The organism is Streptomyces sp. NPDC029044 (assembly GCF_040637495.1).
Lineage (GTDB): Bacteria > Actinomycetota > Actinomycetes > Streptomycetales > Streptomycetaceae > Streptomyces.
Genome location: NZ_JBEZWN010000001.1, coordinates 1 through 56,783 on the forward strand (window position 1 = coordinate 1; position 56,783 = coordinate 56,783).

The 56,783-nt window shown below is 71.6% G+C and carries 48 protein-coding genes, 1 tRNA gene and 1 riboswitch (1 of these 50 running past the window's edge); of the genes, 13 read left to right on the forward strand and 36 right to left on the reverse strand.

Annotated elements, in window-relative coordinates; all coding sequences use genetic code 11:
* Positions 1 to 103: 103 nt before the first annotated feature.
* From AB0E85_RS00005 to AB0E85_RS00020, 4 genes are all read right to left on the reverse strand, one after another.
* Positions 104 to 1,093: a hypothetical protein gene (locus tag AB0E85_RS00005; protein ID WP_361920811.1), complete on the reverse strand. Its 990-nt coding sequence runs from the start codon at positions 1,091 to 1,093 to the stop codon at positions 104 to 106.
* 59 nt (positions 1,094 to 1,152) lie between these two features.
* Complete coding sequence (locus AB0E85_RS00010) at positions 1,153 to 1,854, reverse strand: LPXTG cell wall anchor domain-containing protein (protein WP_361920813.1); 702 nt, start codon at positions 1,852 to 1,854, stop codon at positions 1,153 to 1,155.
* 252 nt (positions 1,855 to 2,106) lie between these two features.
* A complete protein-coding gene (locus tag AB0E85_RS00015) occupies positions 2,107 to 2,661 on the reverse strand; it encodes an ATP-binding protein (protein WP_361920815.1) in 555 nt (184 codons plus the stop codon).
* A gap of 243 nt (positions 2,662 to 2,904) precedes the next feature.
* Positions 2,905 to 3,282: an STAS domain-containing protein gene (locus AB0E85_RS00020; protein WP_361920817.1), complete on the reverse strand. Its 378-nt coding sequence runs from the start codon at positions 3,280 to 3,282 to the stop codon at positions 2,905 to 2,907.
* 239 nt (positions 3,283 to 3,521) lie between these two features.
* Between AB0E85_RS00020 and AB0E85_RS00025 the strand changes: the two genes are divergently transcribed.
* Complete coding sequence (locus AB0E85_RS00025) at positions 3,522 to 4,448, forward strand: RNA polymerase sigma factor SigF (RefSeq protein ID WP_033312019.1); 927 nt, start codon at positions 3,522 to 3,524, stop codon at positions 4,446 to 4,448.
* Between the two features lie 95 nt (positions 4,449 to 4,543).
* On the opposite strand, the gene AB0E85_RS00030 is transcribed toward AB0E85_RS00025, so the two are convergent.
* From AB0E85_RS00030 to hutU, 5 genes are all read right to left on the reverse strand, one after another.
* Positions 4,544 to 4,864 (reverse strand): hypothetical protein, encoded by a 321-nt coding sequence (locus AB0E85_RS00030; RefSeq protein ID WP_361920820.1) that lies wholly within the window; start codon positions 4,862 to 4,864, stop codon positions 4,544 to 4,546.
* 67 nt (positions 4,865 to 4,931) lie between these two features.
* On the reverse strand, positions 4,932 to 6,209 hold the full coding sequence (gene hutI, locus AB0E85_RS00035) for an imidazolonepropionase (protein ID WP_361920821.1): 1,278 nt from the start codon (positions 6,207 to 6,209) through the stop codon (positions 4,932 to 4,934).
* A complete protein-coding gene (locus AB0E85_RS00040) occupies positions 6,206 to 7,558 on the reverse strand; it encodes a formimidoylglutamate deiminase (protein ID WP_361920823.1) in 1,353 nt (450 codons plus the stop codon). The genes hutI and AB0E85_RS00040 overlap by 4 nt, the downstream gene beginning before the upstream one ends.
* On the reverse strand, positions 7,549 to 8,766 hold the full coding sequence (locus AB0E85_RS00045) for an allantoate amidohydrolase (RefSeq protein WP_361920825.1): 1,218 nt from the start codon (positions 8,764 to 8,766) through the stop codon (positions 7,549 to 7,551). The genes AB0E85_RS00040 and AB0E85_RS00045 overlap by 10 nt, the downstream gene beginning before the upstream one ends.
* On the reverse strand, positions 8,763 to 10,427 hold the full coding sequence (gene hutU, locus AB0E85_RS00050; RefSeq protein ID WP_361920827.1) for a urocanate hydratase: 1,665 nt from the start codon (positions 10,425 to 10,427) through the stop codon (positions 8,763 to 8,765). Before hutU ends, AB0E85_RS00045 begins: the two co-directional genes overlap by 4 nt.
* A gap of 127 nt (positions 10,428 to 10,554) precedes the next feature.
* Between hutU and AB0E85_RS00055 the strand changes: the two genes are divergently transcribed.
* On the forward strand, positions 10,555 to 11,928 hold the full coding sequence (locus AB0E85_RS00055) for a diaminopimelate decarboxylase (RefSeq protein ID WP_361920829.1): 1,374 nt from the start codon (positions 10,555 to 10,557) through the stop codon (positions 11,926 to 11,928).
* Positions 11,929 to 12,300: 372 nt separating this feature from the next.
* On the opposite strand, the gene AB0E85_RS00060 is transcribed toward AB0E85_RS00055, so the two are convergent.
* Positions 12,301 to 12,885, reverse strand: coding sequence for a hypothetical protein (locus AB0E85_RS00060; protein ID WP_361920831.1), 585 nt, complete (start codon positions 12,883 to 12,885; stop codon positions 12,301 to 12,303).
* 88 nt (positions 12,886 to 12,973) lie between these two features.
* The gene (locus AB0E85_RS00065; protein ID WP_361920833.1) at positions 12,974 to 13,816 is read right to left on the reverse strand and encodes a MurR/RpiR family transcriptional regulator; all 843 of its coding nucleotides are present in this window, start codon (positions 13,814 to 13,816) and stop codon (positions 12,974 to 12,976) included.
* A 321-nt stretch (positions 13,817 to 14,137) separates the two neighbouring features.
* Here AB0E85_RS00065 and AB0E85_RS00070 point away from each other — a divergent pair, with 321 nt between their 5' ends.
* Positions 14,138 to 14,563, forward strand: coding sequence for a hypothetical protein (locus AB0E85_RS00070; protein WP_361921431.1), 426 nt, complete (start codon positions 14,138 to 14,140; stop codon positions 14,561 to 14,563).
* A gap of 20 nt (positions 14,564 to 14,583) precedes the next feature.
* On the opposite strand, the gene AB0E85_RS00075 is transcribed toward AB0E85_RS00070, so the two are convergent.
* Positions 14,584 to 15,345, reverse strand: coding sequence for an SDR family oxidoreductase (locus AB0E85_RS00075; RefSeq protein ID WP_361920835.1), 762 nt, complete (start codon positions 15,343 to 15,345; stop codon positions 14,584 to 14,586).
* A gap of 146 nt (positions 15,346 to 15,491) precedes the next feature.
* Here AB0E85_RS00075 and AB0E85_RS00080 point away from each other — a divergent pair, with 146 nt between their 5' ends.
* A complete protein-coding gene (locus AB0E85_RS00080; protein ID WP_361920837.1) occupies positions 15,492 to 16,358 on the forward strand; it encodes a helix-turn-helix transcriptional regulator in 867 nt (288 codons plus the stop codon).
* Here AB0E85_RS00080 and AB0E85_RS00085 read toward each other — a convergent pair.
* On the reverse strand, positions 16,326 to 16,748 hold the full coding sequence (locus AB0E85_RS00085; protein ID WP_361920838.1) for a hypothetical protein: 423 nt from the start codon (positions 16,746 to 16,748) through the stop codon (positions 16,326 to 16,328). The two genes, AB0E85_RS00080 and AB0E85_RS00085, sit on opposite strands and share 33 nt — an antisense overlap.
* A gap of 382 nt (positions 16,749 to 17,130) precedes the next feature.
* Complete coding sequence (locus AB0E85_RS00090) at positions 17,131 to 18,519, reverse strand: cystathionine beta-synthase (RefSeq protein WP_361920840.1); 1,389 nt, start codon at positions 18,517 to 18,519, stop codon at positions 17,131 to 17,133.
* A gap of 159 nt (positions 18,520 to 18,678) precedes the next feature.
* Between AB0E85_RS00090 and AB0E85_RS00095 the strand changes: the two genes are divergently transcribed.
* From AB0E85_RS00095 to AB0E85_RS00105, 3 genes are all read left to right on the forward strand, one after another.
* Complete coding sequence (locus tag AB0E85_RS00095; RefSeq protein WP_361920842.1) at positions 18,679 to 19,704, forward strand: SGNH/GDSL hydrolase family protein; 1,026 nt, start codon at positions 18,679 to 18,681, stop codon at positions 19,702 to 19,704.
* 125 nt (positions 19,705 to 19,829) lie between these two features.
* Positions 19,830 to 21,050: an acetyl-CoA C-acetyltransferase gene (locus AB0E85_RS00100; RefSeq protein WP_161364366.1), complete on the forward strand. Its 1,221-nt coding sequence runs from the start codon at positions 19,830 to 19,832 to the stop codon at positions 21,048 to 21,050.
* A gap of 273 nt (positions 21,051 to 21,323) precedes the next feature.
* Entirely contained in the window at positions 21,324 to 22,106 is a 783-nt protein-coding gene (locus tag AB0E85_RS00105) for a hypothetical protein (RefSeq protein WP_361920843.1), read from the forward strand.
* Between the two features lie 20 nt (positions 22,107 to 22,126).
* Here AB0E85_RS00105 and AB0E85_RS00110 read toward each other — a convergent pair whose 3' ends face one another.
* Positions 22,127 to 22,432, reverse strand: coding sequence for a hypothetical protein (locus AB0E85_RS00110; RefSeq protein ID WP_184847135.1), 306 nt, complete (start codon positions 22,430 to 22,432; stop codon positions 22,127 to 22,129).
* 101 nt (positions 22,433 to 22,533) lie between these two features.
* Here AB0E85_RS00110 and AB0E85_RS00115 point away from each other — a divergent pair, with 101 nt between their 5' ends.
* Positions 22,534 to 22,764, forward strand: a complete 231-nt coding sequence (locus AB0E85_RS00115) for a DUF4287 domain-containing protein (protein ID WP_033312036.1) — start codon at positions 22,534 to 22,536, stop codon at positions 22,762 to 22,764.
* A gap of 84 nt (positions 22,765 to 22,848) precedes the next feature.
* On the opposite strand, the gene AB0E85_RS00120 is transcribed toward AB0E85_RS00115, so the two are convergent.
* The 3 genes from AB0E85_RS00120 to AB0E85_RS00130 all read right to left on the reverse strand — a co-directional run bounded on the left by AB0E85_RS00120 (position 22,849) and on the right by AB0E85_RS00130 (position 25,313).
* A complete protein-coding gene (locus tag AB0E85_RS00120; RefSeq protein WP_033312037.1) occupies positions 22,849 to 23,757 on the reverse strand; it encodes a Bax inhibitor-1/YccA family protein in 909 nt (302 codons plus the stop codon).
* Between the two features lie 158 nt (positions 23,758 to 23,915).
* A complete protein-coding gene (locus tag AB0E85_RS00125; protein ID WP_361920846.1) occupies positions 23,916 to 25,091 on the reverse strand; it encodes a 4-hydroxybenzoate 3-monooxygenase in 1,176 nt (391 codons plus the stop codon).
* Positions 25,092 to 25,226: 135 nt separating this feature from the next.
* Positions 25,227 to 25,313: transfer RNA gene (locus tag AB0E85_RS00130), tRNA-Leu, on the reverse strand.
* A 416-nt stretch (positions 25,314 to 25,729) separates the two neighbouring features.
* Between AB0E85_RS00130 and AB0E85_RS00135 the strand changes: the two genes are divergently transcribed.
* Both AB0E85_RS00135 and AB0E85_RS00140 read left to right on the forward strand, forming a co-directional pair.
* Positions 25,730 to 26,500, forward strand: coding sequence for an ABC transporter ATP-binding protein (locus AB0E85_RS00135; RefSeq protein WP_361920848.1), 771 nt, complete (start codon positions 25,730 to 25,732; stop codon positions 26,498 to 26,500).
* Positions 26,501 to 26,538: 38 nt separating this feature from the next.
* A complete protein-coding gene (locus AB0E85_RS00140) occupies positions 26,539 to 29,073 on the forward strand; it encodes an FtsX-like permease family protein (protein ID WP_361920850.1) in 2,535 nt (844 codons plus the stop codon).
* A 93-nt stretch (positions 29,074 to 29,166) separates the two neighbouring features.
* Here AB0E85_RS00140 and AB0E85_RS00145 read toward each other — a convergent pair whose 3' ends face one another.
* The 15 genes from AB0E85_RS00145 to AB0E85_RS00215 form a co-directional block, all read right to left on the reverse strand.
* Positions 29,167 to 30,474 (reverse strand): class I SAM-dependent methyltransferase, encoded by a 1,308-nt coding sequence (locus tag AB0E85_RS00145; protein ID WP_361920852.1) that lies wholly within the window; start codon positions 30,472 to 30,474, stop codon positions 29,167 to 29,169.
* Positions 30,475 to 30,689: 215 nt separating this feature from the next.
* Positions 30,690 to 32,078 (reverse strand): NAD(P)/FAD-dependent oxidoreductase, encoded by a 1,389-nt coding sequence (locus AB0E85_RS00150; protein ID WP_078625500.1) that lies wholly within the window; start codon positions 32,076 to 32,078, stop codon positions 30,690 to 30,692.
* Positions 32,079 to 32,498: 420 nt separating this feature from the next.
* Entirely contained in the window at positions 32,499 to 33,440 is a 942-nt protein-coding gene (locus AB0E85_RS00155; protein ID WP_361920854.1) for a Ppx/GppA phosphatase family protein, read from the reverse strand.
* Positions 33,437 to 33,967, reverse strand: a complete 531-nt coding sequence (locus AB0E85_RS00160; protein ID WP_361920856.1) for a DUF501 domain-containing protein — start codon at positions 33,965 to 33,967, stop codon at positions 33,437 to 33,439. The genes AB0E85_RS00155 and AB0E85_RS00160 overlap by 4 nt, the downstream gene beginning before the upstream one ends.
* A gap of 47 nt (positions 33,968 to 34,014) precedes the next feature.
* On the reverse strand, positions 34,015 to 34,491 hold the full coding sequence (locus tag AB0E85_RS00165) for a septum formation initiator family protein (RefSeq protein WP_361920858.1): 477 nt from the start codon (positions 34,489 to 34,491) through the stop codon (positions 34,015 to 34,017).
* 105 nt (positions 34,492 to 34,596) lie between these two features.
* The gene (gene eno / locus AB0E85_RS00170; RefSeq protein ID WP_361920860.1) at positions 34,597 to 35,877 is read right to left on the reverse strand and encodes a phosphopyruvate hydratase; all 1,281 of its coding nucleotides are present in this window, start codon (positions 35,875 to 35,877) and stop codon (positions 34,597 to 34,599) included.
* Between the two features lie 274 nt (positions 35,878 to 36,151).
* Entirely contained in the window at positions 36,152 to 36,844 is a 693-nt protein-coding gene (locus tag AB0E85_RS00175) for a transglycosylase family protein (protein WP_361920862.1), read from the reverse strand.
* A 4-nt stretch (positions 36,845 to 36,848) separates the two neighbouring features.
* Positions 36,849 to 37,015, reverse strand: a riboswitch (cyclic di-AMP (ydaO/yuaA leader).
* 228 nt (positions 37,016 to 37,243) lie between these two features.
* Positions 37,244 to 38,197, reverse strand: a complete 954-nt coding sequence (locus tag AB0E85_RS00180; protein ID WP_361920864.1) for a transglycosylase family protein — start codon at positions 38,195 to 38,197, stop codon at positions 37,244 to 37,246.
* A gap of 121 nt (positions 38,198 to 38,318) precedes the next feature.
* Positions 38,319 to 39,617: a cytochrome P450 gene (locus AB0E85_RS00185; protein ID WP_361920866.1), complete on the reverse strand. Its 1,299-nt coding sequence runs from the start codon at positions 39,615 to 39,617 to the stop codon at positions 38,319 to 38,321.
* Between the two features lie 52 nt (positions 39,618 to 39,669).
* Positions 39,670 to 40,686 (reverse strand): nucleoside triphosphate pyrophosphohydrolase, encoded by a 1,017-nt coding sequence (locus AB0E85_RS00190; protein WP_361920868.1) that lies wholly within the window; start codon positions 40,684 to 40,686, stop codon positions 39,670 to 39,672.
* Between the two features lie 115 nt (positions 40,687 to 40,801).
* The gene (locus tag AB0E85_RS00195; protein WP_361920869.1) at positions 40,802 to 41,449 is read right to left on the reverse strand and encodes a SurA N-terminal domain-containing protein; all 648 of its coding nucleotides are present in this window, start codon (positions 41,447 to 41,449) and stop codon (positions 40,802 to 40,804) included.
* A 143-nt stretch (positions 41,450 to 41,592) separates the two neighbouring features.
* Entirely contained in the window at positions 41,593 to 43,089 is a 1,497-nt protein-coding gene (locus AB0E85_RS00200; RefSeq protein ID WP_361921432.1) for a protein kinase, read from the reverse strand.
* A gap of 38 nt (positions 43,090 to 43,127) precedes the next feature.
* Complete coding sequence (locus AB0E85_RS00205; protein ID WP_361920871.1) at positions 43,128 to 43,760, reverse strand: hypothetical protein; 633 nt, start codon at positions 43,758 to 43,760, stop codon at positions 43,128 to 43,130.
* Between the two features lie 279 nt (positions 43,761 to 44,039).
* Positions 44,040 to 44,786, reverse strand: coding sequence for an N-acetyltransferase (locus AB0E85_RS00210; RefSeq protein WP_361920872.1), 747 nt, complete (start codon positions 44,784 to 44,786; stop codon positions 44,040 to 44,042).
* A gap of 146 nt (positions 44,787 to 44,932) precedes the next feature.
* Positions 44,933 to 45,709 carry an HNH endonuclease family protein gene (locus tag AB0E85_RS00215; protein ID WP_361920874.1) on the reverse strand — a complete coding sequence of 259 codons (777 nt, stop codon included), beginning with the start codon at positions 45,707 to 45,709 and terminating at the stop codon, positions 44,933 to 44,935.
* Between the two features lie 162 nt (positions 45,710 to 45,871).
* On the opposite strand from AB0E85_RS00215, the gene AB0E85_RS00220 reads away from it, so the two are divergent.
* Positions 45,872 to 46,057, forward strand: a complete 186-nt coding sequence (locus AB0E85_RS00220; protein WP_033312056.1) for an antitoxin — start codon at positions 45,872 to 45,874, stop codon at positions 46,055 to 46,057.
* 388 nt (positions 46,058 to 46,445) lie between these two features.
* Here AB0E85_RS00220 and mfd read toward each other — a convergent pair whose 3' ends face one another.
* Complete coding sequence (gene mfd, locus AB0E85_RS00225; RefSeq protein WP_361920876.1) at positions 46,446 to 49,979, reverse strand: transcription-repair coupling factor; 3,534 nt, start codon at positions 49,977 to 49,979, stop codon at positions 46,446 to 46,448.
* A gap of 323 nt (positions 49,980 to 50,302) precedes the next feature.
* Here mfd and AB0E85_RS00230 point away from each other — a divergent pair, with 323 nt between their 5' ends.
* A complete protein-coding gene (locus AB0E85_RS00230; protein ID WP_361920878.1) occupies positions 50,303 to 51,745 on the forward strand; it encodes a DUF2079 domain-containing protein in 1,443 nt (480 codons plus the stop codon).
* Between the two features lie 176 nt (positions 51,746 to 51,921).
* Here AB0E85_RS00230 and AB0E85_RS00235 read toward each other — a convergent pair whose 3' ends face one another.
* Positions 51,922 to 54,501, reverse strand: a complete 2,580-nt coding sequence (locus tag AB0E85_RS00235) for an FtsX-like permease family protein (RefSeq protein ID WP_361920880.1) — start codon at positions 54,499 to 54,501, stop codon at positions 51,922 to 51,924.
* The gene (locus AB0E85_RS00240; RefSeq protein WP_361920882.1) at positions 54,498 to 55,286 is read right to left on the reverse strand and encodes an ABC transporter ATP-binding protein; all 789 of its coding nucleotides are present in this window, start codon (positions 55,284 to 55,286) and stop codon (positions 54,498 to 54,500) included. Before AB0E85_RS00240 ends, AB0E85_RS00235 begins: the two co-directional genes overlap by 4 nt.
* 470 nt (positions 55,287 to 55,756) lie before the next feature.
* Between AB0E85_RS00240 and AB0E85_RS00245 the strand changes: the two genes are divergently transcribed.
* On the forward strand, positions 55,757 to 56,783 hold the 5' portion of the coding sequence (locus AB0E85_RS00245; RefSeq protein ID WP_361920883.1) for an MFS transporter. It continues 467 nt past the right edge of the window; 1,027 of the gene's 1,494 nt are visible here — the first part of the coding sequence; it begins with the start codon at positions 55,757 to 55,759; its stop codon lies beyond the right edge, outside the window.

Sequence of the window (56,783 nt, forward strand, 5' to 3'; positions counted from 1 at the left end):
ACCAAAGCCTTGATGGGCGACGTCCGCTGACACGGGCCACGGGTTTGATCCGACGGGCCCCCGCCCCCGGGGGTGCGGCGGCCCTTCGTCATGGCGCGCACGGTCACGGCCCACGCGCCTCGGACCGGTCGGCTTCCGGGGCGAACCAGGGCGGGGCCGAGGCCTTGCGGACGGCGGGCAGCCGCATACGGCGGGCCGGCCGGGCCGCGTGGCCGGGGCGGCGCGGGTGCACGCGGTCGACCACGGCCAGGGCGGCACGGAACAGCGCCGCGGGGACGACCAGCAGGACGAGGGCCCAGAACAGCGCCACGCCCCACGGGCGGCCCACGCCCCAGGGGTGTTCGGCGAGCACCTTGCCGCCGTACTTCAGTGTCACGGTGTAGTCGCCGTGCGCCCCGGCCGCGAGCTCCACGGGCAGCTCGACACGGGCCTTGCCGCCGGGCCGGATCGTGCCCCGCCACCGCTGGTCCTGCCACTCGGGGGCGAACACGCCGTGCGAGGTGCCGACCCGGAAGACCGGGTCGCGCACGGGGGACGTGCCGACGTTGCCGACGGTGACCACGAGCGTCCGGGCGGGCGGGGAGCCGAACCAGGTGAGCAGACCGCCGGAGCCCCGCAGCCTCGTGTCCGCGAGCAGGGACAGCCGGCCGCCGGCCGCGTCCGCGGGCAGCGGTTCGACGGCGTGCCCGGCGACCTGGAGAGCGGCGTCGGCCTCGGCCCCCGCCCCCGTCACGGTCGCCGCGTGCACCACGCAGGGGCACGGCACCGGCGGCTCGACGACGGGCAGTTCACGGCGGAAGCGCCCCTCCGTGTCGGTGGTGACGGCCCGGCCGTCGGCGTTGGCACAGGAGTTGGTGCCGCCGGTCACCCCCCGCTTCGGCTCGGCCTGCCCGCACACGAGCAGCGTCAGCAGGGCACGGGGCCGCCAGCCGCTGCCGCTGACGGTGACCGAACCGCCCGTCCCGGCCTGGGACGCGGACAGCTCGACCACGGGCCGCTCGGCCGCCTCCGAGGGCCCGGCACCGGCCAGGACCAGCAGCAGCGCGAGCAGAACCGGCAGTGACCCGTGCGTAGGACGGACGGCGGGCGGCATCGGCGGCTCCAGCGGTCGTTGCGCTCAGCGGTGCACCTGCCGGCGAGGGCGTGCGGCGGTCAACGGCCCGCCCTCGCCTCCCGGTGACGCCGGGTCAGCCACAGGGCACCCGCCGCTCCGGTGAGCAGGACCGTGCCGCCGAGGGTGCCGAGGGCGACGGCCGAGTCCTCGGGCCCGGTCTGCGGAAGTCCGGCACCGCTGTCCGGGCCGGAGCCGCCGCCCTGGGCGGAGCCGGTGGTGCCGCCGCCGCTCGCGGCCGTGACGTCGAGGGTGAGGGACGGACCCGGGTCGTTCGTCGGAGTGCACGTGGTCGTCGTGCCGAGCGCCTTGATGGTGAGCACACCGGCCGTGAAGGTGACCTCACCGCTCTTCTTCGGCGTGTACGTGCCGCTCAGGTCGCTGATCTTGATGGGCGTGTTGGCCGGGATCGCGGCGTCGTTGGCGGGGCCGGTCACCGACAGGGTGCCGCTGTCGGCGCCACCCAGGGCGATGGTGGCGCTCGGCGTCATCGCGCCCTTGCCCAGTTCGACCGGGCTGGAGGAGACGCCCTTCTGCCAGGACATGGTGATCCGGTAGCCGCCGCCGCTCCTGACGCCCTTGATGTCGATGGGCGAAACGGCACTCTTGTCACCGATCGGCGTCTTGCACTGGTAGTTGACGTCGACGACCTCGGCCCGGGCGACGGGGGCGGCCATCCACACCGCCGAGCCGGCCAGGGCCGCGGCGGACGCGAGCACGGCGGTTCGTTTCCGGTACGACACGGTGCCGCTCCCCTTCCTGTTCCTGACGGCGCATCAGATAGGGCCGTCAAGGTACGCCCGGGGCCTTGAGGAAGGAAGACACAGAGCACGGCGGATCCGCGGCGGAAGGTCACCCGTTCGGACGCACCGCGGGTGCCCGCACCGGACCGGAAATCCGACAGGCGCACACAGGAGCGGACAGATATGCACGCAATCGCGCCGATATGTCCGGATGAAGTAAGGAGTGCCAGGAAGTGAGAAATCTGCCCGATATCAGGCAGGTGCACCCAGTTCCGCCCACACTGTCTTGCCGGACACTCCCGGCGTACGGACGACCCCCCAGTCCAGGCACAGACGCTGGACGATGAACATGCCATGACCGCCGGGGCGACCCGCACGGTGCGGGGTGCGGGGGGCCGGCTGGCCGGTGCCCCGGTCCGTGACCTCGACGCGGATCACCTTGTTGTCGCAGGTGATGCGCAGGTTGTCCGGCCCCTCGGCATGCAGGCAGGCATTGGTGACCAGCTCGGAGACGACCAGCAGCACGTCCTCGGCGGCGGCCCGCTGATCGGCGGAGGCGGCGGGCAGCCAGCCCCACGCGTACAGCGCCTGGCGGGTGAAGTCGCGGGCCAGCGGAACGACGCCGCTCTCGTCCTCGAAGCTCAGCCGGCGCACCTGCGGACCCCCTGGCGGCGCCACGGCCCCGGACGACGCACCCGCGCCCTCGCCGGACGCACCGGCCGCCGCTACGCCACCCTCGGACGCCCCGGAAGCGCCGTCGGGCTCCGGCCCGCGGTCGCCCGGCGAGTAAGGCCGGGTGGTGCTCATCAGCGCTTCACCTCACCGATTCACCAGTTCACGATTCAAAAGATTCACTACACGGTCGGTCACGCCGGGCGCGGCAGGGCGGTTCTGCGGCACCCCCGCCACCCTGGCGACCGACAGGTTCAGGATGTCTCCTGCCCTGGCGGGCGAGCGGAACACCCATGTATTCCGCACGAATGACGTGACGGGACCGACACACCGGTCACAGGGGGATGTCCGAGGTGCCGCGCACCGACACACCGCCGGTCAGCCCGACTCTTCGGCCAGGGCCGCCTCAAGCGAGTCATGGACGCTGAAGACCGCATCCGCACCCGTGATCTCGAATACGCGTGCCACCACCGGCTGCATGCCGGCGAGTGAGACGCCGCCACCGGCGGCCTCCGCCTTCAGCCGCGCCCCGAGAAGCACGTTGAGCCCTGTGGAGTCACAGAACTCCAGGCGCGCGCAATCGATGACCAGGCGCTTGAATCCCTTGGCGAGGCAGTCCTCGAGTGGCTCACGCAACAGATCGGCGGTGTGGTGATCCAACTCACCCGCCGGGGTCACGACGGCACTAGAGCCCTCTTCCCGCACCTCCACCAGAAGCCGGCCAGACTGTGCGCTGCCGACCGTCCCGCGGTCCATGCCGTCTCTCTCTCCCGACGTCGAGGTGGTTGCTGACGCCCTCGAACACTACGCCTTCCCAGCACGCTTCGACACCCGAACAACTACACACAAACGGACATATGCCCACAGAACGCACTTGCGGTGGGCTCGGGAAAGCGGGTAGGCCTAGTAAGTACACGTACCCGACCACGGCCGGCTTTGGAGGCGCCGCACACCGCAGTGCACCTAACGGCTCCGGCAGCCATATGCCGAGAACGATGGAGGACATCATGTCACCCCGGCTCGACGCATCGCGTACCCAGAAAGCGACGTCGACACCCCCTCCGGAACATCTGGATCCCATCGAGCAGGACGAGATGCTCGTCACACAGGACGGCCTTCTCGCCGGACTTCCGGACATCCCCCCGTACGAGGAAGTCGACGCGGTCGACGCCCGGGCGTTGTCCAAGACCCTCTTCGAGCGTCTGGAGACGCTGGAGGAAGGGACCCACGAGTACTCGTACGTCCGCAACACGCTCGTCGAACTGAACCTCGCGCTGGTCAAGTTCGCCGCCTCCCGGTTCCGCTCCCGCAGCGAGCCGATGGAGGACATCATCCAGGTCGGCACCATCGGCCTGATCAAGGCGATCGACCGCTTCGAGCTGTCCCGCGGTGTGGAGTTCCCCACGTTCGCGATGCCGACGATCGTCGGCGAGATCAAGCGCTTCTTCCGCGACACCTCGTGGTCCGTGCGCGTTCCGCGGCGGCTCCAGGAGCTGCGGCTCGACCTGGCCAAGGCCGGTGACGAACTGGCCCAGAAGCTCGACCGCGCCCCCACGGTGGCCGAGCTGGCCGAACGCCTCGGACTCTCCAACGACGAGGTCGTCGAGGGCATGGCCGCGTCGAACGCCTACACCGCCTCCTCGCTGGACGCCCAGCCTGAGGAGGACGACTCCGAGGGCGCGCTCGCGGACCGCATCGGCTACGAGGACCACGGACTCGAAGGCATCGAGTACGTCGAGTCGTTGAAGCCGCTGATAGCCGAACTGCCGCCGCGCGACCGCAAGATCCTGTCCCTGCGGTTCGTCGCCGGCATGACCCAGTCGGAGATCGGCGAAGAGCTCGGCATCTCGCAGATGCACGTCTCGCGTCTGCTGTCGCGGACGCTGGTGCGGCTGCGCAAGGGGCTGACCGTCGAGGAGTGATCCCCGACCCGGGTGAACGTGTCCTTCGGGGGCGGGCCGCACGGCCCGCCCCCAGGCGCGTGTCCCCGGTGGTGCCGCGGAGGTTCCGCCGCGTCTCAGGAGTTGAGGAACAGCACGGCCGTCGGGAGCAGCGGGGCGGTCAGGCTCAGCAGCCAGTAGGTGTGCGGGGCGAGCGCCGTCCTGCGCCGTAGCGGCAGGTTGGCGAGCCACCAGAGCAGACCGTACAGCGTGACGACAGGGATCACGATCACGAGCCAGAGGGCCATGCCGTCGTTCTCGGTGGGTTCCCGCGTGGTCCAGCCGGCCGCGGCGAGCGGCCCGTTCGCCACGAAGTACCACAGCAGCCAGAACGGCACCACGCCCGGTATCCCGAGCAGCAGGTTCACCACGAGTGGTGCCGACCAGTGCTTCGCCATCCGTCCCCGCCCTCCGGTGATGCCGGCCGTCCCGCGACGGCGGCACCGTATTATCCCGGGCCGGTGATCACACCATCCGCCGTCCTCGCCGCCACACCCCGCTCACCAGCGGAACGCCGGGGCGGTAGGCCAGGTGGACGTGGCTCGGGGCGTCGAGGAGCGTCAGGTCCGCCCGGGCACCCGGCGTGAGACGGCCCACGTCGTCGCGCCGCAGGGCCGCCGCGCCGCCCGCCGTGGCCGACCACACGGCCTCGTCGGGGGTCATCCCCATGTCCCGTACCGCCAGGGCGACGCAGAACGGCACGGACGAGGTGAAGGACGAGCCGGGGTTGCAGTCCGTGGACAGCGCGACCGTGACCCCGGCGTCCAGCAGCCGCCGCGCGTCCGGCCATTCGGCCCGCGTGGAGAACTCGGCGCCCGGCAGCAGGGTGGCGACGGTGCGGCTGCCGGCCAGGGCGTCCACGTCCGCGTCCGTGAGGTGGGTGCAGTGGTCGGCGCTGGCGGCGTCGAGCTCGACCGCGAGCTGCACGCCGGGGCCGTAGGAGAGCTGGTTGGCGTGGATGCGGGGGTGCAGGCCCCGGGCCTTGCCGGCGGTGAGGATCGCGCGGGCCTGGTCGCCGTCGAAGGCGCCCTGCTCGCAGAACACGTCGATCCAGCGGGCGTGCGGGGCGCAGGCGTCGAGCATCTCGCCGGTGACCAGGGCGACATAGCCGGCCGGGTCCTCGGCGTGGTCCGGCGGGACGATGTGCGCGCCGAGGTAGGTGACCTCGTCGGTGTGGGCGGCGGCGATGCGCAGGGCGCGGGCCTCGTCCTCGACGGTCAGGCCGTAGCCGGACTTGGTCTCGAGGGTGGTGGTGCCCTGGCGGAGGGCTTCGGCGAGGTAACGCGTGACGTTGGCCTCGAGTTCCTCGTCGCTCGCCGCGCGGGTGGCCGCGACGGTGGTGCGGATGCCGCCCGCGCTGTAGGGACGCCCGGACATGCGGGCGTTGAACTCCTGCGTCCGGTCGCCCGCGAACACGAGGTGGGAGTGGGAGTCCACGAAGCCGGGCAGGGCCGCCCGCCCGCCCGCGTCGACGCGATTGTCAGTGGCGGGTGCTTTCCTGTGATCACCGGTCCACACGACGCGGTCGCCTTCGATGACGACGGCCGCGTCCTGGACCAGTCCGAGGGGGGAACCGTCACCGAGGGAGGGGTCGTTGGTGACCAGGCTTGCGATGTTCGTGATGAGCGTGCTTGCGGTGCTCGCGGAGTGGGCGGGGCTGACGGTCGTCGCGTTGCTCATGGCGTCCTTGGTGGCCTGGTCGGCGGTGGGGGCGGGTTCGCTGCCCGGCTTCTGCGGCTTCATCCGCGCAGGGCTGCGACGGCGTCCGCGAGGGCTTTCGGCACATCCGGTACGAGGGAGTGCACCCCGTCCCGTACGACGTGCCGTCCTGCCACGACCGTATGCGACACGTCCGCTGCCGACGCGGCGAATACGGCCGCCTCGGCCCCGAGCCGCGGAAGCGGCCCTGCAGTCCTGACCGAGTCGAGCGCGATGGTGGTGAAGTCGGCGAGCGCGCCGGGCTCCAGGGCGCCCGCGCCGTCCCAGCCGAGGGCCGCGTGGCCGTCGGCCGAGGCCGCCCGCAGCAGGGCCGCCGCCGTCCAGTGACCTCGGGTGCGGGTGCGCAGCCGCTCGTCGAGCTCCATGGCCCGTGCCTCTTCGAGCAGGTCGATCACGGCGTGGCTGTCGGAGCCGAGGCAGAGCGGTGAGCCTTCGTTCTGGAGGGCGACGGCAGGTCCGATGCCGTCCGCGAGGTCCCGCTCGGTGGTCGGGCACATGCAGGTGCCGGTGCCGCTGCCGCCGATGAGGGAGATGTCCTCGGCGGTGAGGTGCGTGTTGTGGACTCCGGTGGTGCGCGGTCCGAGGACGCCGTGCAGCGCGAGGAGCTGGGTCGGGGTGCAGCCGTGGACCTCCCGGCAGGCCTCGTTCTCGGCGGTCTGTTCGGACAGGTGCACATGGAGCGGGGCTCCCCGCTCCTCGGCCCATCGTGCGACGGTCTCCAGCTGGTCGGCGGGCACGGCCCGTACGGAGTGGATCGCCGCGCCGATCCGTGCGTGATCCCGTTCCTTGAGAAGTGAAGAGCGTACGGCCCAGGCCTCGGCGTCCCCGTCGGAGAAGCGGAGCTGCTGGGTGGTGGGCGGTTGCCCGAAGCCGGAGGAGAGGTAGGCGGTGTCGAGGAGGGTGATGCGGATACCGGCTTCGGCGGCGGCCGTGATGAGGGCCTCGCCCATGGCGTTGGGATCGGCGTAGGGGGTGCCGCCGGGGGCGTGGTGGACGTAGTGGAACTCGCCGACGGCCGTGATGCCGGCCAGGGCCATCTCGGCGTACACGGCGCGGGCGAGGGCGTGGTAGCGGTCCGGGGTGAGCCGGGCGGCCGTGGCGTACATGACCTCGCGCCAGGTCCAGAAGGTTCCGGAGCCGACCTGGACGGTGCCGCGCAGGGCGCGGTGGAAGGCGTGGCTGTGGGCGTTGGCCAGGCCGGGAAGGGTGAGTCCGCGCAGCACCTCGGCACCGGGGGGCGGCGCGGCCGTGTCCGGGCGGACGGCGGTGATGCGGCCGTCCGCGACGTCGAGGGCCACGCCCGGCTCGACATGGGTACCGAGCCAGGCGTGCTCCAGCCAGTACGTCCGCGGGGCTGCTGTCGTCACCTGCACGCCAGTCCTTCCAGTACGTCGGCGAGTGCGAGTACCCCGGCCACGCAGTCGTCCTCGCTCGCGGACTCGGCCGGCGAGTGGGAGACGCCGGTGGGGTTGCGCACGAACAGCATGGCGGTCGGGATGCTCCCGGACAGGATCCCGGCGTCGTGTCCGGCTCCGGTGCCGAGGACGGGGACGGTGAGGCCGGTGTCCGTGCCGAGGATGCGGGCGAGTTCGTCCCGCAGGGCGTGGTCGAACTCGACGACGGGGGTGAAGGACTCGCGGACGACGTCGAGGTCGATGCCGTGGGCGTCCGCGTAGCCGCGGGCCGCCTTCTCGATGCCGCCGACCACGGTGTCGAGGCGCGTCTGGTCCTCGGCACGGGAGTCGAGCCAGCCGCGCACCAGGGAGGGGACGGCGTTGACGCCGTTGGGCTCCACGGCGATCTTGCCGAAGGTGGCGACGGCTCCCGCGAGTTCGGCCTCGCGCCGCGCGGCGAGGACGGTCTCGGCGTAGGACAGCATGGGGTCGCGACGGTCGGCGAGGCGGGTGGTGCCGGCGTGGTTGGCCTCGCCGCGGAAGTCGAACCGCCACCGGCCGTGCGGCCAGATGGCGCTGGCGATGCCGACCCGGTCGCCGGACAGGTCCAGGGCCCGGCCCTGCTCGACGTGCAGTTCGACGAACGCGCCGATGCGGGCGAGCCGTTCGGGGTCCGGCCCGATGGCGTCCGGGTCGTATCCGGCCGCCTCCATGGCCCGGGGCAGTGTCACGCCGTCGCCGTCGGTGAGGCGGTGCGCCTGCTCGCGGGTGAGCTGCCCGGCGGTGAGCCGGGACCCGACGCAGGCGAGCCCGAACCGGGCGCCCTCCTCGTCGCCGAAGTTCACGATGGCGAGGGGGCGGGTGAAGCGGGCGTTCCTGTCGCGCAGCTCGTCCAGCGCGGCGAAGGCGGACACGACTCCGAGGGGCCCGTCGAAGGCGCCGCCGTCCGGCACGGAGTCCAGGTGCGATCCGGTGACGACGGCGTCGCCCTCGGCGGGGTCGCCCAGCCAGGCCCACTGGTTGCCGTTCCGGTCGAGCTCGTGGGAGAGGCCCCGTGCACGGGCCTGGTCCTCGAACCAGGCGCGGCAGTCGGCGTCGGCGTCCGTCCAGGCGAAGCGGCGGTAGCCGCCGGAAGCGGAGCTGCGGCCGACCGGCAGCAGCTCCGCCCACATGCTGTGGAAACTCACGCGCCGTCACCCTCGCGCATCGGGACGCGCACGCCCCGCTCCCCCGCCACCGACTCGGCGATGTCGTATCCGGCGTCGACGTGCCGGATGACGCCCATGCCGGGGTCGTTGGTGAGCACCCGGCGGATCTTCTCGCCCGCGAGCGGGGTGCCGTCGGCCACCGTCACCTGGCCGGCGTGGATGGAGCGGCCCATGCCGACGCCGCCGCCGTGGTGGATCGAAACCCAGGACGCTCCGGAGGCGACGTTCACCATGGCGTTGAGCAGCGGCCAGTCGGCGATCGCGTCGGAGCCGTCGAGCATGGCCTCGGTCTCCCGGTAGGGGGACGCGACGGAGCCGCAGTCGAGGTGGTCGCGGCCGATGACGACCGGCGCGGCCAGTTCCCCGCTCGCGACCATGTCGTTGAACCGCTCGCCGGCCTTGTCCCGCTCGCCGTAGCCGAGCCAGCAGATCCGGGCGGGCAGGCCCTGGAAGTGGACGCGTTCGCCGGCCATCTTGATCCAGCGGGCCAGGGACTCGTTCTCCGGGAAGAGATCGAGGATCGCCTTGTCGGTCTTGGCGATGTCGGAGGCCTCGCCGGACAGGGCGGCCCAGCGGAAGGGGCCCTTGCCTTCGCAGAACAGGGGGCGGATGTAGGCGGGGACGAAGCCGGGGAAGGCGAAGGCACGGTCGTATCCGGCGAGCTGGGCCTCGCCCCGGATGGAGTTGCCGTAGTCGAAGACCTCGGCGCCGGCGTCCATGAAGCCGACCATGGCCTCGACGTGCCGGGCCATGGACTCGCGGGCCCGGGTGGTGAAGCCGGCCGGGTCCTTGGCGGCGGCGTCGGCCATGTCCTCGAAGGCGGTGCCGAGCGGCAGGTAGGCCAGCGGGTCGTGGGCCGAGGTCTGGTCGGTCACGATGTCGATGGGGGCGCCCATGGCGAGGAGCTGCGGCACCAGCTCGGCCGCGTTGCCGAGGACGCCGATGGAGAGGGGACGGCGGGCGTCGCGCGCCTCGGTCGCCAGCCGGAGCGCGTGGTCCAGGGAGTCGGCCTTCACGTCCAGGTAGCGGTGCTCGATGCGCCGGTCGATGGCCCGGGGGTCGCAGTCGATGCAGATCGCGACGCCGTCGTTCATGGTCACGGCGAGCGGCTGGGCGCCGCCCATGCCGCCGAGGCCGGCGGTGAGGGTGATGGTGCCGGCCAGCGAGCCGCCGAACTTCTTCGCGGCGACGGCGGCGAAGGTCTCGTAGGTGCCCTGGAGGATGCCCTGGGTACCGATGTAGATCCAGGAGCCGGCGGTCATCTGCCCGTACATGGTCAGGCCGAGCTGTTCGAGGCGGCGGAACTCCTCCCAGTTGGCCCAGTCGCCGACCAGGTTGGAGTTGGCGATGAGGACGCGCGGGGCCCATTCATGGGTCTGCATGACGCCGACGGGGCGGCCGGACTGGACCAGCATGGTCTCGTCCTGCTTCAGCCCCTTCAGCGTGCGCACCATGGCGTCGAAGGAGCGCCAGTCGCGGGCGGCCTTGCCGGTGCCGCCGTAGACGACGAGCTTGTCGGGGTGCTCGGCGACCTCCGGGTCGAGGTTGTTGTGCAGCATCCGCAGGGCCGCTTCCTGCTGCCATCCCAGGGCGCTCGGTTCCGTGCCGCGCGGCGCTCGGACGGGGCGGGGTCCTGACATGGTGCCTCCTGGGTGGGTGCTCCCGGCGGAATGTTGCTGCTTCTATTCACATCCTGGACTCATGAATAGGGCTAGTCAATACGTCGGGGCGTCGGCGCGGCGGTGCCGAGGATGTTTGGCTGGACGCATGGGCGCACACATCGAGGCGGAAGAGGCGGGCGACGACGCAGCCGGGCGGGCGGCCCGGCGGGACGAGGCGGTGCGGGCGGCCGTGGAGCAAGGGCTGCTCGGGCCCGCCGGCCCCATCGTCGGGTTGCTGGACGTCACCGGTATCCGGGAGTCGGCGGCGGAGCTACGGGCGGCGTTCGCCGCGGTGGTGGCGCCGGGCACGCCCGTGCTGCACGCCTTCGCGGTGAAGGCGACCCCGCTGGTGCCGGTGCTGCGGCTGCTGCGGGAGGAGGGGGTCGGCGCGGAGGTCGCGAGCGCCGGTGAGCTGGCCCTGGCGCGGGCGGCGGGCATGCCGGTGGAGATGACGGTGCTCGACTCCCCCGCGAAGACCCCGGCCGAGCTGCGCGAGGCGCTGGCCCTGGGCATCGCCGTCAACGCCGACAATCCGCAGGAGCTGGACCGCATCGACGCCCTCATGCGGTCCGGGGCCGGCCGCTCCCCTCTCGGAATCCGGGTGAACCCGCAGGTCGGCGGCGGTTCCATCGAGGCGTTGTCCACGGCGACGGCGACCTCCAAGTTCGGGGTCGCGTTGCGCGACGAGGGAGCCCGGGAGTGGGTCGTCCAGGCATATCTGGACCGGCCGTGGCTGACCCGCCTGCACACGCACACCGGCTCGCAGGGGATCCCGCCGGCCCTGATGGCGCGGGGCGTGGCGGAGACGTACGCGCTCGCGGAGGAGATCAACCGGCGGGCCGGGCGGCGGCAGGTCGACACGCTCGACATCGGCGGCGGCCTGCCGGTGAACTTCGCGTCGGACGCGACGACCCCGACGTACGCGCAGTACGCGCGGCTGCTGGCCGGGGAGGTGCCGGGGCTGCTCGACGGGCGGTACGGGCTGGTCACCGAGTTCGGACGGTCCCTGCTGGCGAAGCACGGGACGGTGGTGGCGCGCGTCGAGTACGCGAAGACCTCCGGCGGGCGGGCCGTGGCGGTGACGCATGCCGGGGTGCAGGTGGCCGCGCGGACGGTGTACGCGCCGGGGAGCTGGCCGTTGCGCATCGCCGCGTACGACGCGAAGGGGCGGCCGAAGCAGGGGCCCGTCGTCGTGCAGGACGTCGCGGGGCCGGCCTGTTTCGCGGGGGACCTGCTGGCGGAGGGCCGGTCCATGCCGCTGCTGGAGCAGGGGGACTACGCGGCGGCGCTGGACACCGGGGCGTACTACTTCGCGCACCACTACGGCTACAACTCGCTGGTGCGGCCCGGGGTGTACGGGTTCGGGCCGGGCGGGCACTTCGCGGTGGTGCGGCGGGCGCAGACCGTGGAGGAAGTCGTCGCGGAGTCGGGTGGGGCGGAGGTGGCTGCGTTGACGCGGGCGGGGTGGGGGGTTCCATAGGGTTTCGGCCGCGGGTGCGTCGTGGCCTGCCGCGCAGTTCCCCGCGCCCCTGGGTGGGCACGCCACCGCCGGGTGACGCGAGCGCCCTGGGAAGACCCCGGTTTCGGCCGCGGGTGCGTCGTGGCCTGCCGCGCAGCTCCCCGCGCCCCTGGGTGGGCACGCCACCGCCGGGTGACGCGAGCGCCCTGGGAAGACCCCGGTTTCGGCCGCGCGAACGTCGTGGCCTGGCGCGCAGTTCCCCGCGCCCCTGGGTGCGCACGCCACCGCCGGGTGACGCGAGCGCCCTGGGAAGACCCCGGTTTCGGCCGCGCGAACGTCGTGGCCTGCCGCGCAGCTCCCCGCGCCCCCCTGGGGCGGCGGCCCGTCGCTCGGTCAGACCAGCGTCGGCGACTTCCTCCGGGCGCCTCCCGGTGCCGCGTCCCCCGCTGCGATGCCCGTGCTGCGGTACGCCTTCACCCGCTTGCCGGCCGGGTGGGCCGCACCATCGCGCAGCCAGTCCACGCGGACCCACAGCAGCGCTTCACCGGCCTGCTCCCGGCGGCCCAGCCAGGCCGACTTCAGCCACAGGCCGACGCCGCAGCCGGCCAGCAGCATGCCGCCGGCGGCCGGGGCGGCGAACGCGCTGCCCAGGGCGGCGAGGAAGGCGAGCAGAAGCCACCAGCGGTGGCCCCGGCGCCAGTTGCGTACCGTGACCGCGCGGTCCTGGAGTACGTCGTGCCTGCCGGCCTTGGACGCGGCGGCGGCCAGGGCCGCGTAGCGCTTGCGGCGACCACCGGCCACGGCGGCCGCCGCCAGGACGAAGAGGGCCGCTCCGGCCAGGACGCCGATGCGGCGTCCGGTCAGGCCCGGCGCCGGCAGGCCGATGCCCGCCGCGAGCACGCCCAGCCACCACAGCGGGGCCGCCCCCGCCCGTACGACGACGGCCACCCTGGCCAGTCCCTGTCCTCCGCGCGTCACGTCCAGCCTCCGTCCGGTCTCCGAAGCCTCGGGGAGAAACACGGTAGCCACGCCACGTGAGACGCATCTTAAAAACCCGCACGTGCCGTCAGTCGACGAACAGGCCCCGCGCCGCCGCCTTCGTGTCGAACTCCTCCAGGCGGGACTGGGCCTGGGGCAGGTCGTCGCACATGGCCTCCAGCAGGACCCTGCCGAGCAGCATCGGCGCGCACGCCGTGTCGAACGCGAGGCCGGTGCCGACCGCGGCGGGCAGCAGCAGGTCGGACACCTTGGCGACGGGTGCGAACGCGGAGTCGGCGACCGTGACGACGGTCAGCCCGGCCTCCTTGGTGTAGGCGAGGGTGTCGACGACCTCACGGGGGTGCCGGGGCAGCGCGAAACAGAGCAGTGCGCTCGCGCCGGCCCGGACGGCGGCGTCGATCCGGTCCTGGAGCATCGTGCCGCCCTCGCCGAGCAGCCGTACGTCCGGATGCACCTTGGCGGCGAAGTAGGCGAAGCCGTGCGCCTGGGCGGCGGCCGCCCGCAGGCCGAGGACGAGCAGCGGGCGGGAGGCCGCGAGGAGCCGCCCCGCGCGCCGGACGGGCGCCGGATCGGCCAGTGCCTCCGCCAGGTGCCGCAGGTTCTCGATCTCGGCCTCGACGGCCTGCTGGTACTCGTTGTGGGCCACGGTCTCCGCGGCGGGTTCGGCCGGGGCGACCTCGCGCAGATGGCGGCGCAGGGCGGGGTAGCCGTCGAAGCCGAGGGCGACGGCGAACCGGGTCACGGACGGCTGGCTGACCCCGGCCAGCTCGGCGAGCTCCACACTCGACAGGAACGGCACGTCGGCGGCGCGCCGCACCATGCTGTGCGCGATGCGCCGCTGGGTCGGCGTCAGCCGGTGGCCCTCGAAGAGCGCCTGGAGCCGCGCGGCAGGGCTGTCGGTCACGCTCATGACGTGCTCCCCCTCGCCTATTCAGTAGCTGAGGATTCTGCATGAGCATATGCAGAGCGGCAAGCCGGCAGGGTGGGGCGTGGCAACCGGACAGCTGCCACGCCTCGCCCCCGTCGCACCGGTCAGGCGCTGGACCCCGCGATCCCGGTGCCGCGGCACGGTGCAGGAAGGCGCGCCGGCCGGCATCCCCACCTCGGTGCTCAGCGGCATCGCGGCAGGCAAGGCCGCTCGGCGGGGTGACCGGTAGCCCCCCGCGGAATCGGGGGGCTAACCCCAGTGCGGCCGGTGCCGCCCCTTTCTACCGTGGACGGCATGACGGGAATGGACGCGCGGGACACCGACCTGAAGAAGGAACTGGACGCCACCCTGCACGCACGCAGGGATCTGGGCGAGGAGTACGAGTCGGCGCTGGTCGACTCGTTCCTGGAGAAGGTCGACCAGCGGATCGACGGCGCGGTGGAGCGCCGGGTGCGCCGGCAGCTCGCCGAGCAGCAGATGCAGACGGCCCGGGACTCCCGGTCGCCGAGGGCCACGGACTCCTGGGGCGAGCGGTTCGGCTTCGGGATCGTCTCCCTGGTCCTGGCGGTGCCGCTGTCGGCGATCGGCGGGGGCGTGGCCCGTCTGCCCGGGCTGCTCGTCGCCTGGGCGGGCATCGTCGGCGTCAACGTCGTGCAGGCGCTCCGCACCAACCCGAACCTCTTCGGCCGCCGCAGCAAGTCCTCCCAGGACCGGGCCTGGGAGGACTGAACGCCCCGTGCGGGCCGGTTTCACACCTGCCGTGTCGGCAGCGCGACGATCTGCCGCAGGTTGACCCGCCGCGGCCGGCTCGTCGCGTAGGCCACCAGGTCGGCCAGCTCCTCGGCGGACAGTGCGCCCACCACGTCGAGCATGCCCTCGACCTGCCGGGCCAGTTCGGCGTCGGAGATGTGGGTGCGCAGCTCGCTCTCCACGAACCCGGGCTCGATGTTGGTGACCCGGACGTCACGGGGCCCGAACTCCCCGCGCAGGGCCTCCGACAGATAGGTCACGGCAGCCTTGGTCGCGCCGTACACCGCGTAGTTCGGGAAGCTGACGTGCGCGGCGACGGACGAGATGTTCACGATGTCGGCCGTACGGCCGTCCGCGGCGGCGCTCACCAGGTCGCCGGTGAAGGCGCCGGTCATCCGCAGCACCCCGGCGACGTTGGTGTCGAGCATCCGCTGCCACTCGTCGGCGCGCCGGTCGTCCACGGGGTGGGGCAGCATGACACCGGCGCAGTTCACGACCAGGTCGACGGTCCCGTACTCCGCGTGGACACGGGCGGCGGCGTCGGTCACGGACGTCTCGTCGGTGACGTCCGCGGCGACGGGCAGGGCCTGCCCGCCGTCGGCCCGGATCTTCCCGGCGATCGCCGTCAGCCGTTCCGTCCGCCGGGCCAGCAGGGCCACCCGGACCCCGTGCGTGGCCAGCAGCACGGCGACGGCCTCGCCGATCCCGCTCGCGGCTCCGGTGACGACGGCGGTACGGCCGGCCAGGGTGTCGTACGACATGGGATACCCCCTCGGTGGGCGGCCGGGGCGTGTCCCCGGCCTCGGCCACCACCCTCGGCGGCTTCGGCCGCGCCACCCAGGGCTGCGCTCATCCTGGGTCCGGCAGTACCAGGTTCGCCGGGCCCGGGCGGCCTAGGCTCGGACGCATGGACGGAGAACTGGGAGACTTCCTGCGCTCGCGCCGCGCCCGGATCCGGCCGGAAGAGGTGGGGCTGCCCTCGTACGGCCGGCGCCGCGTCCCGGGTCTGCGCCGCGAGGAGGTGGCGCAGCTGGCCGGGGTGAGCGTCGACTACTACGTCCGCCTCGAACAGGGCAGGGGGCCCGGGGACCCCGGCCGGACCAAGTCCGGGGGCGTCTCGGACGCCGTGCTGGACGCGATCGCCCGGGTGCTGCGGCTGGACGAGGCCGAGCACGCGTATCTGCGGGCGGTGGCCCGGCCACGCCGGCAGGACGGGCCCGGGTCCGCCGCGTCCCGGGTGCGCCCGGGTGTCCGGCTGCTCCTGGACGGCATGGACCGCAACCCCGCCTACGTCCTGGACCACCGCATGGAGGTCCTCGCCTGGAACGACCTCGCCGACGCCGTGCTCGGCTTCAGCGGTCCGGGCGACCTCAGCCTGCCGCGCCGGCTCTTCCTCGACCCCGCCTCGCGCGAGCTCTATCCGGACTGGTCCGCGATCGCCGCCCAGACGGTCGCGCACCTGCGCCTCCAGGCGGGGCACCATCCCGGGGACCCCGTCACGGGGGAGCTCGTCGCCGGACTCACCCGGGCCAGCGAGGAGTTCCGGTGTCTGTGGGCCGACCATCTGGTCAAGCCCTGCGACCACGGAGTGAAGCTCCTGCGGCACCCGGTCGCGGGCCTGCTGACCCTGCCCTACGAGACCCTCACGATCCCGGCGGCCCCGGACCAGACGATCGTGGCCTACGCGCCCGAGCCGGGCTCGGAGACGGCGGAGCGCCTGGCGCTGCTGGGGAGCTGGTCCTCAGCCGTCCCCGAAGCCCCGGAACGTGCCTGAGACGTCCGCGGCGTCGGCGTACTCGGCGAAGTCCATGTTGGCGATGCTCAGGTTGGCGGACATCTCCGGGTACCAGCGGACCGGGACGCGGAAGGTCCGCCCCGGCTCCGTGAAGAGGTCGACGGCCAGGAGCGGGTACTCCGGTCCGGCCAGGGCCGTGGCGTCGGCGAGGAAGACCTCGCAGATCCGCTCGTCCTCCCCGGCGGCCGACTCCTCGGCGAGCAGTGCCTGGATGCCGGCGCCGGCGAACCGGGGATCACTGACGCGGGTGGCGCACGGATGCTCGTCGGCCCCGTCGAGAGCGGCGCACAGCGCCTCCCACGCCGCGTCGTCGCCGAAGTCGGTGCGCAGCACGAGCGTGGTCAGGTCGTGGGGCTGAGGCAGGGGCATGCGGGGATCCTGCCATCCGCCCCTGACAACCAGGCGGCCGGAGGGCCGGGAGGGACATGCGCGGGGACCGCCGCACCCCCGTGACCGGGGGGCGGGACGACGGCGGTCCCCGCGAAGGACGCGGGCCCGGTCAGGGCCGGGCATGCGCGTCCATGGCGTCCATGGAGGTCCGGGAGCCGCTCCGGAGGTCCTGTGACGCCGTTCGCCGCCGACCCGGGCGGGGAGCCGCTCCCGCCCTTGCCGACACCCACCAATGTGCAGGACGCGTGTTAAGCGGGTGCTGCGCGAACGTGACACCCGCGTACCGGTTCCGCGACGTCCGCGAAGATCACGGACGCCGCAAGTTCACCCGGTTCACGGGCAGTTCACCGGAGGTTGGCCGTCACTTCCCCGTGCGGGCGAGGAAGGACAGCAGGTCCTGCCGGCTGACCACGCCGGTCGGCTTGCCCTCGACGAGGACGATCGCCGCGTCCGCCTTGCCCAGCACGGCCATCAGGTCGGCGACGGGTTCGCCGGAGCCGACCTGGGGCAGCGGGCCGGACATGTGCTTCTCCAGCGGGTCCTCCAGCGAGGCGCTCTTGCTGAACAGCGCGTCCAGCAGCTCGCGTTCGACGACGGAGCCGACGACCTCGGCCGCCATCACGTCGGGGTGGCCGGCGCCCGGCTTGACGACCGGCATCTGCGAGACGCCGTACTCGCGCAGCACGTCGATGGCCTGACCGACCGTCTCCTCCGGGTGCATGTGGACGAGGGAGGGCATGCGGTCGCCCTCCTTGTCGTTCAGCACGTCGCCGACGCGGGCGCTGGGGCCCGTGTCCTCCAGGAAGCCGTAGTCGGCCATCCACTCGTCGTTGAAGATCTTGCTGAGGTAGCCGCGGCCGCTGTCCGGCAGCAGCACCACCACGACGTCGTCCTCGCCGAGCCGCGCGGCGACCTCCAGCGCGGCCACGACGGCCATGCCGCAGGAGCCGCCGACGAGCAGGCCCTCCTCCTTGGCCAGGCGGCGGGTCATCTGGAAGGAGTCCTTGTCGGACACGGCGACGATCTCGTCCGCGACGGTCCGGTCGTAGGCGGTCGGCCAGAAGTCCTCACCGACGCCCTCGACGAGGTAGGGCCGGCCGGAGCCGCCGGAGTAGACGGAGCCCTCGGGGTCCGCGCCGACGACCTTCACCGAGCCGTCGCTGACCTCCTTGAGGTAACGGCCGGTCCCGGAGATGGTGCCGCCGGTGCCCACGCCCGTCACGAAGTGGGTGATCTTCCCCTCGGTCTGCTCCCACAGCTCGGGGCCGGTCGAGTGGTAGTGGGAGAGCGGGTTGTTGGGGTTGGAGTACTGGTCGGGCTTCCAGGCTCCGGGCGTCTCACGGACCAGCCGGTCGGAGACGTTGTAGTAGGAGTCCGGGTGCTCGGGGTCGACGGCGGTCGGGCACACCACGACCTCGGCGCCGTACGCGCGCAGCACGTTGATCTTGTCGGTGCTCACCTTGTCGGGGCACACGAAGATGCACTTGTACCCCTTCTGCTGGGCGACGATGGCGAGTCCGACGCCGGTGTTGCCGCTGGTCGGCTCGACGATCGTGCCGCCGGGCTTGAGCGCGCCGCTCTCCTCCGCGGCCTCGATCATGCGCAGGGCGATGCGGTCCTTCACCGAACCGCCGGGGTTGAAGTACTCGACCTTGGCCAGGACGGTCGCCCTGATGCCCTTGGTCACGCTGTTGAGCTTCACCAGCGGGGTGTTGCCGACGAGGCTGATCATCGAGTCGTGAAATTGCACCGTTGTCTCCGGATGCCGCAAAAGATTCGGTCGTAGTGGTGCCGCCAGCCTATGACTTCGCCGTCGCCCGTGACGGTCGTTCACTCCCCGTTGAGATTGGGCGACGGGCTGTACGGGGCAAGCACTGGGTGTACGGGTTCGAGGAGGTGGCGGCGACGCATGACGAGCATGTCGAGGGCGAGGGTGGCCCGGCGGATCGCGGCCGGCGCGGCTTATGGCGGCGGCGGGATCGGTCTGGCGGGAGCGGCCACCGTGGGGCTGGTGCTGGCGGAGGTGCAGCTGGCGCGGCGCCGGGTGAGCAACGGCACGTCACCGCGCGTGCCGCACGCGGACGGGCTGTACGGCCGGATGTACGCCGGTCCGGCCGAGGCGCCGCTGAGGCTGACGATGCTGGGCGACTCCACGGCCGCGGGCCAGGGCGTGCACCGCGGCGGGCAGACGCCGGGGGCGCTCCTGGCGTCCGGGCTCGCGGCGCTGGCCGAGCGCCCGGTGGCGCTGCGCACGGTGGCGACGCCGGGGGCCTGTTCGGACGACCTGGACCGCCAGGTGGCCCTGGTGCTGGCCGATCCCGATCCCGTGCCCGACATCTGCGTGATCATGGTGGGCGCGAACGACGTCACCCACCGCATGCCCCCGACGCGCTCGGTCCGCCATCTGGCCTCGGCGGTTCGCCGGCTGCGCACGGCCGGTGCGGAGGTCGTGGTCGGCACCTGCCCCGACCTCGGCACGATCGAGCCGGTGCGGCAGCCGTTGCGCTGGCTGGCCCGGCGGGCCTCACGCCAGCTGGCGGCCGCCCAGACGATCGGAGTCGTCGAACAGGGCGGCCGCACCGTGTCGCTGGGCGACCTGCTGGGCCCCGAGTTCGCCGAGAACCCCCGCGAGCTGTTCGGTCCCGACAGTTACCACCCCTCCGCCGAGGGCTACGCGACGGCGGCGATGGCGGTGCTGCCGACCGTCTGCGCGTCCCTGGGTCTGTGGCCCGCCGAGGAGGAGCGCCCGGACGCCTCCCGCCGCGAGGGCTTCCTGCCGGTGGCGCGGGCGGCGGCGGAGGCCGCCTCGGAGGCGGGCACGGAGGTCGCGGCGGCGATGCCGAGCGGTCCGCGCGGGCCGTGGGCGCTGCTGAAGCGCCGGCGGCGTCGGCGGGTACCCGAGCAGGAGCCGGCCCCGGCGACTCCCACGAACTAGGAGGCAAAGCAAGCGCTTGGAAACTGCGGCCAGGGTCACACCGCGACACCAGTGACCCAGCGCATACGTACGGGTAACTTCCCAGACAGCCCAAGCAGACCACCCGGTACGTCAATGGAGCCGTGATGCCCGAAGCCGTGATCGTCTCAGCCGCCCGCTCCCCCATCGGCCGCGCCGTCAAGGGCTCTCTCAAGGACCTCCGCCCGGACGACCTGACCGCCACGATCGTCCAGGCCGCCCTGGCCAAGGTCCCCGAGCTGGACCCGAAGGACATCGACGACCTGATGCTCGGCTGCGGCCTGCCCGGCGGCGAGCAGGGCCACAACCTCGGCCGGATCGTCGCCGTACAGATGGGCATGGACCACCTGCCGGGCTGCACCATCACCCGGTACTGCTCCTCCTCCCTCCAGACCTCCCGCATGGCCCTGCACGCCATCAAGGCCGGCGAGGGCGACGTCTTCATCTCCGCGGGTGTGGAGACGGTCTCCCGCTACGCCAAGGGCAGCTCCGACGGCCTGCCGGACACGCACAACCCGCTCTTCGCCGACGCCGAGGCCCGCACGGTCGCGACCGCCCAGTCCGAGGGCTCGACCTGGCACGACCCGCGCGAGGACGGCCTGCTGCCCGACCCGTACATCGCGATGGGCCAGACCGCCGAGAACCTGGCCCGCGCCAAGGGCGTCACCCGCCAGGACATGGACGAGTTCGGCGTCCGCTCGCAGAACCTCGCCGAAGAGGCCATCAAGAACGGCTTCTGGGAGCGCGAGATCACCCCGGTGACCCTCCCCGACGGCACGGTCGTCTCCAAGGACGACGGCCCCCGCGCCGGCGTCACCCTGGAGGGCGTGCAGGGCCTCAAGCCGGTCTTCCGCCCCGACGGCATGGTCACCGCCGCCAACTGCTGCCCGCTGAACGACGGCGCCGCGGCCCTCGTGATCATGTCCGACACCAAGGCCCGCGAGCTCGGCCTCACCCCGCTCGCCCGGATCGTGTCGACCGGTGTCTCCGGCCTGTCGCCCGAGATCATGGGCCTCGGCCCCGTGGAGGCCAGCAAGCAGGCCCTGCGGCGCGCCGGGCTGACCATCGACGACATCGACCTGGTCGAGATCAACGAGGCGTTCGCCGCCCAGGTGATCCCCTCCTACCGCGACCTGGGCATCCCGCTGGAGAAGCTGAACGTCAACGGCGGTGCCATCGCCGTCGGCCACCCCTTCGGCATGACCGGCGCCCGCATCACCACCACACTGATCAACTCCCTCCAGTTCCACGACAAGCAGTTCGGCCTGGAGACGATGTGCGTCGGCGGCGGCCAGGGCATGGCCATGGTCATCGAGCGCCTCAGCTGAGCGGCGCACCGTAGCCGCCATAGCACCCGCTGTGAGCCCCCGGCCCAGAACCCTGGAAACACCAGGGTTCTGGGCTGTTTTGTGATCCAATCTCCCCCAGGATGTGACCTATCTCCCTCCGCCAGGGGAGAACCCCAGGTCACAGCAGCCCCACCCCCTCCCCCGGCACCGAAGCCCTGTCCGTTTCGTGACCTTACGCACTGACAGCTGGTTAGTCCGCCCTTCAAGCTGATGTAGGAAGTCGGGGGTCGACTTTGAACCGGGAGTACGTCAGTGAGCGCCATGCCGATCGCGTTGCTGGTCACCACGGCCGCCACGGGCGCCGTGGGCGTCGCCGTCCTGCGCACCGTCCTGCAGCTGCGCCGACAGGTCGCGGCCCTGCACACCGCGCTGGCCGAGAGCCGCGCAGCCACCACCCGTGCGCTGCTGCCCGCCGCTCGTACCACTGCCGACACCGATGAGATACGTGCCGCAGTGGCGGCCGCGCTCGCCGAGGAGCGGGAGCGGGAGCTCGCCGAGGCGCGGGCGTTCTGGGCCGCCCAGGAGGCCCGTGACGCCTCCGACGCACCTTCTCTGCTGGGCCTGCCCGAGACCGATCTGTTCCTGCCCCGGCAGGCCGATTTCGCGGGTCTCGAGCCGGTGTCCGAGCCCGGAGCGGAGGCCGAGGAACCGGCCGCCGAGTCCCCGGAGCTGGCCGCGGCCCGCCGCCGTCACCCCTCCCACCCGGACTTCGTGCCGGCGCAGTCGCCGGTCGTGAACGACCACGAGCGCACCGTCGCCACCCTGGAGGAGCTGGCCTCCTCGCGGGTCGAGCTGACGGACGTCCGCCCCGGCCCGCTGGGCACCCTGGACGTCTACGTGTTCGCCGACGGTACGACCCTGTGCATGACGCCGGGCCACCGCGAGACGGCGGAACACCTCGCCGCGGCCCTGCGCTCGGGCAAGACCCCGGTCCTCCTGGGCGGCTCCGGCATCTCCGGCGCCTACACCCTGACGTTCGAGTGCGGCGAGGAGAACGTGTACATCCTGGCCGACCGGGTCATCGCGTCCCTGTAGAGAAGCGCCCCTTCAGGGGGTCACACCCCGGCCCGCTTCTGCGCTTCCTCCACCCACCGCACCGCTTCCTCGACGTCGGCGTCACCGGGGATCACGACCGCCAGATCATGCCCGGCCACAGTGATCTGATCTGCCGCTGCAAACATCCCCGCATCCGGCATCTCCCGAGGCTCCACGCCCTCGAGGACCTGCGCCCTCCGGGCCAACTCCCTGGCCAGCTCCAGGGCCTCGGCGGCAGCTCCCCGCTGCAACCGGCTCTGGGGCGCGGCCCTCAAACGATCGGCGAAGTGCTCCACCGCACGGGTCAGAGGCGTCGTATCAACCACGCCGCGAGCGTACGCGTCGCACCGGGACTGTTGCCAACGGGCGAACACTCAGGCACGGTGACCTGAAGGACCGGCTTACATCCCAGCGTCCGGAGGCGCCGATGTCCCAAGTCTTCTCCGAAGAGACCCATCGCAACATGCTCGCCCGCATCCCGCACTGCACCGGTCGTGAGATCTCCGACTGGTTGCGGACCGTCGAGGACGGCCCGTCACTCTTCCGCTTCGAAGAAAAAGTCAGCTGGCTCCGGCACGAACACAACCTCGCGTACGGCCACGCCAAGGCGATCATCCACGAGTACGACCTGAGGAGGGCCGCGCGCAAACTGCTCTAGGCGCGCACCGCTCCGGGCGCCGTACGCCTGGACGACGAAGGGCCCCGGCCGAAGCCGGGGCCCTTCGGGCTACGACCGCAGAATCTAGTCGCTGCTGTTGAGGATCGAGAGGAGCCTCAGGAACTCCAGGTAGATCCACACCAGCGTCAGCGTGAGGCCGAAGGCCGCGAGCCAGGCCTCCTCGCGCGGGGCGCCGTAGGCGACGCCGTCCTCGACCTGCTTGAAGTCCAGGGCGAGGAAGCAGGCGCCGAGGATGATGCCGATGACGCCGAAGACGACGCCGAGGGCACCACTGCGGAAGCCGAGGCCGTCACCGCCGCCGAACACCGCGAACAGCAGGTTCACGGTCATCAGCAGGATGAAGCCGAGCGCGGCCGCCATCACGAAGCCGTAGAAGCGGCGGTTGACGCGGATCCAGCCGGCCTTGTAAGCGATCAGCACACCGGCGAAGACCGCCATGGTGCCGATCACGGCCTGCATGGCCGCGCCGTCGGCGATGCGGTTGTCGACGATGTTGGAGATGACGCCGAGGAAGACACCCTCGAACGCGGCATACGTCAGGATCAGCGCGGGCGAGGCCTTGCGCTTGAAGGACTGCACGAACGCCAGGACCATGCCGATCAGCGCGGCACCGATGCCGATGCCGTAGCTGCGGCTGATGTTGGCGTCGTCGACCGGCAGCAGCGCCCAGGAGAGCGCCGCCGTGACGATGAGCACGCCGAGCGTGCTGGCCGTGCGCAGGACGACGTCGTCGATGGTCATCCGGCCGGTGGTGGCCGGTGCCTGCGGCGGCGCGCCGTGCTGCAGGTCCTGCTGGGCGTAAGGGTTCTGCGCGTACGGGTTCTGCGCGTACGGGTTGCCCGTCGGCTGGGCGTACGGGTTGCCCTGCGTGGCGACAGCGGGACCCCCGGCCTGCGGCGCGGTGTTGAAGCCCGCGTAGCCGTTGTCGCGGCTGAACCCCCGTCGCGAGAAGACCGGGTTTCTGCTCCTCATTTCACTCCTCCATGGCCACCAGGCGTGGCCTTGGCTCAAGAGTAATAGGTAGGCAAAGGAATGACCCTACTGCTTGGGGAGGATCTTTCCCTCTTCGTGCTGCGCAACACGCTACGTGGCTTCGTGATTCCCCTCACCGGAGGGGGGCGTTCACCGGCTCATCCGAAGGGGAAGCCCGTGTACCCCTCCGCCAGGTCCGTCTCCGCGGCGCGGGAGGAGGTGATCCGCTCCAGCCGGGCGAGCTGGAGCCGGTCCTCGAAGGCCGTCGCGCCGGGTGCGCGGTGCAGCAGGGTCGTCATGTCGTAGGAGAACCGCTCGGCCTGCCAGACGCGTCGCAGGCAGGTCTGCGAGTAGGCGTCGAGCAGCTCGGGCGATCCGGTCTCCTGCTGGTGGACGAGCGCCCGGGCGAAGGTGACGACGTCGCCGGCGGCGAGGTTCAGCCCCTTCGCGCCGGTCGGCGGCACGATGTGCGCGGCGTCACCGGCGAGGAAGAGACGGCCGTGGCGCATGGGCTCGTGGACGTAGGAGCGCATGGGGGTGACCGTCTTCTGGGTGATCGGGCCGCGCTGGAGGTACCAGTCGTCGTCGGTCTCGAACCGGCGCTCCAGCTCGTCCCAGATCTCCTCGTCGCCCCATGCCCCGGGGTCGGTGCCGTCGGGCACCTGGAGGTAGAGACGGGAGACGGCCGGCGAGCGCATGGAGAGCAGGGCGAAGCCGCGGTCGTGGCGGGCGTAGACGAGCTCGTCGTGCGAGGGCGGCACGTCGGCGAGGATGCCGAGCCAGCCGAAGGGGTACGTCCGCTCGAAGACCTGGGTCAGTGCGGCGGGGATCGCCTTGCGGGCAACGCCCCAGAAGCCGTCGCAGCCGACGACGTAGGAGCACTCCAGGACGTCCTCGCGGCCCTCGTGCCGGAAGCGGATCCGCGGGGCGTCGGTGCCGGCGTCCTCCACGGCCAGTGCCTCCGCCTCGAAGAGGAGGGGCCCGCCCTCCCGGAGCTGGAGGGCGATGAGGTCCTTGCACACCTCGGTCTGGGCGTAGACCATCACGGACCGGCCGCCGGTGAGGCCGGGGAAGTCGACGCGGTGGCGCGTGCGGTCGAAGCGCAGCTCGATGCCGTCGTGGCGCAGCCCCTCGCGGTCCATGCGCTCCCCGGCGCCGGCCGCGCGCAGCACGTCCGCCGTGCCCTGCTCCAGGATCCCGGCGCGCTGCCGCCGCTCCACGTAGGCGCGGTCGCGGCTTTCCAGGACGACGGAGTCGATGCCGGCGTTGTGGAGCAGCCGGGCGAGGAGGAGGCCGGCCGGGCCCGCTCCGATGATGCCGACGGTGGTACGCATCGGGCGACCTCTTCTCATCGATCCGCGTTCGCCAGGTGAAATTTCCTTCACCATGTGCCTGTGAGTCTCCGACGGCATGCCACCGCTGTCAACGGGCGCGCCGTGAACTCTTCAATGGACCGCACAGGGATCGGATGGTGCCCGGAGCCGGACTCGAACCGGCACGCCCGCGAAGGGGCAGCGAGGTTTAAGCTCGCCGTGTCTGCATTCCACCATCCGGGCAGGCCGTGGGCTCCGCATCGAGGTTCCGAGACTATCCGGACGGGTCCCCCGAACAGCGGAAGCGTGGACCGATGTTGTCTTATTTTATTGACGTCTGAGGGTGCATCAGCACACGGAACACGCCATCCGCACTTGCCAATAGCCTTGCGTGCGACGGTCGGCCGCGCCTGCGGAATGACGGAATTTCACCGCCCGAACAAGGGCACTCCACCTGTTCTCGACACCCGGAAGCACCGGTTCCCGACACCGGGGTCTCTCAGGGGCGTTCGTCATCCCCAGGTATGACACTGCCCGGCACGGTCAGACCGCAGTCGGCCTTCGGAACCGGAACAACGGGTGACTACACGGCGGCGTGGGACACGGACGATGGAACACGTCCTTCCCCGACCTGAGCCGTCCGACAGGAGAGCCATCCCGTGACCACCGCACCCCTCACCGACCGGGCCACCACCGCGGCCGCGCGCGCCACGGATCTGTCGAAGATCTACGGGCAGGGTGAGACCCAGGTGGTCGCCCTGGACCGGGTCTCCGTGGACTTCCGGCAGGCGGAGTTCACCGCGATCATGGGCCCCTCCGGCTCCGGCAAGTCCACGCTGATGCACTGCGTGGCCGGCCTCGACTCCTTCTCCTCCGGGTCCGTGCGCATCGGCGACACCGAGCTCGGTTCCCTGAAGGACAAGCAGCTGACCAAGCTGCGCCGGGACAAGATCGGTTTCATCTTCCAGGCGTTCAACCTGCTGCCGACCCTGACGGCCCTGGAGAACATCACCCTTCCGATGGACATCGCGGGGCGCAAGCCGGACAAGCAGCGGCTGGACTCCGTCATCCGGATGATCGGTCTGGCGGACCGGCTCGGCCACCGGCCGTCCCAGCTCTCCGGCGGCCAGCAGCAGCGCGTCGCCGTGGCCCGGGCGCTGGCCTCCCAGCCAGAGATCATCTTCGGTGACGAGCCCACCGGAAACCTCGACTCGCGCTCCGGCGCCGAGGTGCTGGGCTTCCTGCGCAACTCCGTGCGGGAGCTGGGCCAGACGGTGGTGATGGTGACGCACGACCCGGTGGCCGCGGCCTACGCGGACCGGGTGATCTTCCTGGCGGACGGCCGGATCGTCGACGAGATGCACGGGCCGACGGCCGACTCGGTGCTGGACCGCATGAAGGCGTTCGACGCCAAGGGCCGCACCAGCTGATCCCCCGTCAGGACCGACAGGACTGAGAAGAAGAACCCATGTTCCGTACCGCCTTGCGCAACGTGCTCGCGCACAAGGCCCGGCTCCTGATGACCGTGCTCGCCGTGATGCTCGGCGTGGCCTTCGTCTCCGGGACCCTGGTCTTCGCCGACACCCTCTCCAACGCCTTCCGCAACCAGTCGGCGAAGAGCTACGACGACGTCGCCGTCGCCATCACCTCCTACGCCGACCCTGACGACGGCAAGGATGCACACGGTCTCTCCCGGAAGACACTCGACAAGATCGCCGCGGTGGACGGTGTCGACGCCGCGTACGGCCGCGTCGACGGCTTCGCCGGGGTCGCCGACCCCGACGGGAAGCTGATCGGCGTCGGCTGGTCCAACAAGGGCGCCAACTACGCCCCCGGCAAGGACGGCAAGGACCCCGCCTACACGTTCACCGACGGCTCGGGCCCGGTGCAGGACGACCAGATCGCGCTGGACAAGGAGTCCGCGGCCAAGGGTGAGTACAAGGTCGGCGACCGGGTCCGGGTCGCCACCAACGGGCCGGTGAAGGAGTACACCCTCAGCGGTGTGTTCACCACCGAGGACGGCGCCGTGAACGCCGGCGGCAGCCTCGTCCTCTTCGACACCGCGGTCGCCCAGAAGCAGTACCTCAAGCCGGGCTACTTCGCGAGCGCCACCCTCACGGCCGCTCCCGGCGCCGACGACGCGAAGATCCTGAAGGCGGTCAAGCCGCTGCTGCCGGACAGCGCCGAGGCCCAGACCGGCCAGGCGCTCGCGGACGAGCAGGCCCGGCAGATCGAGGAGGGGCTGGGCTCGCTCAAGCAGGTGCTCCTCGGCTTCGCGGGCATCGCGCTGTTCGTCGGCATCTTCCTGATCTCCAACACCTTCACGATGCTGGTCTCCCAGCGCACCAAGGAGATCGCGCTGATGCGCGCCGTCGGTGCCTCACGCAGGCAGATCACCCGCTCGGTGCTCGCCGAGGCCGCGGTGGTGGGCCTGGTCGCCTCGGTGATCGGCTTCGTCCTCGGCATCGGCCTCGCGGTCGGACTGCGGTCCGGGATGGCCGCGTTCGACATGAAGATGCCGGGCGGCCCGCTGATCGTGTCCGCCACGCCGGTGCTCGCCGCCCTCGGTGTCGGTGTGCTGATCACGGTGCTCGCCGCCTGGCTGCCCGGCCGCCGGGCCGCGAAGATCCCGCCGGTGGCGGCCATGAACAGCGTCCACGCGGTGGCCACCACCAAGTCGCTGGTGCTGCGCAACTCCATCGGGGCGGCCGTCACCGCCCTCGGCGCGACCGGGATCGTGCTGGGTGCCTCGTCCGGCGGTGACGACGGCCGGATGTACATCGCGGCGGGCGCGTTCTTCGCACTGATCGGTGTGATCATCCTGATCCCGCTGCTGTCCCGGCCCGTGATCGCGCTCGTCCGCCCGCTGCTCGTCGGCCCGTTCGGGGTGGCCGGCAAGCTGGCCGGCCAGAACGCGGTCCGCAACCCGCGCCGTACCGGGGCCACCGCCTCGGCGCTGGCGATCGGGCTGACGCTGGTGACCGGCCTGTCGGTGCTCGGTGTCACGGTGGGCACGGCCATCGACAAGATGACCACGGACAACATCAAGGCCGACTACATGGTCTCGATGGCGAACGGCGGGCCCCTCGACCAGTCCGCGCTGACGGCGCTGGAGAAGGCCAAGGGCGTCTCGGCGGTCTCGCCGCAGCAGAGCGTCTACTTCCAGGACGAGGACAAGGACTACGTGTCCGCTTCGGCGGTCACCCCGGGCGACATCGAGAAGGTCCTGAACGTCGACGTCGTCAGCGGCGACATCGGCTCGCTCGCCGAGGGGCGGATCGCGGTCGCCGAGAAGACGGCCAGGAGCAAGGGCTGGAAGCCCGGCGACACCGTCCCCGTCACCTTCGACGACGACAAGAAGGGCAGGCTGGAGGTCGGCGCCGTCTTCAAGGGCAGCGAGTTCCTCTCCCCCGTCCTCATGGACACGAAGGTCGCGAAGCCGCATGAGCTGAAGCCGTCCATCCAGCAGATTTTCGTGAAGGTGGACGGCGGCCAGTCCTCGGCGAACGAGAAGGTCCTCATCGACGCGCTGGGCGACAATCCCGCGATCACGGTCATGGACCGGCAGGACATCCGCAACGAGTTCGGTGGCGTCATCAACACGATGCTCAACATCATGTACGGCCTGCTGGCGATGGCCCTGATCATCGCCGTGCTGGGCGTCGTCAACACTCTGGCGATGTCGGTCTTCGAACGGCAGCAGGAGATCGGCATGCTGCGCGCCATCGGTCTCGACCGGCGGCGGGTGAAGCGGATGGTCCGGCTGGAGGCCGTGGTCATCTCGGTGTTCGGCGCGGTGGTCGGCATCGGTCTCGGCTCGTTCCTCGGCTGGGCGATCGGCGAGACCTTCGCGGACCAGATCCCGGGCTACGCGCTGGTCCTGCCCTGGGACCGGATCGGCATCTTCCTGGTGCTGGCCGGCCTGGTAGGCGTCCTGGCGGCGCTGTGGCCGGCCCGCAACGCCGCGAGGCTGAACATGCTGAACGCGATCAAGGCCGAGTGACCGGTCCCGCCACGCCGGAGGGCCGGGCTTCCCACGACGGGAAGTCCGGCCCTTCGGCTCACGCGGAGTCCGGCCCTTCGGCCGGTGTCCGGATCAACGGCGCCGGGGCTCGGTCCACGTGCGGGCGCGCAGCGGCATGTCCGACGTACCGGACTCGGGGGTGCGGACGGCCAGGACCTGGTTGACGCCGATGCGGTTGCGTTCGAAGGCCAGGGCGGAGGCCGCCATGTACAGGCGCCAGACGCGGGCGCGGCCGGGGCCGGCCAGCTGGACGGCACGCGGCCAGCCGTCCTCCAGGCGGGACACCCACTGGCGCAGGGTGAGGGCGTAGTGCTCCCGGATCGCCTCGACGTCGCGCACCTCGAACCCGGCGCGCTCCAGCTGGGCCACGGTGCTGCCGATGGGCTGGAGCTCGCCGTCGGGGAAGACGTAGGAGTCGATGAACGCGTCGACGCTGTACGTCGACTCGTCGCGCTGCGGGCGGCGGGCGATCTGGTGGTTCAGGAGCCGTCCGCCGGGCTTGAGCAGGTTGTACAGGTCGTCGGCGTACTCCAGGTACCGCTCCGCGCCGACGTGTTCGGCCATGCCGATGGAGGAGATCGCGTCATAGGGTCCGTCGCGGACGTCGCGGTAGTCCTGGACGCGGATCTCGACCTTGTCGGTGAGGCCCTCGTCGGCGACGCGCTTGCGGGCGTAGGCGGCCTGCTCCTGCGAGAGCGTGACGCCGACGACGCTCGCACCGTGCTCGCGGGCGGCGTGGATGGCCATGGAGCCCCAGCCGCAGCCGACGTCGAGCAGCCGCAGGCCGGGTCTCAGACCGAGCTTGCGGCACACGAGTTCGAGCTTGTCCCGCTGGGCCTGTTCGAGGGTGCCGTCCGTGGTGGGCCAGTACGCGCACGAGTACACCATGGACGGGCCGAGGACGATCTCGTAGAAGTCGTTGCCGACGTCGTAGTGGTGGCTGATGGCGCGGCGGTCGGTGCGCTTGGTGTGCAGGTGGCGGCGGGGGCTGCGGGCCTCCTCGCGGGGCGGGGCGGGCGGCAGCGGGGGCCCGGCGAGCTTGACCAGTCCGCGGACGGCGGCGCGGACCTCCGGGTCGCGCAGGGCCTGGGCGAGCGTGCGGGCGTCCTCGCCGCGCTCCCAGACGAGACCCGCCAGCAGATCGAGGGTCGCGTAGAGGTCGCCCTCGATGTCGAGGTCGCCCGCCACCCAGGCGCGGGCCAGCCCCAGTTCGCCCGGCTTCCACAGCAGGCGGCGCAGCGCGCGGCGGTGGCGTACGACCAGGGTCGGTGCGCCCGGCGGGCCGGCCTGCGAACCGTCCCAGGCGCGGATGCGCACCGGGAGCGGCGCTCCCAGCAACTGTGTGAAGAGGCCCTGTAGCCGCGGCGCGGCGTCTGCCATGGTGTACACCTCCGTGACAGGGAATCCCGGAATGTCCGACACCACGTAAACACCTGCGGGGCTTCGGCGCAGTCCCCGGCACGCGTCATGTCTGGGCAAAACCGCCCCTTCGCCCACGCGTTCGCCCGCCCGGACGCGCGGGCCGGGCACGCCGAAGGGCCTCCCGCACCACGGATGGCGGGAGGCCCTTCGTCAGACGGATGACCGACCGGAGGTCAGGAGGCCTTGGCCTTCTCCTCGGTCTTCTCCTTCGGCGCGGCGGCGACCGGGGCCGGCTTGGCGGCCTCGTAGAACTCCTCGCGCGGCGTCTCCATCGCACCGAGGGAGACGACCTCGCGCTTGAGGAACATCGCCAGGGTCCAGTCGGCGAAGACGCGGATCTTGCGGTTCCAGGTCGGCATCGCCAGACCGTGGTAGCCACGGTGCATGTACCAGGCGAGACGACCCTTGAGCTTGATCTTCATCTTGCCCATGACGATCATCGCGACGCCCTTGTGGAGGCCGAGACCGGCCACCGCGCCCTTGTTGGCGTGGGCGTAGTCCTTCTGCGGGAAGCCCCGCATGCCGGACACGACGTTGTCGCCGAGGACCTTGGCCTGGCGCAGCGCGTGCTGGGCGTTGGGCGGGCACCAGGCGTTCTCGTTGCCCGCCTTGCGGCCGACGAGGTCCGGGACCTGGGCGTTGTCGCCGGCGGCCCAGATGTAGTCGGTGCCCTTGACCTGGAGGGTCGGCTCGCAGTCGACGTGACCGCGGGGGCCCAGCGGCAGGCCGTAGCGGGCCAGGGCCGGGTTGGGCTTGACGCCGGCGGTCCAGACGATGGTGCTGGAGTCGACCTCCAGGCCGTTCTTCAGCACGACGTGGCCGTCGACGCAGGAGTCCATGGAGGTGGACAGGTAGACCTCGACGCCGCGGCCTTCGAGGTGCTCCTTGCCGTACTTGCCGAGCTTGGGGCCGACCTCGGGCAGGATCTTGTCGGCGGCGTCGACCAGGATGAAGCGCATGTCCTCACGGGACACGTTCTTGTAGTACTTCGCGGCGTCGCGGGCCATGTCCTCGACCTCGCCGATGGTCTCCGCACCGGCGAAGCCGCCGCCCACGAAGACGAAGGTGAGCGCCTTGCGGCGGATCTCCTCGTCGGTGGTGGAGTCGGCCTTGTCCAGCTGCTCCAGGACGTGGTTGCGCAGGCCGATGGCCTCCTCGACGCCCTTCATGCCGATGCCCTGTTCGGCGAGGCCGGGGATCGGGAAGGTGCGGGAGACCGCGCCGAGCGCGATGACCAGGTAGTCGAAGGGCAGCTCGTAGGCCTCGCCGACCAGCGGGGAGACCGTGGCGACCTTGCGGTCCTGGTCGATGGTGGTGACCCGGCCGGTGAGGACCTCCGCCTTGGGCAGCACGCGTCGCAGCGGGACGACGACGTGGCGCGGGGAGATGTTGCCGGCGGCGGCTTCGGGGAGGAAGGGCTGGTAGGTCATGTACGACCGGGGGTCGACGACCGTGACGGTCGCCTCGCCGTAGCGCATCTTCTTCTGGATGCGCCGAGCTGCGTACAGGCCTACGTACCCACCGCCTACTACGAGGATCCTGGGACGCTCCGTGGTGCTCATGCCATCGAGTATCCACCCGACTCAGGGGGGTGGCTCGTGCGCCCCTTCACAAGCTTGGGTGGGGTGTGTGCTATCCTCCGCGGCCCGCGTGATCCATGTCATGGTGACAACCGGGCCGCTTTGTGCACCGCGGAGGGTTGTCAATGGCGCGTGAGCTGCCTCTCTGTGCCCGAGGGGCCGCCGTGAGGACCTCCGGAGCGCCTCCGCGACCCTCTTCCCGAACACCTCCATACCATGCTTCTGAACATGTTCAAAGGCCTGTTCAGCCCCCGGACGGGTCAACGGGACCCGTCTCTTCGCCCGGGAGGGCCGAATTCCTTGTGAAGAACTTCACGAACTTTCCCGACGGGCTGTCGCCCGGGGGGCCTCCGGACCCCCGGGGCGACGCTCATTCGTGATCCATGCCTGCTCAGAAGCGGGCTACGCGACCGACCACGCGATGCCGTCGAGGATGTCGTGCTCGCTGACGACGACCTCCTCCGCGCCGATGCGCTCCATGATCGACAGGAGGACGAGGGCACCCGCCCCGATCACGTCGACCCGGCCGGGGTGCATGGACGGCACGGCCGCGCGCTCGGCGTGGGTGGAGCGCAGCAGCCACTCGGTGATCTCGCGGACCCGGTCGTGGGAGACGCGGGAGTGGTGGATGGCCCGCGAGTCGTACTCGGGCAGTTCCTGGGCGATCGCCGACACGGTCGTCACCGAACCGGCCAGGCCGACCAGCGTGCGCGCCTCACGCAGCGGGACCGTCTGCTCGGCGAGGTCGAGGGCGGCCTCGATGTCGGCCCGCATCGCCGCGATCTGCTCCTCGGAGGGCGGATCGCTCACCACGCCGTCCCGGACCAGGTGCCGCTCGGTCATGCGGACACAGCCGATGTCCACCGAGCGCGCCGCGCGGACCCCCTCGTCGCCCACGACGAACTCGGTCGAACCGCCGCCGATGTCCACCACCAGGTAGGGCTTCGGCAGGTGGTCCCGCCCGGTGAGCTCCTTGGTGGCGCCGGTGAAGGAGAACGCGGCCTCCTGGTCGCCGGAGATCACCTCCGGCTCGACACCGAGGATGTCCAGCACGCCGCGCACGAACTCGTCCCGGTTCTCGGCGTCCCGGGAGGCGGATGTCGCCACGAACCGCAGCCGCTCCGCCCCGTGCTCCTTGATGATCCCGGCGTACTCGCGACACGCCGCGAAGGTCCGCTCAAGTGCCTCGGGGGCGAGCCGGCCGGTGCGGTCGACGCCCTGCCCGAGCCGCACGATCGTCATCCGGCGGCCCAGGTCGGTCAGCTCACCCGTCGCCGGGTCGGCATCGGCGACCAGGAGCCGGATGGAGTTCGTACCGCAGTCCACGGCGGCGACACGGGTCACTGGGCGTCCTCCTCGCCGGGCGTCACGCACGGGCCCTTGCGCCACCACTCGGGGAGCATCGCGATCGCCTCGTCGCCGAGCGGGTTCACCCCGGGGCCCGCGGCCAGCGAGTGGCCGACCAGCACGTGCAGGCACTTCACCCGGTCCGGCATGCCGCCCGCGCTCGGGAAGTTCTTCAGCTCCTCGATCTCGTCGCGCCGCCGGATGTAGTCCTCGTGCGCGGCCCGGTACGCCGCCGCCAGCTCCGGATCCGAGGCCAGCCGCTCGGTCATCTCCTTCATCACGCCGTTGGCCTCCAGCGTGCCGATCGCCGAGGCGGCGCGCGGGCACGTCAGGTAGTACAGCGTGGGGAACGGCGTCCCGTCCGGCAGCCGCGGGGCCGTCTCGACGACGTCCGGCTGTCCGCACGGGCAGCGGTGGGCGATCGCGCGCAGACCGCGCGGGGGCCGGCCGAGCTGCTGCTTGAAGGCCTCGACGTCCGCGTCGGTGGGCTCGGTGCGCGGGGTGGTCGGCGGGGGCGTTTCCATGACTGTCTTCAGGCTGTCTTTCTCTGATCGCCGGCTGGGAGGCCAGGTCACTGGCCGGAGGCGTCGGACTTGTCGACGCCGTCCCAGACGTTGGAGTACCAAGGGCGGTCCGCCGCCCCCAGGTCGGTGCGCGACTGCTTCGCCGCGTGCGGGTCGACGACGATGAACCCCGTCTCCCCCGGCATGACGTAGTGCAACCGCTTCCGGATCTGCTGCTCGGCGTACGCGTCGTCCTGCCAGCGTGCCTTCATGTCACGCAGCCGTTCGACGCGCTCACGGGCCTGCCGCTGTTCGCGCTGGAGGTCGTCGACCTCGGCGCGCTGCGAGACGTACTCCCGCATCGGGTAGGCCAGGGCCACGATCAGCGAGCACATCACCAGGGCGAGCAGCGCGGCCCGGCCGGTCAGCCGCGAGCGGCGGGCCTGGCGCTTGGTCTGGGAGCGGTAGACCCGCGCCGCGGTCTGCTCGCCGAGCAACCGGATCCTGGTCGCGGTGGAGAACCGGTCCCGGTCCTTCACGGCCATGTGTCCGCCTCCGCTCCACCGTCATACGCGCGTACGTCCCCGGACACGGTACGGGACCGGGTACGGGGACGTACGTACGACTGGCTAAGCCTTACCCAGGTGGGGTCAGCCCTTGAAGCGCGGGAAGGCGCTGCGGCCGGCGTACACCGCGGCGTCGTCGAGGATCTCCTCGATGCGCAGCAGCTGGTTGTACTTGGCGACGCGCTCGGAGCGGGCCGGGGCGCCGGTCTTGATCTGGCCGCAGTTGGTGGCGACGGCCAGGTCGGCGATGGTGACGTCCTCGGTCTCGCCGGAGCGGTGCGACATCATGCACTTGAAGCCGTTGCGCTGGGCCAGCTCCACGGCGTCCAGGGTCTCGGTCAGCGAACCGATCTGGTTGACCTTGACCAGGAGCGCGTTGGCCGCGCTCTCGTCGATGCCGCGGGCGAGGCGCTCGGGGTTGGTGACGAAGAGGTCGTCACCGACGAGCTGGACCTTGTCACCGAGCTTGGCGGTGATGGTCTTCCAGCCCTCCCAGTCGTCCTCGAACAGCGGGTCCTCGATGGAGACGAGCGGGTACGCGTCGACGAGCTCCGCGTAGTACTCGGTCATCTCGGCCGCCGAGCGCTCCTTGCCCTCGAAGGTGTAGACGCCGTCCTTGTAGAACTCGGAGGCGGCGACGTCGAGCGCCAGGGCGATCTGCTCGCCGGGGGTGTAACCGGCTTCCTTGATCGCTTCCAGGATGAGGTCGAGGGCCTCGCGGTTGGAGCCGAGGTTCGGGGCGAAGCCGCCCTCGTCGCCGAGGCCGGTGGCCAGGCCCTTGCTCTTCAGGACCTTCTTCAGCGTGTGGTAGACCTCGGCGCCCCAGCGCAGGGCCTCGGAGAAGGACTCCGCGCCGATCGGGGCGATCATGAACTCCTGGATGTCCACGTTGGAGTCGGCGTGCGAGCCGCCGTTCAGGATGTTCATCATCGGCACCGGCAGCAGGTGCGCGTTGGGGCCGCCCAGGTAGCGGAACAGCGGCAGGTCGCTGGCCTCGGAGGCGGCGTGGGCGACGGCGAGGGAGACGCCGAGGATGGCGTTGGCGCCGAGGGAGCCCTTGTTGTCGGTGGCGTCCAGGTCGAACATGGCCTGGTCGATCAGGCGCTGCTCGGTGGCGTCGTAGCCGACCAGCTCCGGGCCGATCTGCTCGATGACCGCGAGGACGGCCTTCTCCACACCCTTGCCGAGGTAGCGGTTCGAGTCGCCGTCGCGGAGCTCGATGGCCTCGAAGGCGCCCGTGGAGGCGCCGGACGGGACGGCGGCACGACCCGTGCTGCCGTCGTCGAGGCCGACCTCGACCTCGACCGTGGGGTTGCCTCGGGAGTCCAGGATTTCCCGGGCTACGACGACGTCGATGGACGGCACGAGCATCTCCTTCTTATGTGACGCGGGTACGCGGGTCACGTGGACCCGGCGAGGTGCGGAGCCTCGGTGGCTCGCGACATGAGCCTAACCGGCTCCGGGCGATCGGCCACCGGGTCGCCCACCCCATGGACAGAACCGAGAGTAAATTGTTTCCGAACGGAACAAAGCCGGTTCGCGAAGTACGGCAGAAAAAACCCCGCTCCGGTGCGTACGGGGGATGACGCACCGGAGCGGGAGCTGGTGGGCCCTGTGCGGGCCCGGGTGGGGCCGCTGCTTACTTCAGGTGCAGCTGCTGGCCCGGGTAGATGAGGTTGGCATCGTCGACGATGTCCTTGTTCAGCTGGTACAGCTTCTCCCAGCCGCCCTTGACCTTCTCCTCGGCCGCGATCGAGCTCAGGGTGTCGCCCTTGACGACCTTGTACTCGCCGTCACCCTTCTTGACCTTCTTGCCGGTCGGGGTGGTCACGGTCTTCTTGGCCGCCGGGCGCTCGTCGGAGCGGGAGGCCGGCTGCTGCTGGGTCTCGCGGCTCTCGGTGCTCTGCTGGCTCTGCGAGGAGCTGCCGGAGTCGCTGGAGGAGTCGCCACCGGTGTAGCCGGCGCTCGACAGGCCCTTGCCGCAGACCGGCCAGGCGCCCTTGCCCTGGCCCGCGAGGACCTTCTCGGCGATCTCGATCTGCTGGGCCTTGGTGGCCTGGTCGGCGGTGGAGGCGTACTTGGTGCCGCCGTAGCCGGACCAGGTGGAGGCGGAGAACTGCAGGCCGCCGTAGTAGCCGTTGCCGGTGTTGATGGACCAGTTGCCGCCGGACTCGCACTGGGCGACCGCGTCCCACTCGGAGGCGGTGGCGGCGGAGGCGTTGCCGGCCGCCATCAGCGGGGCGGCGACGGCGGCACCGGTGACGCCGGCGAGCGCGACGACGCGGGTGGCCTTGGACGGACGACGGTGCTTGCCCTTGCTGGAAAACAGCATGGATGGATCCCCTCACCGACGCCTGCGAGGTGAGCTGTCGGGTTCGGGCCGGTTGAGTTGCCCGGCCGCGTCCCTCCCGGGACGCGGCTTCACCCCAAGCCCTTCCGGCGCAACAAGCCGGTCGGGCACCTACCTTGGGTCCCCCGCTCCTGCCTACGGCGCTTGACGCGACGACTGTTCCCGTACGGCCGCTGGCAGGATTCGGCGTTGCGGCAGCCGGGGCTCGTGGTGACGAGCGGTCACGACCGTAGACACGCGATCCGCGGAATTTCAAAGACGATCAGGGCCTCTGAGATCTATCTCTCACCGGGTTCATACAGGACATTCGGCACGAAACATGACGTGAACTCACCCGGTTTCGGGGTGACTTCGGCCGTCGTTTCCGCACTGCCCGAACAGCTACTTCTCGTCCGCTTCGCCCTCGACCGCGAGCGTCTGACCGGGGTGGATGAGGTCGGGGTCGGCGCCGACCGCCTGCTCGTTGCCCTCGTAGAGGGCGTGCCATCCGCCGTCGACCCGAAGGGCGTCGGCGATGGACCAGAGACTGTCGCCGACACCCACGATGTAGGCACCTTCGGACGCGTCGCCGGAACTCTCCTCAGCGGGCGCGGAGTGACGCCCCGTGGACTTCTCCGCACGGTCGCTCTCGGGCGCGCGGGTTTCGTCGGCACTGGGACCGCGATGACGGCCGGAGCCCGTCTCCGACGCCGCCGAGGAGCCGTCACCCTGCCGCGAGCTGCCCGACTTGCCGCCCTCGGGAGTGGCCGACGGAGTGCCGTCGGACTGTTCGTCCTGCGATGACCCGTCGGATTCGCGCGACTTGTCGGTCTTGGCCGTTTCATCCTTCGAAGACGACGATGCGTCGGGCGACGGAGACGAGGAGGGGCTCTCCGAGGGGGACGAACCCAGCGAATCAAGCAATCCGGGCGAGTCCACCTCACCGGATGATTCAGACGAGTCGGATGATTCCGACCCCTTGTCCTGCTGGAGCCCCGAGAGCAGTCCGCAGGTACGCCATGCGCCGACCCCCTGGTCGGCGAGGATTCTCTCCGCCACGGCTATCTGCTGGGAGCGGCTGGCCAGATCGGCGCTCGCGGCGTAGTCGAGACCGCCGTGCTTCTCCCAGTCGTCCTGGGACAACTGGAGGCCGCCGTAGTAGCCGTTGCCGCTGTTCTGGCTCCAGGCACCGCCGGTCTCACAGTCCGCGACCCGGTCCCAGGTCGTGCCGTCGGCCGCGCTGGCACCGGAGGCCCCGAGGAGCGGGATCGCGATGGCGGAACCGGTCACCCCGGCCGCCACGAGGAGAGCCGGAGCCTGGCGGGGGCGGCGGTGCCGACCGTTCCCGGAGAGCATACGGAGACCTTTCGCGAGACAGCAGTGACCGAGGCGGCGCGATTCCCCGCCGCGTTGATGGGTGAACGTATCGGCAGTCGATCACTTGTCACAAGTTCATGCCGCGCAGATCACGTGAAGATCACAAGTCTGATGTTTCGTCACGTCCGGTGGGCGCGAACTCCACGGGCAGGGTGCGCAGCCCCCGCATGATGAGGCCGCCACGCCATCTCAGCTCGGCCGGATCCACCGCGAGCCGGAGGTCGGGGAGGCGGGTCAGGAGCGTGGCGAGTGCGGTCTGGCCCTCCAGCCGGGCCAGCGGGGCTCCGAGGCAGTAGTGGATGCCGTGGCCGTATCCGAGGTGCTGATTGTCACGGCGGGAGAGGTCCAGCGCGTCCGGATCGGCGAACCGCTCCGGGTCGCGGTCCGCCGCGGCCAGGACCACGAGGACGGGGTCGCCCGCCTCGATGCGCTGCCCGCCGAGGGTGAGGGGCTGGGTGGCGAAGCGCCAGGTGGCGAGCTCCACGGGGCCGTCGTAGCGGAGGAGTTCCTCGACGCCGGTCTCCAGCAGGCCGGTCTCCCCCGCGGCGAGGGACTCCTGGAGCCGTGCGCGCTGCCCGGGGTGGGTGAGCAGGGCGTAGGTGCCGTTGCCGATGAGGTTCACGGTCGTCTCGAAACCGGCGAACAGCAGGATGAAGGCCATGGCCGCCGCCTCGTTCTCGGTGAGGTGCTCGCCGTGGTCGGAGGCGCGGATGAGACCGGAGATGAGGTCCTCGCCGGGGGCGGGCTCGGCGGGCAGCGCCTCGCGCTTGCGATGGATGAGGTCGGCCAGGTAGCCGCGCATCTTCTTCACGGACCGCGCCACGCCGCCCCGCGGCCCGCCCTGGTGACGGATCATCATGCCCGCCCAGTCGCGGAAGTCGTCCTGGTCCTCGCGCGGGACGCCGAGCAGGTCGCAGATGGCGTAGATGGGGAGCGGGAAGGCGAACTCGTGGATCAGGTCGGCGGATCCCTTGCGCGCGAAACCGTCGATGAGCGTGTCGGTGAGCTCCTGCACCCGTGGCGCGAACTCGGCGACCCGGCGCGGGGTGAACGCCTTGGACACCAGCCGCCGCAGCCGGGTGTGGTCCGGCGGGTCGATGTTGAGCAGATGCGTCATCAGCTCGGCCTTGCGCTCCCCGGGGATGCCGGTCTTGCCCTTGGCGTGCGCCGGCTCGTCGTGATGCGCGGGGTTCTTGGAGAGCCGGCTGTCGGCGAGCGTCTGCTTGGCGTCGGCGTACCGCGTGACCAGCCAGGCCTCCACACCGCTGGGGAGCCGCGTCCTGTGGACGGGGCTGTGCTCACGGAGCCAGGCGTAGGCGGGGTAGGGGTCGCTCGCGAACTCCCAGGTGAAGAGGTCGGGAGCGGTCGCGGGTGTGCTGGGCTGGGGCTGGTCGGTCACGCCTCGACCGTATCCGGCTTCCGGGAGCCCCCGTCTCCGTCCCGGGGCCCGCTCAGCCCTCGGCCTCCCTGATCGCGTCCCGGTACGCGCGGGCCGCCGCTCTCAGGGCCGCCTCCGGGTCGACGCCCTCCGACTCGGCGCGGACCGCCAGGGCCAGGAGCTCGTAGCCGATGCCCTCGACGGGTGGGAGCGGTACGTCCAGGTTCGCCGTGCGGGTGCGGGAGGCCAGCTTGGCGGCGAGGGCCAGGCCGGGCTGGCCGAGGGGTATGCCCTCGGTGACCGAGGTGCGCTGCTTCTCGACCGCCTTGGTGCGCAGCCAGTGCTCCTTGACCTCCTCGGGGGTGGTGGCCGTCGCGTCACCGAAGACGTGCGGGTGGCGGTGGATCAGCTTGGCGACGATGCCGCCGGCCACGTCGTCGATGGAGAAGGCCTCCTCACCGTCCTCGGGGCGGCCCTCCTCGGCGATGCGGGCGTGGAAGACGACCTGGAGCAGGACGTCGCCGAGCTCCTCGCGCAGTTCGTCGCGGTCGCCCTCCTCGATCGCCTCGACGAGTTCGTACGCCTCCTCGATGCCGTACTTGGCCAGGCCCTCGTGGGTCTGCCGGGAGGACCAGGGGCATTCGGCGCGGATGCGGTCCATGACCTGGACGAGGTCGAGGAGCCGGGCGCCCGGGAGGTCGTAGGAGGCGGGCAGCAGCTCCAGCTCGGGCATGGCGGTACGGCCGGTGCCGGCGAGACGGGCCAGGCCGTCCGTCAGGGCCGGTTCGCCCTCGCCCGTCGCCACCACGACCACCGTGTGTCCGCCGGCGCAGGCGTCGACCAGCTCCTGCGCGGACGGGGAGGCCTCGGCGACGGTGATCCCCGCTTCGCGCAGGTACGGCAGCTGCGGATGGGCGCCGTCCGCGCACAGCACCCGGTCCGCCGCGTGCAGTGCCTGCCAGGCGGGCCAGGAGAGCAGACCGGGGGCGACGCGGTGGCTGGTGGTGAGCAGGACGATGCGGCCGGGAGCGGCGGCCGCGTCGGGAGCGGTCCGCTCGCCCGGGGTGGCTTCGGGGCTGTTGGCGTTCACGGTTCGAAGCTATCCCACGCCGCCGACGGCGCCCGAAGTTGTCCACAGGCCTGGCCGGCCCGCGCGGCCCGGCTGGGCCGCGGGACCGGACAGGGGGCGCCAGGCCCGGCGGGAGCTACATGCCCTGCTGGGTCTGTGCCGTCGTGACGTCCCGCACCCACGGCGTCTTGGCGTCCGCGCGACTGCTCTTCTCGACGTCCCAGGTGCCGTAGCGGGGGTTGAGGTCGATGTTCAGGTTCTTGGAGGCGTCGGAGAGCGCCTTCCAGAACTCGGGGCGGCCGGTGTCCGTGCCGAGCTTCTCGGCCAGCTTCTGGGCCTCCAGCTGGAGGCGGAGGTTCTCGTCGAGGCGCTGCGGAGGGATGCCGTACTGCTGGAGCCACGTCCTCTCCAGCGCCTTGGCGCCGCCGGCCTGCTGTTCCAGGCCGGACCGCATCGCCTGGATCTCCTTGCGGGAGACGGTCACACCGGCGTCCTCGGCGGCCCGGTGCAGCACCCGGTCCAGGACCATGGTCTGCAACGTGTCGCGCGGGAGGGTGCCCGTTCTGGCGATGACCTGCTGGTACTGGGCCTCGTCCCGCACGGCCGCCCGCTGGGCCGCGCGCACCTCTCCGACCCGCTCGTCGAGCTGGGAGACGGTGATGCGCTGGCCTCCCACCACGGCTGCCGCGCCGGGATGGGCCTCGTTTCCGCAGGCGGTGAGCAGGGGCGCCGCTGCGGCGATCGCGGCGGTGAGGACGAGCGCGGTGCGACGGCGGCGGTGCAAGGAGACCTCCCGTTGGAGATTGTGCGACGGTGCACAAGGTCTTGCGGTGATCGATGGTAGGCAGTGGGCAAGCTCTGGCCAACCCATTCGACCAACGATTCACCGGGACTTCCGGCACCGCCGCGCCGCCCCCGGACCGGTCCTCAGCCCCGGACCTGCCCCAGCCACTGGAGCGTCCTGCGGATCTCCGCCCCGAGCGGATGGCCGTGACCATGGGTGCGTTCGACGTCGTGCAGCAGCCGGGCGAGGGTGTCGTGGGCGGCGCCCCGGTCGCCGAGGGCGAGCAGGAGGTGCCCGATACGGCGGCGGACGTCGTGCGCGAGCTCCGGGCCGCCGGCGGCGACGTACTGGTTCTCGTAGTACGGCAGCACGGCCCGGTACTCGGCGAGCGCCGCGGCCGGTTCGCCCAGCTGTTCGAGACACTGGGCGGCCTCGTAGCGGTAGCGCAGGGCCTGCGGGTCGGCCTGGCCGGCCTCGGCGGCGCGTTCGTCGGCGAGGCGCCGCAGCTCGGGCAGGGCGCGCCGGTACTGGCCGTCGTCCAGGAGCGTGGCCGCGTACTGCTTGCGCAGGGTGCGGACGACCGGGGAGTGCGCGCCGTGCTGTTCGGCGGCGGCGGGCAGGATCGCCCCGAGGATGTCGACGGCCTGGGTGACGCGGCCCTCGCCGAGGAGCCGTTTGACCTCGTCGACGGCGCGGGCGATGTCCGTCTGCCCCGGCGTCCCGGAGACGGGTGCGGCGGGAGTGGGCTGGGGCGCGGGGGTACGCGCACGGTCCGGCCAGGGGGCGTGCGGGCGCAGGAACGGGCGGGTGGGATCCAGGGCCGCTCCGGTGGGCGTCCCGCGCGCGGGCAGGAGCGGCTCCAGGTGCTCGTAGACCTCCTGCGCGGAGGCCGGCCGGTGCTGCGGGTCCTTGGCGAGGAGGCGCAGGACGAGGGCCTCCAGGGCCTCGGGGACTTCGGGGCGGATCCGGCGTACGGGCAGCGGCGGCTCGTACAGGTGACGGTGCAGGACGCCGAGGGCCGTGGAGCCGGAGAAGGGTACGTCGCCGCTGAGCAGCTCGTGCAGGACCACACCGAGCGCGTACAGGTCGGTGTAGGGGCCGACCGCGCCGCCCATGGCCTGCTCCGGGGCCATGTAGGCGGGCGAGCCGATGGGGGTGCCGGTGTGGGTGAGGCGGGTGGTGTCCGCGTCCATGACGGAGGCGACGCCGAGGTCGAGCACGGTGACCGTGCCGTCCTGCTTCACCATCACGTTGCGCGGCTTGAGGTCGCGGTGGACGATCGGCACGGCGTGCACGGCGCTCAGCACGGCGCACAACTGCGCGGCGACCGCGACCGCCCACTGCCAGGGGTACGGCTCGTGCTCGGCGAGGTGTCCTGCGAGGTCGGCGCCGTCGATGTACTGCATGACGAGGAACAGCTCCTCGCCCTCACTGCCCGCGTCGTGCACGGTGACCAGGCCGGGGTGGTCGACCTGTGCGGTCACCCGGCACTCGCGCACGAAACGGCGGCGCAGTTCCTCGGCGTCCTGTCCGGCCACCTTGTCGGGGCGCAGCAGCTTCACCGCCACGCGCCGGTCGAGCCGCTGGTCGTACGCCGTCCACACCTGGCCCATGCCGCCCTGCCCGAGGACGGTGGACAGTTCGTAGCGGCCGGCGACGACTCGTCCCGCCGCCGCGGTCACCTTCCGTCCTCGTGGTTGCCGTCCCGGTGGCCATCGCCCTCGTGCCTGCGCAGGTAGTCGCTGAGCTCGTCGAGTTCGGCGCGGACCTGGTCGATGCGGGCCGGTGCGGGGCGCTGGGGGGACGGGGGCGGCTGGATCGGGCCCGGGGTCGGGGGCGTGGCGTCGTGAGGGGCGGGTGTGTGAGGTGCGGGGGGTTGCGGCACGGGCGTGGACGCCGGGGCGTACGGCGGCGCGGGGTGCGGGTAGCCGTACGGGGTGTGCGTGACGGTGTGCGCGTGGGGCGACGCGTAGCCGGCGAGCCTGCGCTGCTCGCCGTGGTGGCCGATGTCCACGACGAGGAAGTAGATGGCGGCGCCCGCTCCGAGGAGCAGGATGATGGCCAGCGCGATGTCGGTCCGGTAGTCGCCCTCCGGCAGCGCGCCGATCACGGCGAAGCAGGCGATGGCCAGTGGCAGGCTCACCCAGGCCAGCGTCCAGTCCAGGGCCCGGCCGCGCAGGACGGCCACCCGGAACAGCGGTACGCAGGCCAGCACGCCGCACGTGAGGAAACCGGCTGCTGCGAACAGTACGCGCAGGGAGATGACCGTTGCCGCGCTGCGGGGAGGCGGCGCCGCGCCGTGGCCGTACATGACTGCTCCTGGACCGGTGGCCGATGAGGACGGACGTGCGAGTGACAGACCCTGATGGGGAATCCGAGCGTATAGCCCGACACGGACAACCGGTCACGGGTTGTACCGAACCGTTGTCATGCTGATCACTTCGTGTGAACAGCCCGTCGTAGGCCGGTCGTAGGCCCGTCGGGGAAGCCGTACCGCCCGTCACGCCCTACAGGGGCTGATCACTTCGTGTGAACAGCCCGTCGTAGGCCGGTCGTAGGCCCGTCCGGGGCCGTACCCGCCCGTCACGCCCTACAGGGGGTGCCGCATCCACACGTTGGGCTCGACGTACACCGCGTACCCGCGCTCCACCTCACAGCGCACCGGCACCAGGGCACCCGGCACCTCGATGTCGCCGTCGGTGTCGAAGGGCAGGCCCGTCCAGCGGCGCCAGTCGGCGAGCGGGGCGGACACCGTCATGGACGCCGGCGCCACCGAGTCGATGGTGGCTCCGGCCCGGGCGTGCACGCGCAGCCAAGGGTCCTGGGGCAGGCCGTCGGGGCGGACGCGGTGGGCGTACTCCTCCATCGGCGTGTGGGGTTCCAGGTGCTTGGCGTTGGGGCGGACCGGGGCGACGACCTCGCGGAACCCATGGGCCCGGGCGTTGTCGCGCATGGCCGAGAGCATCAGCGCGGACAGGCCGCGGCCCTGCGCCTGCGGGGCGATGGAGACCGAGACGGCGCTGACCGTGTCGGGCCGGACCCCTCTCCGCAGATCGGAGAAGGCCCACACCAGCATCTTGTCCCAGCCGTTGGCCGGCAGCCGGCCGTCGCGGATCTCGGTGCCGAGGGCGAACGGCACGCTGTAGGCGTTCGCCACGACCTCGCCCCGCTCGTCCTCGGCGAACAGGACGTACTCGGGGAGTTCGGTGGCGATCCGCGGGAAGTGGGCGGTACCCACGAGGTCCTGGCTCACGAACTCCGGCCAGGTGTCTGCCATCTCGACGACCCGCTCCAGCATGTCGGGGCGGTCGGCGAGGCTGGATATCTTCGGCTGCATGTGATCAGGGTAGGTACGGGGGCGACCGACGGGGAACCGGATTATCGCCGGGCCCGGAACCCGGTTCACCGGGCGGGCACGGGGTCCGCCGCCCGGTGAGGCCCGCTCGCCGGGCGGCGACCACCATGACGGCGGGCAGCAGGCTCCTACCCACCGCACTGCTTCAGCATCATGTCCTTGTCGGGCGCCGTCACGGGGAGTTCGTACTTCAGCGACACCTGGGCGAAGCGCACGGAGTAGGCGCAGCGGATGCGCTTGTTCGGGGGCAGCCAGGACGCCGGTCCCGAGTCCCCCTTGGAGCCGTTGGTCGGTCCGTCCACCGGGACGAGGTTGAGCGGGTCGTTGGCGATGGACTCCCGCTTGTCCTCCGTCCAGCGCGAGGCGCCCATCTGCCAGTCGTACGACAGCGGCATGACGTGGTCTATCTGGACCTTGATCGCATGGGACTTGGTCCACTCGATGACCTCCCCGGTGTACGGGTCGTGCAGCGTCAGCGAGGTGACGACGCAGTCCGATCCCGACCGGAAACGCAGCTCCTGCCCGTCTCGCTTCAGGAGGTCGTTCCGCGTGTCGCAGCCGTTGCGGGCGAAGGGGACGTCGCGCGGTGCCGAGTCCATCCAGGCGTAGCCGAACTTCTCCCGTTCGTAACCCGTCCTGGGGCCGCGGCCCTTCGTCGCCACCTTCTCGATGAGGGCACGCGCCCGCTCCTTGTCGGCGCCGGAAGTGATCGCCGCCAGCCCCGGTTTGGTGCCGTCCGGGTTGTCCAGCGGGTTCGCGGCCCGTCCGTCGCCGGCGGCCGGGGCGCCGGAAGCGGAGGCTCCGCCGCCGTCCACGGGCGGGGCCAGGCCCTCGCAGCCGGCCAGCGCCGAACCGGTGAACACCATCGCGACAGCCAGTGCCGCCCCGCCCCTCAGACGCGTCACCGTACGCCCCTCCTCTGTCTTCCTGTTCCGCTCCGGCACGGGCGGCCCGTGCCGGGTCCCACGGTAGCGAGGAAGAGGTTCAGACCACATCGGCCCTCAATGCGCATACTTCGCATCCCACGCGTATCGTCGGTTCTGAGTCACCTCCGGAGGGAGCTTTGCATGGGCATCTTCGACAAGTTCAAGAGCCAGGCGCGGAACAAGGGCAAGCAAGGCTCTGACACCGCGGAACAGCGGATCAACGAGAGGACCGGCGGCAAGTACGAGGACCAGGTCGACTCCGGCCAGCAGCGCGTCGAGGGCTCGCTGGGCATGGACCGCGACCGCGACCGGCCCGAGCAGCAGTAGGGCCTCCGAGAGTACGGCCGCCGGCAGTACGGCCTGCGAACTCCGGGGCCGCGGCCGTCCGCGGAGACCCGAACGTATCTCCCGCGGGCGGCTTCCCATGTCCGGACCCGGCCGCGCCGTCCGGTGGGACCCGGCCCACGGCCTGCGCCCGGCGCCGCCATCGAGGGCGGCGCAGGCGGCACCAGGACCGGGACGACAGGGCCGGGAGGGATCGGGCATCGACACCGCGCCGCCACCGCCGGACGTCGGCGCCGCCCCGTGACGGGGCACAGCGCGGCGCGGCGCTGTGCCCCGTCGGTGCGTCAACGCCCCCGGGCCGACCGGACATGAGCACCGCCCGCCCGGCCTTTGGGAGCAGAACCCGGTTCCCCGGAATCAGAACCCGGGCTCAGGACCCCAGCACCGACGTCAGGAACTCCCCCACCCACGCCAGCAGTTCCCGGCCGACCAGCGGCTTTCCGCCCACCTTCGCCGTCTTCGGACGCGGCACCAGCACCTGGTGCACCGCCGGTTTGAGGACGACGCCGGGGTACAGCCGCTTGAGACGCAGCTCCTGCGACTCGCGCAACTCCACCGGCGCGAACCGGATGTTGTTGCCCTGGAGCACGATCTCGCCGACACCGCACGCGCGCGCGAACATGCGCAGGCCCGCGACGAGCAGCAGGTTCTCCACCGGCTCGGGCAGCTTTCCGTAGCGGTCGACGAGCTCCTCGCGGACCGCCTTGATGTCCTCCTCGGAGTTGGCGGAGGCGATGGCACGGTAGGCCTGGAGGCGGAGCCGTTCGCCGGGCGCGTAGTCGTGCGGGACGTGCGCGTCGACGGGCAGCTCGATCTTGACCTCGAGCGGCGGCTCCTCCTCGATCTCGCCGGTCTCCAGCTGGCGCCGGTAGTCCGCGACGGCCTCGCCGACCATCCGCACGTACAGGTCGAAGCCGACACCCGCGATGTGGCCCGACTGCTCGCCGCCGAGGAGGTTGCCCGCCCCGCGGATCTCCAGGTCCTTCATCGCCACGTACATGCCCGCGCCCATCTCCGTGTGCTGGGCGATGGTCGCGAGCCGCTCGTGCGCGGTCTCGGTCAGCGGCTTCTCCGGCGGGTACAGGAAGTAGGCGTAGCCGCGCTCGCGGCCCCGGCCCACCCGGCCGCGCAGCTGGTGCAGCTGCGACAGGCCGAAGTTGTCGCCGCGCTCCACGATCAGGGTGTTGGCGTTGGAGATGTCGATGCCGGACTCCACGATCGTCGTGGAGACCAGCACGTCGAACTTCTTCTCCCAGAAGTCGACGACGACCTGTTCCAGCGTGGACTCCGACATCTGCCCGTGGGCGGTGGCGATGCGCGCCTCGGGGACGATCTCGCGCAGCCGGGCCGCCGCGCGGTCGATCGACTCGACGCGGTTGTGGATGTAGAAGACCTGTCCCTCGCGCAGCAGTTCACGGCGGATCGCGGCGCCGATCTGCTTCTCCTCGTAGGGGCCGACGAAGGTGAGCACCGGGTGGCGCTCCTCCGGCGGGGTGGTGATCGTCGACATCTCGCGGATGCCGGTGACCGCCATCTCCAGCGTCCTCGGGATCGGGGTCGCGGACATCGTCAGCACGTCGACGTTCGCCCGGAGCTTCTTCAGCTGCTCCTTGTGCTCGACGCCGAAGCGCTGCTCCTCGTCGACGATGACCAGGCCGAGGTCCTTGAACTTCGTCTCCGACGAGAACAGCCGGTGGGTGCCGATGACGATGTCGACCGAGCCCTCGCGCAGGCCCTCCAGAGTGGCCTTGGCCTCGGTGTCGGTCTGGAAGCGGGAGAGGGCCTTCACGTTCACCGGGAACTGCGCGTACCGCTCGCTGAACGTCCCGAAGTGCTGCTGCACCAGCAGGGTCGTGGGGACCAGGACGGCCACCTGCTTGCCGTCCTGGACGGCCTTGAAGGCGGCACGGACCGCGATCTCGGTCTTGCCGTAGCCGACGTCGCCGCAGATCAGGCGGTCCATCGGAACCGTCTTCTCCATGTCCTCCTTGACCTCGGCGATGGTGGTGAGCTGGTCGGGCGTCTCCGCGTAGGGGAAGGCGTCCTCCAGTTCTCGCTGCCAGGGGGTGTCCGCCCCGAAGGCGTGCCCCGGCGCCGCCATGCGCGCGCTGTACAGCTTGATGAGGTCGGCGGCGATCTCCTTGACGGCCTTCTTGGCGCGGGCCTTCGTCTTCGTCCAGTCGGCGCCGCCGAGGCGGTGCAGGGTGGGGGCCTCGCCTCCGACGTACTTGGTGATCTGCTCCAGCTGGTCGGTGGGGATGTAGAGGCGGTCGCCGGGCTGGCCGCGCTTGGCGGGGGCGTACTCCACGACCAGGTACTCGCGGGTGGCGCCCTGCACGGTGCGCTGCACCATCTCGATGTAGCGGCCCACGCCGTGCTGCTCGTGGACGATGTAGTCGCCCGGCTCCAGGGTGAGCGGGTCGATGGTCTTGCGGCGGCGGGCCGGCATGCGGGCGCCCTCGCGGCCGGACGCCTTCTGGCCCGAGAGGTCCGTCTCGGTGAGGACCGCGAGTCTGAGGGTGTCGTCGACGAAGCCGTGCTCGATCGAGCCGCATGCCACGTGCACGACGGAGGGGGAGATCTCGGCGAGGTCCCCGTCCAGGCGGGCGGCGATGCCCTCGCTCCCCAGCACCTCGACCGTGCGGGCCGCCGGGCCGTGGCCCTCGGTGACGAACACCGCGCGCCAGCCGTCGGCGAGCCAGCCCTTGGTGTCGGCGAGGGCCTTGGCGGTGTCGCCGCGGTAGGTCTCCGGGGCGTGCATGCCGAGCTTGAGGGTGTCCCCGTCCAGCTCCTCGTCCGCGGCGAACGGCGACACCGACCACCACATCATGTCCAGCTCGCGCGCCCGGTCCCGGACGTCCGCGATGGACCACAGGGAGGCCGCGCCGACGTCGATGGGCGCCTCGCCGCCACCGGCGGTGGCCGCCCAGGAGGCCTGGAGGAACTCCTGTGAGGTGGCCACGAGGTCCGACGCGCGCGTGCGGACCCGCTCCGGGTCGCACACCACGGCCATGGCGCCCTTGGGCAGCACGTCGAGCAGCAGCTCCATGTCGTCGACGAGGACCGGCGCGAGGGACTCCATGCCCTCCACCGCGATGCCCTCGGCGATCTTGCCGAGCAGTTCCCCGAGCTCGGGATGCTGTTCGGCCAGGGCGGCCGCGCGCGTGCGGACGTCCTCGGTGAGCAGCAGTTCGCGGCACGGCGGCGCCCACAGGCCGTGCTCGGCGACTTCGAGGGAGCGCTGGTCGGCGACCTTGAAGTAGCGGATCTCCTCGACGTCGTCGCCCCAGAACTCGACGCGCAGGGGGTGTTCCTCGGTGGGCGGGAACACATCGAGGATGCCGCCGCGTACGGCGAACTCGCCGCGCTTCTCGACGAGCTCCACGCGCGCGTACGCCGCGGCCGCGAGAGCTTCGACGATCTCGTTGAGGTCGGTGCTCTGCCCGGTCCTCAGGGAGACCGGCTCCAGGTCGCCGAGGCCCTTGACCTGCGGCTGGAGCACGGACCTCACGGGCGCCACGACGACCGAGACGGGGCCGGTCTCGGGGTCGTCGGGACGGGGGTGGGCCAGGCGGCGCAGCACGGCCAGGCGGCGGCCGACGGTGTCGCTGCGGGGGCTGAGCCGCTCGTGCGGGAGCGTCTCCCAGGACGGGTACTCCACGACCCCCTCGGCGGGAAGCAGGGAGCGCAGGGCTGCGGCCAGGTCCTCCGCCTCACGGCCCGTCGCCGTGACCGCCAGCACCGGGCGGCCCGTCTCACGGGCCAGGGCGGCGACGGCGAAGGGCCGGGCCGCAGGGGGGCCGACCATGTCGACGTGCATGCGGTTGCCGTCTGCGGCCGCCCTGATCGCTTCCGCGAGGGCGGCGTCCTTGACTACGGCGTCGAGCAGACCGTGCAGGCTCATTCGGGGCTTTCCGTCCAGGGGGGTGGGCAAGACGACGGGCCTGACGCGCGCCGCGGGCCGGGGGGTCTCCAGCGTACGACGATGCGCGCCCGCGCGGCGGGCCTGTGGATAACGCCCGTTCTCCCCGGGGCGAACACCCGCGCCGTTGCGGCAGGGCTCCGGGAGGGCGCGCCGGCCGGGAAGCCAGGGCCCCACGGCAGACCGGCGGCCACGTGGGGATTCGGCCGCCCAACCTTCACAACATCATCCCCACCCGTTGTTCTCGCCCCGGCATGATCGGTCGGACGTCCTTCCGGCCGTTCTTCGCACCCCTGAGGCACGTCATGCCCGCCCCCACCTTCCAGGTCTCGCAGCCCCGCATACCGGAGCCGGTCGCCCGCCCCCGGAGCGACCGGCACCCCGACCGCGGGCGAGGTGAGCCCTGGGCCCTCGCGGCGGTCCTCTTCGCCGCCTGCACCGTCGTCTCCGTCGGCCGCTACCGGCACATGGCCACCCTCTCCTGGGACCTGGGCATCTTCGAGCAGGTCGTGCGCTCCTACGCGCGGCTGCGGGCGCCGGTGGCCGACCTCAAGGGGCCGGGGTTCGTCATCCTCGGTGACCACTTCAGCCCGGTGACCGCCCTGCTCGCACCGGTGTACCGGCTCTTCCCCTCGCCGGTCACGCTGCTGGTCGCGCAGGCGGCGCTCTTCGCCCTGTCCGCAGTGCCGGTGACGCGGGCCGCCACCCGGCTCCTGGGCCACCGCCAGGGTCTCGCCCTCGGGCTCGCGTACGGGTTGTCGTGGGGCGTCCAGCGCGCCGTCGACTTCGACTTCCACGAGATCTGCTTCGCCGTCCCGCTGATCGCCTTCTCCCTGGAGGCCCTCCTCGCACGGCGCCCCCGCGCGGCCCTGGGGTGGGCGCTTCCCCTGGTGCTGGTGAAGGAGGACCTGGGGCTGACGCTGGCCGCGATCGCCCTCGTCGTCGCCTGGCGGGCGCGCGGTTCGTCGCCACGGGCGGTCCGGTACGCGCTCGGCGTGGCGGTGTTCGGCGTGGCGGCGACCGTGCTCGTCCTGACGGTGGTCGTCCCGGCGTTCAACACCGACGGCGGCTACGACTACTGGAACAAGGTCAGCGGTGCGGGCAGCCCCTTCGACGGCTCCGGCACCAAGCTGCGCACGCTCGCCTGGCTGCTGGTCCCGACCTCGGGCCTGCTCGCCCTGCGCTCCCCGCTGGCGCTGGTCGCGCTGCCGACGCTCGGCTGGCGGTTCCTCTCCGGCGACGAGCACTACTGGGGCACCGACTGGCACTACAGCGCGGTCCTGATGCCGGTCGTCTTCCTCGCCCTCGCCGACGCGCTCCCGGCCGTTCGCCGCAGCACGCGCGCGTGGCTGCGTTCCTACGCCGCCCACCTGCCGGCCGCCGTCGCCGCGGCGGCACTGGCGCTGACCACGTCCCTGCCGCTGGCGCAGCTCACCGAGGCCGAGGTCTATCGCAGGCCGGCCGCGGTGTCCGACGTGGAACGGCTGCTGGCACGGATTCCCGACGACGCCACGGTCGAGGCCAACATCGGCCCGATCAGCCGCCTCACCGCGCGCTGCCGGGTCTTCTGGCTCGGCGACACCCGGGGCGTGCTTCCCGAGTACATCGCCCTGGAGAACATCGACGGCAGATACCGCGACCCCGTCGGGTACGCCCGGACCCTGCACCCCCTCGCCGAGTACACGGTCGCGGGCCAGGCGGCCGGGTACGTGGTTCTGGAGCGCCGGACGGCGACGGCCGGGGTTTGACGCGCCGGCGCCGTCGCGCGCCCCGCAGCGGCGGTGGGCTCCCGGGCGCGTGGCCGGCGCGGCCCGCCGCCCGCGCACCCCGTCCGGCAAGCCGTCGGGCCCGCCCCGGAGGCGGAGACCTCCGGGGCGGGCCCGTCCCCCGCAACCCCCGTGTGCGGTGGTCTCGGGCGGCCCGGCTACTCGGTGGCGATCGCGTTGAGGACGTTCATCCGGCCTGCCCGGAACGCCGGGATCAGGGCGGCGAACAGACCCACGAACGCCGAGCCGATGAAGACGCCGATGATCGTCGGCCAGGGGATGTCCAGGACGACCAGGCCCTCCAGGGCGAGCAGCTGCTGCGCGGTGGCGCCCCAGCCCATGCCCAGTCCGAGGCCCAGCAGGGCACCGAAGAGGGCGATGACGACCGACTCCATGCGGATCATGCGGCGCAGCTGGCGGCGGGAGAGGCCGATGGCCCGCATCAGACCGATCTCCCGGGTGCGCTCCACCACCGACAGGGCCAGGGTGTTCACGACGCCCAGGATGGCGACGATGATCGCCAGGGCCAGCAGGCCGTAGATCATGTTGAGCAGCTGGCCGATCTGGTCCTTCAGGGCGTCCTTGTAGTCGGTCTGGTCGCGCACGACGTACTGCGGGTAGTCGTGCAGCGCCGACTTCAGGGACGTGTAGGCGGCGTCCTGCTGCCCCTCCTTGGCGCTGGCGAAGACCAGCGAGTCCAGCGGCATCTTGTCGGCCGGGACGTACTTGGCCATCGTCGCGATGGAGGTGTACATCGCCCCCGCGTCGATCACGACGTCGCTGCTGGTGATCGCCCGGACCGTCAGGTCGGCCGCGGAGCCGTCCTTGAAGGCGACCTTGATCTTGGAGCCGAGGCTGATGCCGTGGTCCTTCGCGAACTTCTCGTGGACCGACATCGAGTCGGGCTTGTAGGCGTCGGGGAGCTTGCCGGCGACGGTCTCGGTGCGCAGGTCGGTCGCGTACGACGGGTCGGCCGCAGTGATCGCCGTGTCCTTGAGCGTCTTGCCGTCGGGGGTGGTGAAGTCGGCCTTGGTCCACTTGTACTCGGTGACCCGCTCGACGTCCGGCGCCGACTTGGCGGCCCTGACGGCCTGCGGGGTGATCAGCTGGCCGCTGTCGGACTGGATGATGAAGTCGGTGCCGACGGTCTTGTCGAGCTGGTCGGTGGCGGACGCCACCATGGAGGAGCCGACGACGGACAGGCACGCCACCAGGGCGAGGCCGATCATCAGCGCGGCGCCGGTCGCGCCGGTGCGGCGCGGGTTGCGCAGGGCGTTGCGTTCGGCCATGCGGCCCACAGGGCCGAACATGCGGAGCAGCACGGCGCCCAGGACACGGACCACGGCGCCGGCGAGCAGCGGGCCGATGACGACGAAGCCGATCAGCGACAGCACGATGCCGAGGCCGAGCCACAGGGAGCCGTCCTTGGCCTTGTCGGCCGCCGACGCGAGGTAGAGGGCGAAGCCGCCGGTCCCGGTGAGGACCGTCCCGATCGCGGCGCGGATCCAGCCGGCCTTGGCGTCCGCGGGGGCGCCCGCGTCGCGCAGGGCGGCCATCGGGGAGATCTTGCCGGCGCGCCGGGCGGGCAGGTAGGCGGCCAGCACGGTGACGATCACGCCGAGGACGAGACCGACCACGGGGGTCGTCCAGGCCACCGTGAGGTCGTCGGTGGACAGTTCCATGCCCACCAGGCCCATGAGCTTCATCAGGCCGACGGCGAGGCCGACGCCCGCGCCGACGCCGAGCACCGAGCCGACGACCCCGAGCAGCAGCGCCTCGGCCAGCACGGAGCGGTTGACCTGCTTGCGGGAGGAGCCGATGGCCCGCATCAGGCCGATCTCGCGGGTGCGCTGGGCGACCAGCATGGAGAAGGTGTTGATGATCAGGAAGATGCCGACGAGGAAGGCGATCCCGGCGAAGCCGAGCATCGCGTACTTCATGACGTTCATGAAGCCCTCGACGTCCTTCTGGTTGGCTTCGGCGGTCTCCTTGGCCGTCTTCACCTGGAAGCCGCCGCCGAGTTCGGCGGTGACGTTCTTCTTCAGCTGTGCGTCGCTGACGCCGGCGGCCGCGGTGACGTTGACGTTGGTGTAGACGTCGCTCTCACCGACCAGGGTCTGCTGGGCGGTCTTGGTGTCGACGTAGAAGATCGCGGCGCCGGGGTTGGTCACGGTGAAGTCGGCGATGCCGGAGATCTTCGCGGTGTGGGTGCCGACGGCGCTGATGACGCCGATCTCGTCGCCGAGCTTCAGGTCGTGCTTGTCGGCGGTGTCGGCGTCGACCATGATCTGCTCGGGGCCCTTGGGCGCAGCGCCGGAGGTGATCTTCATGGTGCGGGCGTCGTTGCCGTTCCAGCTGCCGACGATGGTCGGGGCGCCGCTGGAGGGCGACAGGTTGTCCTTGTCGCCGTCGACGACCGTCACCGAGGTGGAGAACACCGTGCCCTCGGCGGACTTCACGCCCTGTGCCTTGCGGACCTCGCCCAGCACGGAGGCCGGCATGACCGGCGGCTTGCCGTTGTCGGCGGTCGTCTCGCCGCTGTCGGAGGCGCCCTTGGCGCTCACCGTCACATCGGAGGAGGTGGCCGCGAAGAGCTTGTCGAACGTGGTCGACATGGTGTCCGTGAAGACGAGCGTGCCGCAGACGAAGGCGACCGACAGCAGGACGGCGATCGCGGAGAGCGCCATCCTCCCCTTGTGCGCGAGGAAGTTGCGCATCGAGGTCTTCATGACGGTCATGACGTGCGCCCCCGGGCGTCGAAGTCCTTCATGCGGTCGAGGACGGCTTCCGCGGTCGGCTTGAACATCTCGTCGACGATGCGGCCGTCGGCGAGGTACAGCACCCGGTCCGCGTAACTGGCGGCCACCGGGTCGTGGGTGACCATCACGATGGTCTGGCCCAGCGCGTCGACGGAGCGGCGCAGGAACCCGAGGACCTCGGCGCCGGCGCGGGAGTCGAGGTTTCCGGTCGGCTCGTCCCCGAAGATGATCTCGGGCCGGGCGGCGAGCGCCCGCGCCACGGCGACGCGCTGCTGCTGGCCGCCGGAGAGCTGCGTGGGCCGGTGCTTGAGACGGTCGGCGAGCCCGACGGTCTCCACGACCCGCGTCAGCCACTCCTTGTCGGGCTTGCGGCCCGCGATGTCCATGGGCAGGGTGATGTTCTCGATCGCGTTCAGCGTCGGCAGCAGGTTGAACGCCTGGAAGATGAACCCGATCCGGTCCCGGCGCAGCCGCGTGAGTTTCTTGTCCTTCAGACCGGTGATCTCGGTCTCGTCGAGGTAGATCTGGCCGCCCGTCACGGTGTCGAGCCCGGCCAGGCAGTGCATGAGGGTGGACTTGCCGGATCCCGAGGGACCCATGATCGCGGTGAACTGGCCGCGTGCGATGTCCACGTCGACGTGGTCGAGGGCGACGACGCGGGTCTCACCGGATCCGTACGCCTTCACGACCTGCCGCGCCCGCGCGGCAACGGCCGTACGCCCTCCAGTACCCCCGTGCCTGGGAATGGTCACAGCCGAAGTCACGGTATGTCTCCTATATCGGTCAGCAAATGGTGAAGGCGGTCGCCCGGTCGGCAGCCGCTGTGCGCGGCGCCGGACCTCGAACCGGTCCGACGTGTTTCAGTCTCGCGGCGGGGAGGGGTCCCGCGCCCTGGTGTTCAGCGCAGTCTTTTGCTGTGGAAAACCCCACCCCCGCCGGTGTGCCCACCGCCCCCCAGCGGCGTAAAGCCAGGTTAAGGACGGGCCCCAGCCCGTCTCGTCCTCCGCCGGTACGAACCCTCCCCAGGTCGTAGTACGGAGGTACCCCTAGGGGCAGTCCGCCGAAGGGTGGAGTCCGTCTCAGGGTCGGCTCCACCCACGAGCTCACTCAGGCTCCACCCTCCCGCTGCGTCAGGGTCAAGTGGGAAGCTGTCCGCGGCAGGTAGGTGCAAGGGGCAGGCATAAACGACGGGGCCCGGGGCGAGGGTGTGGCCGGGGCGAGGGGGAGGGCCGGGGTGGGCAGCACCAGTTCCGCGGAGGTCGAGGCGGCACAGCCCGCCGCGGCGGGCCGGCGCGGAGCCGTCGTCGCGGCGTTGATGCTCTCGATGGCGCTGGCGGCGCTCGACGCGACCATCGTCTCGACCGCCGTCCCGCAGATCGTCGGGGACCTGGGCGGCTTCTCCGTCTTCTCCTGGCTGTTCTCCGGCTATCTGCTGGCCGTGACCGTCACCCTGCCCGTGTACGGCAGGCTCTCCGACACCTTCGGCCGCAAGCCGGTCCTCATAGCGGGGTCGGTGCTCTTCCTCCTCGGGTCGCTGCTGTGCGCGCTGGCCTGGAACATGGGGGCGCTCATCGCCTTCCGTGTCGTGCAGGGTCTGGGCGGCGGCGCGCTCCAGGGCACGGTGCAGACACTCGCCGCCGATCTCTATCCGCTGAAGGACCGCCCGAAGATCCAGTCGAAGCTGTCGACGGTGTGGGCGGTCTCCGCGGTCGCCGGTCCCGGACTCGGCGGGGTGCTCGCCGCGTACGCGGACTGGCGCTGGATCTTCCTGATCAACCTGCCGATCGGCGCGCTCGCGCTGTGGCTGATCGTCCGTCACCTCCACGAGCCGGAGCGGGAAAGCACCGCGCACGCGCGCGTGGACTGGGCGGGGGCCCTCGCGGTGTTCGCCTGTGGCGGCGTTCTGCTCACGGCCCTGGTGCAGGGCGGGGTGGCGTGGCCGTGGCTCTCGGTGCCCTCATCGGCCCTGTTCGGGGCGGGACTCGCCCTGGTGGCGGTCGTGGTGCTGGTGGAGCGCCGGGCGGCGGACCCGATCATCCCGGGCTGGGTGTGGCGGCGCCGCACCATCGCCGCGGTCAATCTGGCCCTGGGCGCGCTGGGCCTGTTGATGGTCGCGCCGGCGGTCTTCCTGCCCACGTACGCCCAGTCGGTGCTGGGCCTCGCTCCCGTGGCCGCCGGGTTCGTCCTGTCCGTCTGGACGCTGAGCTGGCCGGTGTCGGCGGCGCTGAGCCAGCACGTCTACCGCAGGATCGGTTTCCGCA

What these genes read in the sequence shown, in the direction of transcription:
- AB0E85_RS00005 (WP_361920811.1), bottom strand. Translation starts at nt 1,093, where the DNA reads ATGCCGCCCGCCGTCCGTCCTACGCACGGGTCACTGCCGGTTCTGCTC.
- AB0E85_RS00015 (WP_361920815.1), bottom strand. Translation starts at nt 2,661, where the DNA reads ATGAGCACCACCCGGCCTTACTCGCCGGGCGACCGCGGGCCGGAGCCC.
- AB0E85_RS00020 (WP_361920817.1), bottom strand. Translation starts at nt 3,282, where the DNA reads ATGGACCGCGGGACGGTCGGCAGCGCACAGTCTGGCCGGCTTCTGGTG.
- AB0E85_RS00025 (WP_033312019.1), top strand. Translation starts at nt 3,522, where the DNA reads ATGGAGGACATCATGTCACCCCGGCTCGACGCATCGCGTACCCAGAAA.
- AB0E85_RS00030 (WP_361920820.1), bottom strand. Translation starts at nt 4,864, where the DNA reads ATGGCGAAGCACTGGTCGGCACCACTCGTGGTGAACCTGCTGCTCGGG.
- hutI (WP_361920821.1), bottom strand. Translation starts at nt 6,209, where the DNA reads ATGAAGCCGCAGAAGCCGGGCAGCGAACCCGCCCCCACCGCCGACCAG.
- hutU (WP_361920827.1), bottom strand. Translation starts at nt 10,427, where the DNA reads ATGTCAGGACCCCGCCCCGTCCGAGCGCCGCGCGGCACGGAACCGAGC.
- AB0E85_RS00055 (WP_361920829.1), top strand. Translation starts at nt 10,555, where the DNA reads ATGGGCGCACACATCGAGGCGGAAGAGGCGGGCGACGACGCAGCCGGG.
- AB0E85_RS00065 (WP_361920833.1), bottom strand. Translation starts at nt 13,816, where the DNA reads ATGAGCGTGACCGACAGCCCTGCCGCGCGGCTCCAGGCGCTCTTCGAG.
- AB0E85_RS00070 (WP_361921431.1), top strand. Translation starts at nt 14,138, where the DNA reads ATGGACGCGCGGGACACCGACCTGAAGAAGGAACTGGACGCCACCCTG.
- AB0E85_RS00075 (WP_361920835.1), bottom strand. Translation starts at nt 15,345, where the DNA reads ATGTCGTACGACACCCTGGCCGGCCGTACCGCCGTCGTCACCGGAGCC.
- AB0E85_RS00080 (WP_361920837.1), top strand. Translation starts at nt 15,492, where the DNA reads ATGGACGGAGAACTGGGAGACTTCCTGCGCTCGCGCCGCGCCCGGATC.
- AB0E85_RS00085 (WP_361920838.1), bottom strand. Translation starts at nt 16,748, where the DNA reads ATGCCCCTGCCTCAGCCCCACGACCTGACCACGCTCGTGCTGCGCACC.
- AB0E85_RS00095 (WP_361920842.1), top strand. Translation starts at nt 18,679, where the DNA reads ATGACGAGCATGTCGAGGGCGAGGGTGGCCCGGCGGATCGCGGCCGGC.
- AB0E85_RS00100 (WP_161364366.1), top strand. Translation starts at nt 19,830, where the DNA reads ATGCCCGAAGCCGTGATCGTCTCAGCCGCCCGCTCCCCCATCGGCCGC.
- AB0E85_RS00115 (WP_033312036.1), top strand. Translation starts at nt 22,534, where the DNA reads ATGTCCCAAGTCTTCTCCGAAGAGACCCATCGCAACATGCTCGCCCGC.
- AB0E85_RS00120 (WP_033312037.1), bottom strand. Translation starts at nt 23,757, where the DNA reads ATGAGGAGCAGAAACCCGGTCTTCTCGCGACGGGGGTTCAGCCGCGAC.
- AB0E85_RS00125 (WP_361920846.1), bottom strand. Translation starts at nt 25,091, where the DNA reads ATGCGTACCACCGTCGGCATCATCGGAGCGGGCCCGGCCGGCCTCCTC.
- AB0E85_RS00140 (WP_361920850.1), top strand. Translation starts at nt 26,539, where the DNA reads ATGTTCCGTACCGCCTTGCGCAACGTGCTCGCGCACAAGGCCCGGCTC.
- AB0E85_RS00145 (WP_361920852.1), bottom strand. Translation starts at nt 30,474, where the DNA reads ATGGCAGACGCCGCGCCGCGGCTACAGGGCCTCTTCACACAGTTGCTG.
- AB0E85_RS00150 (WP_078625500.1), bottom strand. Translation starts at nt 32,078, where the DNA reads ATGAGCACCACGGAGCGTCCCAGGATCCTCGTAGTAGGCGGTGGGTAC.
- AB0E85_RS00160 (WP_361920856.1), bottom strand. Translation starts at nt 33,967, where the DNA reads ATGGAAACGCCCCCGCCGACCACCCCGCGCACCGAGCCCACCGACGCG.
- AB0E85_RS00165 (WP_361920858.1), bottom strand. Translation starts at nt 34,491, where the DNA reads ATGGCCGTGAAGGACCGGGACCGGTTCTCCACCGCGACCAGGATCCGG.
- AB0E85_RS00175 (WP_361920862.1), bottom strand. Translation starts at nt 36,844, where the DNA reads ATGCTGTTTTCCAGCAAGGGCAAGCACCGTCGTCCGTCCAAGGCCACC.
- AB0E85_RS00180 (WP_361920864.1), bottom strand. Translation starts at nt 38,197, where the DNA reads ATGCTCTCCGGGAACGGTCGGCACCGCCGCCCCCGCCAGGCTCCGGCT.
- AB0E85_RS00205 (WP_361920871.1), bottom strand. Translation starts at nt 43,760, where the DNA reads ATGTACGGCCACGGCGCGGCGCCGCCTCCCCGCAGCGCGGCAACGGTC.
- AB0E85_RS00210 (WP_361920872.1), bottom strand. Translation starts at nt 44,786, where the DNA reads ATGCAGCCGAAGATATCCAGCCTCGCCGACCGCCCCGACATGCTGGAG.
- AB0E85_RS00220 (WP_033312056.1), top strand. Translation starts at nt 45,872, where the DNA reads ATGGGCATCTTCGACAAGTTCAAGAGCCAGGCGCGGAACAAGGGCAAG.
- mfd (WP_361920876.1), bottom strand. Translation starts at nt 49,979, where the DNA reads ATGAGCCTGCACGGTCTGCTCGACGCCGTAGTCAAGGACGCCGCCCTC.
- AB0E85_RS00230 (WP_361920878.1), top strand. Translation starts at nt 50,303, where the DNA reads ATGCCCGCCCCCACCTTCCAGGTCTCGCAGCCCCGCATACCGGAGCCG.
- AB0E85_RS00235 (WP_361920880.1), bottom strand. Translation starts at nt 54,501, where the DNA reads ATGACCGTCATGAAGACCTCGATGCGCAACTTCCTCGCGCACAAGGGG.